34 protein-coding genes and 1 pseudogene are annotated in these 41247 nt (G+C 41.9%); 22 read left to right on the forward strand and 13 right to left on the reverse strand.

The window, feature by feature from the left end; all coding sequences use genetic code 11:
• Positions 1-83: 83 nt before the first annotated feature.
• Both murB and murC read right to left on the reverse strand, forming a co-directional pair.
• The gene (gene murB / locus ACKTT2_RS12765) at positions 84-1082 is read right to left on the reverse strand and encodes a UDP-N-acetylmuramate dehydrogenase (RefSeq protein ID WP_407887308.1); all 999 of its coding nucleotides are present in this window, start codon (positions 1080-1082) and stop codon (positions 84-86) included.
• A gap of 160 nt (positions 1083-1242) precedes the next feature.
• Positions 1243-2703 (reverse strand): UDP-N-acetylmuramate--L-alanine ligase, encoded by a 1461-nt coding sequence (murC, locus tag ACKTT2_RS12770; RefSeq protein WP_407887310.1) that lies wholly within the window; start codon positions 2701-2703, stop codon positions 1243-1245.
• Positions 2704-3042: 339 nt separating this feature from the next.
• Between murC and nadD the strand changes: the two genes are divergently transcribed.
• Positions 3043-3663, forward strand: a complete 621-nt coding sequence (nadD, locus tag ACKTT2_RS12775) for a nicotinate (nicotinamide) nucleotide adenylyltransferase (RefSeq protein WP_407887374.1) — start codon at positions 3043-3045, stop codon at positions 3661-3663.
• 122 nt (positions 3664-3785) lie between these two features.
• Positions 3786-4802, forward strand: a complete 1017-nt coding sequence (locus ACKTT2_RS12780; protein WP_407887312.1) for a type I glyceraldehyde-3-phosphate dehydrogenase — start codon at positions 3786-3788, stop codon at positions 4800-4802.
• A 63-nt stretch (positions 4803-4865) separates the two neighbouring features.
• Here ACKTT2_RS12780 and thiL read toward each other — a convergent pair whose 3' ends face one another.
• Entirely contained in the window at positions 4866-5906 is a 1041-nt protein-coding gene (thiL, locus tag ACKTT2_RS12785; protein WP_407887314.1) for a thiamine-phosphate kinase, read from the reverse strand.
• A gap of 42 nt (positions 5907-5948) precedes the next feature.
• Between thiL and ACKTT2_RS12790 the strand changes: the two genes are divergently transcribed.
• Positions 5949-6521 carry a Uma2 family endonuclease gene (locus ACKTT2_RS12790; RefSeq protein WP_407887316.1) on the forward strand — a complete coding sequence of 191 codons (573 nt, stop codon included), beginning with the start codon at positions 5949-5951 and terminating at the stop codon, positions 6519-6521.
• Between the two features lie 368 nt (positions 6522-6889).
• On the opposite strand, the gene ACKTT2_RS12795 is transcribed toward ACKTT2_RS12790, so the two are convergent.
• The 4 genes from ACKTT2_RS12795 to smpB all read right to left on the reverse strand — a co-directional run bounded on the left by ACKTT2_RS12795 (position 6890) and on the right by smpB (position 10564).
• Complete coding sequence (locus tag ACKTT2_RS12795; protein ID WP_407887318.1) at positions 6890-7996, reverse strand: peptidylprolyl isomerase; 1107 nt, start codon at positions 7994-7996, stop codon at positions 6890-6892.
• A gap of 77 nt (positions 7997-8073) precedes the next feature.
• Positions 8074-8772: a rhomboid family intramembrane serine protease gene (locus ACKTT2_RS12800; protein WP_407887320.1), complete on the reverse strand. Its 699-nt coding sequence runs from the start codon at positions 8770-8772 to the stop codon at positions 8074-8076.
• A gap of 131 nt (positions 8773-8903) precedes the next feature.
• A complete protein-coding gene (locus tag ACKTT2_RS12805; protein WP_407887322.1) occupies positions 8904-9617 on the reverse strand; it encodes a rhomboid family intramembrane serine protease in 714 nt (237 codons plus the stop codon).
• 479 nt (positions 9618-10096) lie between these two features.
• Positions 10097-10564, reverse strand: a complete 468-nt coding sequence (gene smpB, locus ACKTT2_RS12810) for an SsrA-binding protein SmpB (RefSeq protein ID WP_407887324.1) — start codon at positions 10562-10564, stop codon at positions 10097-10099.
• 545 nt (positions 10565-11109) lie between these two features.
• On the opposite strand from smpB, the gene ACKTT2_RS12815 reads away from it, so the two are divergent.
• Positions 11110-11400, forward strand: a complete 291-nt coding sequence (locus ACKTT2_RS12815) for a WGxxGxxG family protein (RefSeq protein WP_407887326.1) — start codon at positions 11110-11112, stop codon at positions 11398-11400.
• Positions 11401-11956: 556 nt separating this feature from the next.
• Here ACKTT2_RS12815 and ACKTT2_RS12820 read toward each other — a convergent pair.
• Complete coding sequence (locus ACKTT2_RS12820; RefSeq protein WP_407887328.1) at positions 11957-13375, reverse strand: IctB family putative bicarbonate transporter; 1419 nt, start codon at positions 13373-13375, stop codon at positions 11957-11959.
• A 211-nt stretch (positions 13376-13586) separates the two neighbouring features.
• On the reverse strand, positions 13587-15161 hold the full coding sequence (locus ACKTT2_RS12825; RefSeq protein ID WP_407887330.1) for a GAF domain-containing sensor histidine kinase: 1575 nt from the start codon (positions 15159-15161) through the stop codon (positions 13587-13589).
• 694 nt (positions 15162-15855) lie between these two features.
• On the opposite strand from ACKTT2_RS12825, the gene ACKTT2_RS12830 reads away from it, so the two are divergent.
• From ACKTT2_RS12830 to ACKTT2_RS12895, 14 genes are all read left to right on the forward strand, one after another.
• Positions 15856-16983: a DegT/DnrJ/EryC1/StrS family aminotransferase gene (locus tag ACKTT2_RS12830; RefSeq protein ID WP_407887332.1), complete on the forward strand. Its 1128-nt coding sequence runs from the start codon at positions 15856-15858 to the stop codon at positions 16981-16983.
• Between the two features lie 63 nt (positions 16984-17046).
• Complete coding sequence (gene crtB / locus ACKTT2_RS12835) at positions 17047-17943, forward strand: cyanoexosortase B (protein WP_407887334.1); 897 nt, start codon at positions 17047-17049, stop codon at positions 17941-17943.
• Between the two features lie 135 nt (positions 17944-18078).
• On the forward strand, positions 18079-18822 hold the full coding sequence (locus ACKTT2_RS12840) for a cyanoexosortase B system-associated protein (protein WP_407887336.1): 744 nt from the start codon (positions 18079-18081) through the stop codon (positions 18820-18822).
• 125 nt (positions 18823-18947) lie between these two features.
• Entirely contained in the window at positions 18948-20324 is a 1377-nt protein-coding gene (locus tag ACKTT2_RS12845; RefSeq protein ID WP_407887338.1) for a polysaccharide biosynthesis/export family protein, read from the forward strand.
• A 199-nt stretch (positions 20325-20523) separates the two neighbouring features.
• Complete coding sequence (locus tag ACKTT2_RS12850; protein WP_407887340.1) at positions 20524-22677, forward strand: GumC family protein; 2154 nt, start codon at positions 20524-20526, stop codon at positions 22675-22677.
• Between the two features lie 353 nt (positions 22678-23030).
• On the forward strand, positions 23031-25205 hold the full coding sequence (locus ACKTT2_RS12855) for a GTPase family protein (protein WP_407887342.1): 2175 nt from the start codon (positions 23031-23033) through the stop codon (positions 25203-25205).
• Between the two features lie 226 nt (positions 25206-25431).
• Complete coding sequence (locus tag ACKTT2_RS12860) at positions 25432-25812, forward strand: DUF6883 domain-containing protein (RefSeq protein ID WP_407887343.1); 381 nt, start codon at positions 25432-25434, stop codon at positions 25810-25812.
• Between the two features lie 25 nt (positions 25813-25837).
• A complete protein-coding gene (locus ACKTT2_RS12865; RefSeq protein WP_407887345.1) occupies positions 25838-26080 on the forward strand; it encodes a DUF4926 domain-containing protein in 243 nt (80 codons plus the stop codon).
• A gap of 121 nt (positions 26081-26201) precedes the next feature.
• Entirely contained in the window at positions 26202-26450 is a 249-nt protein-coding gene (locus ACKTT2_RS12870) for a type II toxin-antitoxin system HicB family antitoxin (protein WP_407887347.1), read from the forward strand.
• Complete coding sequence (locus tag ACKTT2_RS12875; protein WP_407887349.1) at positions 26450-26668, forward strand: type II toxin-antitoxin system HicA family toxin; 219 nt, start codon at positions 26450-26452, stop codon at positions 26666-26668. The genes ACKTT2_RS12870 and ACKTT2_RS12875 overlap by 1 nt, the downstream gene beginning before the upstream one ends.
• A complete protein-coding gene (locus ACKTT2_RS12880; RefSeq protein ID WP_407887351.1) occupies positions 26665-27558 on the forward strand; it encodes a DUF6745 domain-containing protein in 894 nt (297 codons plus the stop codon). Before ACKTT2_RS12875 ends, ACKTT2_RS12880 begins: the two co-directional genes overlap by 4 nt.
• 435 nt (positions 27559-27993) lie before the next feature.
• Positions 27994-28422, forward strand: a complete 429-nt coding sequence (locus ACKTT2_RS12885) for a response regulator (RefSeq protein WP_407887353.1) — start codon at positions 27994-27996, stop codon at positions 28420-28422.
• Positions 28423-28464: 42 nt separating this feature from the next.
• Complete coding sequence (locus ACKTT2_RS12890) at positions 28465-30081, forward strand: ATP-binding protein (RefSeq protein WP_407887356.1); 1617 nt, start codon at positions 28465-28467, stop codon at positions 30079-30081.
• A gap of 120 nt (positions 30082-30201) precedes the next feature.
• Positions 30202-32700: a hybrid sensor histidine kinase/response regulator gene (locus ACKTT2_RS12895; protein WP_407887358.1), complete on the forward strand. Its 2499-nt coding sequence runs from the start codon at positions 30202-30204 to the stop codon at positions 32698-32700.
• A gap of 68 nt (positions 32701-32768) precedes the next feature.
• Here the strand turns inward: ACKTT2_RS12895 and ACKTT2_RS12900 are convergent.
• The 4 genes and pseudogenes from ACKTT2_RS12900 to ACKTT2_RS12915 all read right to left on the reverse strand — a co-directional run.
• Positions 32769-32822: pseudogene (locus tag ACKTT2_RS12900) on the reverse strand (hypothetical protein); the annotation flags it as partial.
• A gap of 208 nt (positions 32823-33030) precedes the next feature.
• On the reverse strand, positions 33031-34359 hold the full coding sequence (locus tag ACKTT2_RS12905) for a hypothetical protein (RefSeq protein ID WP_407887360.1): 1329 nt from the start codon (positions 34357-34359) through the stop codon (positions 33031-33033).
• A 205-nt stretch (positions 34360-34564) separates the two neighbouring features.
• Positions 34565-34810, reverse strand: a complete 246-nt coding sequence (locus tag ACKTT2_RS12910) for a hypothetical protein (protein ID WP_407887362.1) — start codon at positions 34808-34810, stop codon at positions 34565-34567.
• A gap of 449 nt (positions 34811-35259) precedes the next feature.
• Entirely contained in the window at positions 35260-36060 is an 801-nt protein-coding gene (locus tag ACKTT2_RS12915) for an SDR family oxidoreductase (protein ID WP_407887364.1), read from the reverse strand.
• 76 nt (positions 36061-36136) lie between these two features.
• On the opposite strand from ACKTT2_RS12915, the gene ACKTT2_RS12920 reads away from it, so the two are divergent.
• The 4 genes from ACKTT2_RS12920 to ACKTT2_RS12935 all read left to right on the forward strand — a co-directional run bounded on the left by ACKTT2_RS12920 (position 36137) and on the right by ACKTT2_RS12935 (position 41070).
• Complete coding sequence (locus ACKTT2_RS12920) at positions 36137-38326, forward strand: hypothetical protein (RefSeq protein ID WP_407887366.1); 2190 nt, start codon at positions 36137-36139, stop codon at positions 38324-38326.
• A gap of 16 nt (positions 38327-38342) precedes the next feature.
• Positions 38343-39314, forward strand: coding sequence for a TRAFAC clade GTPase domain-containing protein (locus ACKTT2_RS12925; protein ID WP_407887368.1), 972 nt, complete (start codon positions 38343-38345; stop codon positions 39312-39314).
• Positions 39315-39370: 56 nt separating this feature from the next.
• A complete protein-coding gene (locus ACKTT2_RS12930) occupies positions 39371-40129 on the forward strand; it encodes a hypothetical protein (RefSeq protein ID WP_407887370.1) in 759 nt (252 codons plus the stop codon).
• A 74-nt stretch (positions 40130-40203) separates the two neighbouring features.
• Positions 40204-41070 (forward strand): tetratricopeptide repeat protein, encoded by an 867-nt coding sequence (locus ACKTT2_RS12935; RefSeq protein WP_407887372.1) that lies wholly within the window; start codon positions 40204-40206, stop codon positions 41068-41070.
• Positions 41071-41247: the final 177 nt, after the last annotated feature.

Here is a 41247-nt window from a genome sequence, read left to right on the forward strand (position 1 = left end):
GGAGGGTCACTGGTGAGTCCAGTCCTGCAGAAAGGTCTCCTTTCGTAGGGAACTGGCGAACCCGGAGGGTCACTGGTCACTGTTTAACAAGCTACTTGAAATTCACCTATCATTTTCACTTCTGGCTCTAAAACGATCGCCCAACGATCTTGGACTTCCTGCTGGACGTGACGGATAACATTAAAAATATCCCAAGCACTCGCTCCGCCGCAATTAACGATAAAATTAGCATGACGTTGTGCGACTTGTGCTTTACCAATCTGGTAGCCTTTTAGACCACTTTGCTCAATTAACCAACCCGCCGCATGGGGTTTGGGATTGCGGAAAACGCTACCACAACTTGGCAAGTGATATGGCTGAGTGTTTAGTCTATGCTGCTTGTGCTGCTTGGTGACTGCCAAAACGTGTTCTGGGGCTGCTCCTGGTTGTAGCTGGAAGGTTGCTTGAGTGACTATTTTCTTGTTGCCTTGCAGTACTGAAGTCCGATAGCTGTAGTTCAACTGTTCGCGAGTCAGTGTCTCCAAAGTTCCATCGGGGAGAAGAACTTCGACACTGGATAAGATATCTGCGATACAGCTACTGTGCGCCCCCGCGTTCATGACTACAGCACCACCAACGGTTCCGGGTATGCCAACAGCCCACTCCAATCCTTGCCACCCATGAGCAGCGGCTGCCCATACTAAACTAGGAAGGGGTTCTCCTGCAGCAACAGTAACTTGACCTGTTTCTATATCGAAATTGTTATGCCGTAGATGGCGAGTTACAATAACTAAACCGGGTATGCCGCAATCACTGATGAGCAAGTTAGACCCTGCTCCTAGTACTGTGACTGGTAGCTCCTGTGTTTGAGCATACTGAATACTGGCTTGTAAAGCTTCTAAGTTGCGAGGTGCAACACACCATTGGGCGGGACCGCCTACTCTATAAGAAGTATACCCCGCGAGTGAAACTTGGGATTTTATAACGCAATCAGTGCCTGGTAAATAAATTTCCTGACTTTCGGCGGAATTGGCCGTTTGCTGTCTGTTGTCATTAATGTTAGGAAGTTTACAGACATTTGCAACTGCCTGGGATATAGTCATATTTTTTACAATGAGGTAAATAATTGATGTTGATCTGTCGTCAAAATACGACACTAGAGGAAGGCAATGTAACTATTGCGAGACGGACACAGTGCGAGTGAAAGAATTAATCCCTTGCAAGGAATTGATTCCCTCTCACTGTATGCGGCTTGCACTTCTTCTAGGAAGTTGCTTGCGCTGGTTGGCAAAGTGTTGCCATGACATCAGGAATCACTTGATTGAGATTCCCTGCTCCTAAAAACAGCGCCAAGTCTCCACGACGCAGTGATTGCAGCAAGTACTCATATACTGCATTTAATGTTGGTTGATAGGTCACCTGCGAGTTGTGCTTAGCAACTTCATCAGCCAATTTTTCCCCACTGATTTGCCCTAAATTAGGCTCCCCTGCACTGTAAATATCTGTCAGGACAACTAGATCTGCATAACTAAACGACTCGGCAAATTCCTCCAAAAAGGTCAGTGTACGGCTGTAACGATGGGGTTGGAAGATCGCAACTACTCTTTGTCCCGGTCTTGCTTGGAGGCGTGCGGCTGCAAGAGTAGCACGGATTTCACTGGGATGATGGGCGTAGTCATCAATGAAAGTAATGCCGTTGGCTTCTCCTCGGAATTCAAAACGTCGTCTTGCACCTTCAAAGGTAGAAAGCCCTTTGGCAATTTCTCCAAATTCTAAGCCCAATAACCGACCTACGGCAACGGCGGCTAGAGCATTGCTTAGGTTGTGTTTGCTCAGCAAGCGTAAATTTAATACGCCTAAACTTTTTCCTCTTTCCCACACCAAAGCTGTCGTACCATCAGCGCGATAGTCTATGTTGGTTACAGTATAATCGGCGTTTGTATCGGAGTATAAGCTATAAACGATCGTTGGTTTTAGGCGATCGCGTACTGTTTGGCAATCAATGCTCCCCACCAGAGTTTTACAACCTCTAGCAAATGTTTGGAAGATTTCCACGACTTCATCTAATGTTTCATAGTGGTCGGGATGGTCTAATTCGATATTAGTAATAATCCCTATTTCCGGAGTATGCTTGACTAATGAACCATCTGATTCGTCTGCTTCTGCTACTAAATATCGACTCTGCCCTAGTCTGGCATTTCCAGCCCAGGCATCAACTTCACCACCCACTAAAATCGTTGGATCTAAACCTGCTTCAAGTAGCATGTATCCAATCATACTACTAGTTGTAGTTTTTCCGTGCGTTCCGGCTACAGCAATGCTATGATAATCTGCAATTAATGCTGCCAATACATCCGAGCGATGAAAAATTGGGCAGTTTAATTCAAGAGCTGCTTTGTATTCTAAATTATTCGGGTTAATTGCTGTAGAACATATAACTTGAGGTAGTTTTTCTACTGCGCTATTCAGTAATTCTTGGGTATTTAATCCGGATTCATGAGATGGAAAATCCGGTTTAAAGAATTCTAGATTACTTGCCTCTTGCTTGCTAAATATATGAGCACCGATAGATTCCAAACGACGAGTGATATGATTTGGACGAAGATCCGAACCCGACACTGGAAAATTGCGTTGGGCTAAAACATGGGCTAAGGCGGACATTCCTATGCCGCCTACACCTATGAAATGAAATGGTCTACCACTAAAGTCAACTGAATTTTGCACTGTTTTCTCCTCTTACACCACACCACACAATAATATTAAATGACACGGGTATCATAACAGGAATGATATTTTTACCGATACTACCTTTATATATGTTGCATAGCTGTAGAACTTATTATTCCCGAGTTCGTCTGCCGATTCAAATCGATTTTATCCTTAACAGAGATTTTTTCTCCGTCTCAATAGATATTATGTTTATTCTTCAAATTTCTAATGAATCGGGAAACAATCAATTGTAATTCCAAATACATTTTTTGTCTGAATTTCAAAATTTTGTTATAGTGGGGGATTGTTGGTAAATTCTTGGAAAACCAAATACAGCCATCATTGAGTGGGTCAATGCGACGATTGGCAATTTTCGGAGGGACTTTCGATCCCGTTCATTGGGGACATCTGATTCTCGCTGAGGCAGCTTTGCATCAATTCTCCTTAGAAAAGGTAATTTGGGTGCCATCATTCAATCCTCCTTACAAACAAGCGGCGAGTTTTGAGCATCGAGTAGAAATGGTACAGCAAGCGATCGCAGAAAATCCAAAGTTTTCCGTGTCACTTAGCGAACAAGATTCTTCCGGCTCTTCTTTTGCGATTAACACCCTGATAAATTTATCAGCAGACCACCCAGAGACTCACTGGTACTGGATTATTGGCTTGGATGCGTTTCAAACCTTACCTCGCTGGTACCGTGGACAAGAATTAGCACAGCTTTGCGAGTGGTTGATAGCACCCCGACTCCTAAGTGGTGAGACTATAACTCAAAGTGAGATAATCTGCAAGCAAGTGGAGCAAAAGCTGACAAAACAAACTTTTAACATACACTGGCAATTATTGAATATCCCGTTCGTGGGTCTTTCGTCAAGTCTCATCCGCGATATGTATTGTGAAGGTAGATCGATTCGTTATTTAGTGCCTGAAACGGTTAGAGCTTACATCGTTAACCATAATTTGTATGCAAAAGGGTAGGAAAAAAATATTTATTTTTGTGGAGCTAACACTTTATAGTTATAAATACTCCCCCCTTTACTGTATGATCGGGGTCAATAGTAGCTTTTAATAAGGTATATAACGATAGAGGGCAAGTCGCTGTGATTAGAGTAGCAATAAATGGTTTTGGGCGCATCGGTCGTAATTTCGCTCGTTGCTGGATAGGTAGAGAGAATAGCAACATTGACTTGGTTGCTGTCAACGATACTTCAGACCCCAGAACTAACGCTCACCTACTGAAGTATGACACAATGCTAGGGAAGTTAAAGGGTGTTGACATCAGCGCTGATGATAACTCCATCACCGTTAACGGTAGAACCATTAAGTGTGTATCCGACCGGAACCCAGAAAAACTGCCTTGGAAGGACTGGGATATCGATCTCATTATTGAATCCACAGGTGTATTCACTTCTAGAGAAGGAGCAACCAAGCATCTCAATGCAGGAGCCAAAAAGGTTCTGATCACTGCTCCAGGTAAGAATGATGATGGAACTTTTGTGGTAGGCGTGAACCATCACGACTACGACCACGAAAAACACTATATTATCAGCAACGCTAGTTGTACTACAAACTGTTTGGCTCCCATTGCTAAGGTGTTGCACGAAAAATTCGGCATCATCAAAGGTACCATGACTACTACTCACAGCTACACGGGCGACCAGCGTTTGTTGGATGCTTCCCACAGAGATGTCCGGCGGGCGCGTGCAGCAGCTCTTAACATTGTGCCTACCTCTACAGGTGCTGCTAAAGCTGTAGCATTAGTATTGCCTGATTTGAAGGGCAAGCTGAACGGTGTTGCACTTCGCGTTCCTACCCCTAACGTTTCGATGGTGGATTTTGTCATACAAGTTGAAAAATCTACCATTACTGAAGAAGTTAACCAAGCCCTGAAAGAAGCTTCTGAAACTTCACTAAAAGGCATTCTCGCATATAGCGAGGAAGCACTCGTATCTTCTGACTACCAAGGTACTGATGAATCTTCAATTGTTGATGCTAGCTTAACAATGGTCATGGGCGGAGACTTGGTTAAGGTTATGGCTTGGTACGATAACGAATGGGGCTACAGTCAGCGCGTACTCGACCTTGCAGAATTAGTTGGTGAAAAATGGGTTAAGTAGTTATTTGTCCTTGGTCATTTGTCATTAGTCACTTGTCATTTGCTAAGGACTAAGGACTAGGGACTAATGACCAAAATGCTGAAACCCCCGATTGAGTGTGAGAACTCGGTCGGGATTTTTTTTGTCTGGATCGCGTAAAATAACTGTGGACTCATTAGTAATTGTTCCCACAATTGCAGCATTTTTTCCTAGTGTTTGTACAAACTTTTCTGCTACTTCTTTAGGCATACACAATACGAGTTCAAAATCTTCACCGCCATATAAGGCGTATTCTAGGGCTTGTTCTTTGGTTAACCAAGAATGGAATGCTTCAGGTAGGGGAATTCGATCGTTCTCAACGACAGCCCCCACTTTACTGTTTTGGCAAATCTGAATGACTGCATCTGCTAACCCATCACTGCTGTCCATTCCGGAGATGGGGATTGGCGACTCGGGATTGGCAATTGGGGATTGGGTTACTAAGATTTTCCAGAGTATGGGTAGGACATCAAGTCGTGGTTGGGGTCGCTGATGTGCTTTGATTAAGGTTGTGCGATCGCTCTGGCTCAGATTTTTTCCTTGTTCTGGATGGAGGAGTAATTGTAAGCCAGCAGCGGAAGCGCCATGAACTCCTGTTACGACGATAGCATCTCCGACTTTGGCACTGTCTCGACGAATGGTTTGTAGTGGGTTAACTTGACCGAGTGCAGTAATTGCTATGGTTGTGGTGGGCGATCGGACTATATCTCCACCAACAATAGGTGTATTGTATTTTTGCAAACATTGTGACATTCCCTGGTATAATCTTTCAACCCAACTGACCGCAAGCTCACCGGGTAGTCCCAAGCCAACCGTAATACCTAATGGAGTTGCTCCCATTGCTGCTATATCAGATAAATTGGCTGCTGCAGCACGCCAACCAACATCCTCTGGCGATGTCGTAATATCACTGAAATGCACGTTATCAATTAACACATCAGTCGTGACTACTAAAGAATTTCCCGGTTCAGTAGAGAGCACAGCCGCATCATCACCAACAATATCTGGAGGACAATAACGCTGCAATCTTTTTAAAAGACCTTGCTCGCCAATGTCTCGAACTAACGAAGAAAATTCACTATTCACGTTTTAAGTTAGGATAAAAATACTGTTTCGGAGTCTGTTTGTATGGTAACTATACCAGCAATCAATCTCACCTTTGAGGAGTATTTAACCTATGATGATGGTATTGGTTTTCACTACGAACTGGTGGATGGTAGGTTAGAACTGATGAATCCACCGAGTATTAAACATTTCCTCGTTGCTGATTTTCTAGACACAGTATTGAAGACAGAAATTAAGCGTTTAAGCCTACCATGGCTTTGTTTAAGAGAAACTGGAGTAAGAACGGGTAAAAAGAAATCTCGATTAACTGATATTTCTGTAGTTACGCAAGAGCAAGCTAAGGAATTGAAGAATACATCGGCTGTATTTCAGTCGCCTCCAATGCTAATAGTAGAGGTGGTCAGCCCAGAATCTGTTAAACGAGATTATCGTTACAAACGGTCTGAATATGCAGCACTAGAAGTACCGGAATATTGGATTGTAGATCCATTGACTACGAAAATTACAGTTTTGTTTTTAGAAGAAGGTCTTTACGAAGAGAACATTTTCACTGACAACCAGCAAATTGTTTCGCGTCTTTTTCCTGAATTACTAATTACTGTTGAACAAGTGTTTGCTGCGGGTAATCTTGGTTAATTTTGCAATTATAGCAGTTCTCACTTGGGTGCAATACATTAAAAAGTTATGGAACCGCACCCTTCACGCGGACGCACGCGGATGAAACTGTACCTCATTCGGATGAAAACCGCTATAACCTATTAGATAAAGCTACGGTGTACACACAAGTCTGAAATAACTAATAGAATAGGGTTTTAGTAATAGTTTTACCTCTCCCTAACCCTCCACATATAAAAGGGGAGGGAACTTGATTTCTTATTTCCCCCCAATCCATCGGGGGGACAGGGGGGTAAATCTGATTGGTGTGTACACTGTAGTCTAAAATACGAGCAAAATATGGAACTTTACTTTTCGTTACATAGGCTGCTTTTTTCTGACTGATATGTTTAAGCAACGTCAGGTTCTACTAAATTCTCAATCCCTTGGATGACTCTAGCAGATTCAATTTTGTCACCTGCTTTCAGTTCGTCCAAAACTTCTTTTCCTTCAGTAAGGTAGCCAAAAACAGCATAGCGACCATCAAGTAAGTTACGTCCTGCAGGAGTAAGTTCTGGTTCAAATAGAAAGAAGAAGACTTGTGAAGAACCTCCATTCACATCACGTTCGGGACGTGCCAAAGCTAAAGCACCAAAGGCAGAGAAGGGAAGAACAGGTAAATCCACATAACGACCTGCTTCTTCTAAGGTGATGCCGTAAGTAGGCTTTTTATCTCCCTTGACAAGTACTTCTAAAGGAATGGCACGATATTTGCCTGTTTTTGGGTCAACAAAACCTACATCTTTACCTGGAGGATCTCCGGTTTGTAACACGTAAGATTCTTCAGAACGGGTGAATTCTAAGCCGTTATAAAAACCTCGTTGTACTAAATCAACAAAATTTCCAGAGGTTACAGGGGTGCTGTAGCCATCTACAACAACCGTCAAGTCACCTTTAGTCGTTTTGATTTCTACAGTGGCACGACCTTTAAGCTGAGGTAAATTGCTGTATTCAGATGGTACTTCAAAGGGAAATTCCTTCACCATGGATTCTTCTAAAAGACTAACCAAGTTAAGTAGTTTAGCCCTTTGTTCCTTGACTTGTTCTTTGTCTTTTGTCTTAGCCACTTCTTGTAAAGTGTTAACACCAGATTTTAACTCAGAAATCCAAGCCTCAGCTTGAGGTTTTCGTTCATCTGGGACGGTGACTAATAGTTGGGCGGGTTTATCAAGAATGCGCGAAGCTTTGCTAAGGTCTTTAGAAACAGCACCCCAGCGTCGATTTGCTCGCAGTTGGTTTGATATGTCTTCTAAACTCGCTTGCAGTTCCCGCACGGGTTTGTTATCTATAGGAAGTGCGTACCGTAAAAGCGCTCCACCATCAGTAATGGCGTTACCAGCAGGCAGCGCCGCACTACTAGATGGTGTCCACCCAGCTGTACTTACTCCTAAAAATAGAGTGACTAGCAGCAGTGCAATGAGACTGTTATTCAGCCAGGATTTCAATATTTTGAACATGGAATGGCTTCAATGCAACATTAGATTGTTAACAAGATTTAACCCACTAACCATCTTCCCACAGGACTGCAAACAGTTTAGTCGTAATCTCGTTTAAATAAACCGAGTAAGGGACCGAGAATCAAACCAAACACAAAACCCCCTATATGCGCCCAATACGCAACTCCACCTGTCTCCATACTCATAGCAGCAGGTTGCAAGCTAGCAAGACCAGATATCACATTTTGGACAATAAAGAGTCCTATCAAAATCATTGCAGGAACTCTGATTGTCGTTATGAAAAATCCTAAGAAAATTAACGAAACAACTCCCGTGCGCGGAAAGCGAATAATGTAAGCTCCTAAGATGCCTGAAATGGCTCCACTTGCCCCTAAAGAAGGAATTGTCGAGTTTACACCAACTATCCACTGACACAAAGCTGCTAAAGCACCACAACTTAAATAGAAAATTAGGTATTTAAAATGACCCAATCGGTCTTCAATATTGTTACCAAAAACCCATAAAAATACCATATTAGATATGAGATGCCACCAACCTCCGTGTAAAAATTGTGACGTAAACAAAGTTGTCCATTCAGGTACGGGTTGATTGATTGACGCACCAGCAAAACTAGCAGTTAACTGTCGTGGAATTACGGCATATAACTGTAGAAACTGCTCCAGTTGCGTCTCTGACAAACTCACTTCATGCAGAAAAAGTAATACATTCATACCAATCAGCCCATAGGTAATATATGGGGTGATTCGCGTTGGGTTTTCGTCGTAAAGGGGAAACACAGGTGTTTTTCCTAATTAACCACTACCTGCAATATAACTTGTTCGGGGATTGGGGACTGGGGACTGGGGAGTGGGGACTGGGGACTGGGGACTGGGGACTGGGGAGTGCGAACCAATCGCCCATCCCCTAATTACCTGTACCAAAACTCTTCTTTAGGTTTGTCGTTAAACAACCCCAACAATGGACCGAGGACTGCACCGAAGAGAAAGCCTCCAGTGTGCGCCCAGAAGGCAATACCACCAGTGTCAACATTGGTAGGTGCTTCTAAACCCGCTGCCCCGGAAATGGCTTGTTGAAGAAACCAAAACCCTAAGAAGAAGAATGCCGGAACGCGAAATGTTGGAAAGAAAAATCCTAGGGGAATGATACCGAGAATTTCTGCTTGGGGAAACCGAAGAATGTAAGCACCCATAACGCCTGCGATCGCACCACTTGCTCCCAAAGAAGGAATTGAGGAATTTTGTGCAAAATACCACTGACTCAAAGATGCTAAAACACCACAGGTCAAATAGAACAATAAATATTTAAAGTGACCTAGCTTATCTTCAACGTTGTTACCAAAAATCCATAAGAACAACATATTACCACCCAGGTGCAACAGACCTGCGTGTAAGAACTGAGAAGTAATCAAAGTTGACCACTCTGGTACTGGTTGATTAACTGAAATCCCTGCAAAGCTAGCCGTAAGTTCTCGGGGTACCACAGCAGCAAGATGTAAAAACCCGTCTAACTCTGTGGGTGGGAGACTAGCTTCAAAAAGAAAAGCTATGATATTTGCCGCAATCAGCCCATAAGTGACGTAGGGCGTAATTGTCGTAGGATTATCGTCTCTGATTGGAACCATAGGAAATTTTCTCTATTATTGAACGGAAATCATTTCCCGCATTTCCCACCCAAAAATACTTAGAAATATTTACATTTTGGGTAGGGTAAGGGAAACCCAGCATAAAACGCGCAGCAACATTGTGTTAGAATAATCTTGGTACGGCAAAACGAAATTTCGTGGAGGCACGACCACTTCACCGCGATTATCTAATAGAAATTGTTGGTTTTTCTAGGGCTGTCGTAGATAAAAGTTTTTACGCTTTGCTGAGAACGCCAGTGTACCTAGGAACGTTGCACAGTCCTCGTGTCTGTGTAGCGCAAGATTCCCCAACCATAATCGTAAGATTTGGTTGGCGGTGCGTTCAAGACATAGCTCAGAATATCTAATTTTTCTGAAACGTTCTTCTACCTAACTAGGGATTGGGGATCGAGTAAGAGGTGAAAGTTTTTCTCGCCTGTTCCCTAATCCCCAAGCCCTAATTCTCAATCGCCAATCCCCTAGTAAACCTTCATTGCTCGTTGCATCTCGCGCTGATCTTGACGTTTCTTAATATCTTCACGCTTATCGTGAATTTTTTTACCTTTTGCCAAGGCAATGCTAATTTTTACCCAGCCGCGCTTGAGATACATCTTAAGAGGTATTAGTGTTAAACCTTGCTGTTCGACTTTGCCAATCAACTTGCGAAGTTCGTCACGACGCAACAGGAGTTTGCGCGTGCGCCGGGGTTCGTGGTTGAAATACTGACTGCTAGCTGTGTAAGGAGAAATATGAACGTTAATTAGCCATGCTTCTCCATCACGAAGCAAAGCATACCCGTCTTGAAGATTGACCTTACCCGCACGGATTGATTTTACCTCGGTTCCTGTAAGCTGAATCCCAGCTTCATATGTTTCCAGAATCTCGTATAAATACCGAGCTTGTCGATTGTCGCTAACGACTTTGTAACCTTCGCTTTTTTCACTCATTGAGGATGATATTTACGTACAATGTGTATAATATTTAATATGAATAAGTAGAAAAAGAAGAAAAATTTACATAAATTTTTGTTACGCGCTCCTCTAAATGTTACCTTTATCTTTCTAATTTAGCTTTTTTACACTGTTTTTGCCAGTTTGTCTTGTTAATTAATCTTTATACTAAGACGATCTTTGGAAACTCTTGGAGGTAATACTCAGTATTCAAAAAGAAAGTTATAGGAATCATAAATGATTTATGATTCCTATAGATAGGCAAAATGTTAAGTAAAATGACGACGCTTTTAGACTCTATCTCTAGAATTAGCGCTTATTAGTAGGGTAGGTAACGCCAACCAAAAGTATTATGTGATGGACATTGCCTATCCTAAAATCCTTATAATTTTTTACAAATCATTTATGATTCCTATGTTTAAAAGTTTGTATATCTTCAGGTTAGTCTCAACACAATTTATTTTACTGCCATGGAATGATTTTGTTTGGAAGGAAACTGGATAAATTTGTAATCGAACGCGGAAGGAATTTGGAACACAATTATGAAAAATAAATTGACTACAGCAATTGGTGCTGGTGTTATTGGTTTAAGTCTGGCTGTTATGCCTCTCACTTTGCCTGCTTCTGCTCAAACTAATAGAACCGATACTGGCACTACCACTGGTAACACCACAACTGACACGACAACTTACCGTGGTGATAATGATTTTAATTGGGGTTGGTTAGGTTTACTTGGACTTTTAGGTTTAGGTGGTTTAGCGGGCAAACGCCGCGAAGAAGCTCGCTATCGCGACCCTAATGCAACAGTTGGTAGCTCCACTTACAGAGAATAATCTTATACCATTTTGGATTTTAGATTTTGGATTTTGAATTGAGGAAGTGGTACTTTGACTTAATCTCAACTCACTATCTGTCTATTCTTTTTTCAATTTGGTAAGATGTTGCTGCTAGCAACTGTAGGAGCAAAGAATTGAACAAAAAAATGCTCTCCCGCAGTCCCTACCTAAAAGTATTAAAAAGATGTCCCCAATTGGGTGGGGTTAGGGAGAGCCAGTGTAAAACAAAGAAGCAACATTGTAGTAGAATAATATTGGTACGGCAAAACGAATCTCGTGGAGGCACGACCAATAGTACTCAAGCAATTATGTTATTCACGATTGCTGTTTTTCTGGGGTTTCCGTAGACAAAAGTTTCTACGACTAGCTGAGGACGCCAGTATACCTGGGAACGCTTAGAAATCTTTGGTTTCTGACGCGCAAGAATCCTCAACCATAATCGTAAGATTTGGTTGGCGGTGCGTTCAATTACGACGATCGACTAGAAGGCAAGCCTTAGAATCAGAACACTCTAAGGCTTATTTAATTGCGATCGCTGGTCGCTGGTCGCTGGTCACTGGTCGCTGGTCACTGGTCGCTGGTCACTGCTCACTGGTTTCCGAAGGGGTTTGTAGTAGCTAGCAATCAAAGCGACCATTAACCACCACACTGTATTGACTTCAGGACGGAACCAAACGGTATCAACTGTGTTATGAGCAAGCGTTCCTATTATGGCAGCGATCGCACCAATAATCCAGAAGCCGTCCACACTGTTTGACTCTCGCAAACGCTGTAGTTGTAGAATACCTGTATTAAAAGTGATAACGAGCAGCCACAAGAAACTGGCTAAACCAATCAATCCAGTTTCCACAGCTATCTCTAAGAAAATAGAATAAGCACTTAAGGCGGTGTAACGGGGAAGCTGATAAAGAGGATAAATTTTATTGAAAGAGTTGTGACCGGGACCAATTCCAGTTAGAGGGTAATCCTTTATCATCTCAAAAACAGCAGTCCAAACATTTCTCCGAAAATTATTACTACTATCACTTCTATCTGCAAAAATACTGAAAAATCGTTCTCGTACAGGTTCGACAAACAGAATTGCCAGTAATAATACGCCTGTTAAACTACCCAATATTAACCACAAAGACCATTTGCGCCAGAAAGGTGGCATATGTACGCTGAACCAAAAGTAAAGTAATCCCAGTAAAGCCAGAACAGAAGCAACCAATCCAATCCAGCCGCCACGGCTAAAAGTCAGAATCAAACAAGCACCATTCACAATCAGCATTGTGAATGCTAATGCCTTCGTCAACCAACTTCGCCATGTAAAAATAGCAACTGCACTTAAAGCGACAGCAGGCAAGAGATACCCAGCTAATAAATTGGGATTGCCAAGATAACTGTAGACTCTTGTTGTTTTTGACAAAGGAGACATTGGATCGACCCAGGTAGCCAGCGCTGGTGCTCCAAAAAACCACTGTCTCATTCCGTATACGCTTACAATAAGTGATACGTGTAAATACAGGCAAATTAACCACGAACGAAAGCGAGGAAACTTCAGCACTCGCGTACAAAGAACAAACAGTAGCAAATAAAGCGTAAAATTCCTTAAATCGGTCAATGCTGCTTGCTTAACGGGTGATAATGCTGTAGCGATAACAGCAACCCCTCCATAAAGCAATATCGGCAGGTGAATGGGAGTTATACCAGGAGTATTGGGTGAGGTTGTTTCGTCAGATACGGTTAGCAGGAGCCAAAATCCTCCACAAGCAACCAATATTATCCCCAGTAGGTCATTTGCCACAAAAGGGGCAAGCCCATATATCAAGCTGAGCAAGGCTGTTGCTATTGTTTCTCCCCATTGCAAGAGAATACTACTTTGCCGCCAGGAGTGTAGTAACCCTACAACAGAACGGTGCAGGTAACTGGTACTAAGGTATTCCTTCAACGGTAAGTAAGATAAAGTGAATTGTTGCCAAATTAAATTCATATACAATACTGTGAATAGATAGCACGCCCGCGCATAACTTTGACGATTCGGCTTTAACCGTTACGCTTCGCATATCGCGATCGTTCCTGATTCTAAAAGTTCATGACGCAGATAGCAAATTGTCAACTAATTATATATATGTCAGCCAAATACTCAATAATCTGGACAATTTGCAATGCTAATCTAGCACAGTCACTTTGCACTCCCCAAATTAAAACTCGCTTGAAGATTCTACTGAGCTTGAACTCATCAACGGTAAACTTAGCACATAGCGGTATCCTGATTCTGATGAGCCTTGAACAGAAATTTGTCCGCCATGTAGGTGCGCTAAACGACAACTAAGTTCTAAACCCAAGCTCTCACGGGATATGTGTCCCGATGATTTAGTAGAATTTAGGTCAGAGACAATCGCAAAAACATCTAAAACAGGAGGATTTAACTCCGTTGGTTCTTCCGTTATTACAGATAAATCGTTGGTATCTTCAGTTAACTCAGAATAACCATTGCCATTGCTATAAGTAGAAGGACTCGCTGTAAACTCCAGCATAGGCGCTAAACTCTTAAGACGGAAGTAAGGCTCTACGTCTGTGATACCGTCACCAAGCCAAGGATGTGAGACCCAAACTGTGATATTAACTAAATTGTCCTTATAGGCAACATGAATGCGAACAACACTTCCTGTAGCAGAAATTTGAATTACATTAAAAACCAGATGATATAAAATTTGCCGTACTTTATCTTTATCTAGAGGTAAGATGCGACTACGCCCTGGTTCTATGGATAAGCGAATATCTTGTTCGCGTCTGTTAGCTGCTTCTTCTAAGGTGTTAATAGCCTGTTGACAGAGCATTTCAATATCGACAGGAGCTAAATTAAGTGTTAATGGGTTTTCATCTATTGTTCCTAGTTCAGAAATTTCATTCACTAAGGACAGTAAATATCGACCGCTGTGTTGAATGATTTCCAAATACTCTCTCTGTTTGGTTGTCAAAGGACCGTAAATCTCGCGTCCTAAAACACCCGCCATACCTAGTACAGATGTCAAGGGAGTACGCAACTCTTGAGTCAATTGTGCTAACAGTGATAATTTCAGCTGATTGGTAGGAACTGGAATTGATTCTTTTTGAAAAACAGTTGGATTGAGCCGAATTTCATTAGTATTAGAGCTATTGAACGACCAACTAGAAACATTCATGGAAATACTGCTATTTGAGCTAGCTTGTAGCAGTCTATTGCGTTCAAATTCACTCATGCTCCAACGAGCTATGATTTGTAAAAATTCAACGTCTCTGGTAGTAAATTTACGTGGGACTAAATCCATGACTGCCAAAGCACCTAAGCAAGACCCCGAAGCATCAAACAAGGGTGCTCCTAAATAGGCACGAATACCGTAATCTTGCAACAACTTACTATAAGTGGAACGCTCTGCACTTGTTAGAAGATGAGTATCATCGATCGCAACAATTTGCAAGCTTTCCACAACCTTCGTGCAAAAAGATTCCCGACGTGGAAGTTGACGGGTTTGCGCCAGTTGGTTCATTAGCCCAAGTCTAGATAAGCCTACAGCTGATTTAAACCAGTGGCGATCGCGATCCACAAATCCCAAAACACAAATTTGTGCTTCCAGAAAGTGAGCAGCTGTTTGAGTGGCTTCTTCAAAAACTGGAATAGTCTCTGGTTGACGCAAACCTAAATCCGTTAAAGCTTTGAGGCGTTGTTGTTCTCTCGTCTCTTGAGAAGCCCAACCATCTTTGAGAGTAAATAGTTTGTTTTCAGGCTCTACCATTGCCACCGTTACCTTGATAATAGGGAGGGTACTGTAATTTACTTAACCAAGAAGTCTGGTTATTTGCTATTCCTAAGATTCCCTAATTTTGTGGCGGATAAACAGATCGGAGAGTAATTTTTTTTTCCGTACAGGTTTTTAGCGATACAAAGGCTATCCGACTTGATGTTTTGTTAATGATACACGAAATATTTCAGTATACGGACAGGTAATAGTGGGCAACGGGTATCGCGAAAAGCAATTCAATTCCCCATGCCCAATTCCCAATTCCCAATTTTAGACAGATAGCGTTAGTTTCAGATTTGACTTGGGTATGATAAGGTTGTGCTCAATCAGTGACCAGTGACCAGTGAATGGTTACTGATTTCTTGTTGCTATACACAAAAGCTGAGTTGTGAAAGGCAGTCTTTTAAATTACTAGATACAAAGTTTATTAATAAAGAAGATCCGTCAAAAACTTATAAAAAAAATACATTCCCTTTACAAAGTCGAGTGTTTTAAACTTTAGCATTCAGTCAAGAATATAACAGATGTTTAAGAGAATGTTCGAGAAGTCCAATGACAAAACAGCCCTCAAGAATAGAATTCGTGGTTCTACGATCGCAACCTGTCAACGCAGTTTAAGTTTATCAACCAGGTAAGTGACCTTAAAAGCCATATTTCAAAATTTTAATTTGTGAGAATTGACCCAACAATGAATAACGTGACTGTTAAAGTTCCATTTGTAGACCTCAGTATACAACACCAAGCAATTCAATCTCAATTAGAACAGGCAATCCAATCTGTCATCGCAAGAGGGGATTTTGTATTGGGACAGGCGCTGAAAGACTTTGAAGTAGCATTTGCTACAGCATCAGGTTCGGAATATGGTGTTGGAGTGGCTTCGGGAACGGATGCGATCGCTCTTGGCTTGCAAGCCTGTAACATTGGTTTTGGAGATGAAGTGATTGTACCAGCCAACACCTTTGTCGCTACATTAATTGGGGTGTTGCGTGCAGGAGCAAAACCAGTTTTTGCAGATTGCGATCCACAAACAGCATTAATTGATTTAGACTCAGCAGCGCGAGTCGTCACGCCTAACACTAAAGCCATTATACCCGTACATCTCTACGGTCAGATGGTATCGCCACGGCAGTTATTAGACTTTGCTGAGACATATAAATTACTTATTTTTGAAGATGCAGCACAAGCACATTTAGCAACAAGAGAAGGATACCGAGCAGGTTCTGTGGGGATAGCAGCAGCTTTTAGCTTCTATCCAAGCAAAAACTTAGGGGCATTTGGAGACGGAGGTATGCTCTTGACAAAAGATCCAGATGTTGCGAAGAAAATGGTTTGCTTGCGGAATTACGGTGCAGCGCAAAAATACGTTCACGTTGAACCAGGTACAAATAGCCGTTTAGACACGATGCAAGCAGCTGTACTGCTGCAAAAGCTACCATGTTTAACAGAATGGAATCGTCAGCGGTGGAATGCAGCACAGCAATACGACGCCGACATAGCTCCTTTAGTCTCAAGTGGCATTATTCCCATACAAAATGAAAGTGGGGAAGGACACATTTATCATCTTTACGTTATCAAAGTTGATAGTTCTTGTTCTATGAAACGGCAACAAATTCAGGACAAATTAGCCATAGCAGGAATCCAAACGGGAATTCATTACCCAATTCCCTGCCATCTTCAACCAGCCTTTCGGTATTTAGGTTATGAAGTTGGAGATTTTCCCAAAGCTGAAATGCTGTCAGCGCAAATATTGTCCTTACCCATGTATCCTGGTTTAAGTAGCACTCAAGTTAAAGAAGTTGTATCAGAACTTTGTTAGTGGTTAGTTGACAATTAGCAATTAGCCATTAGCAATTAGCAAATATAAATTGCTAGAAGAAAAATGCAAATTCAACGTCAGTTAAAAAACACAAATTCCTCACAATTGATAATCCTAGCAATACTGGTTATCCTAGTATTGCTTTACGCTCCTGTGTTGCTGCATTGGTGGGAAGGTTGGATAAAAAAAAATATTAGTACAGAGCACGAATATTTTAGCCATGGTATCATTGGTATCCCATTTGCTGCTTACTTAGCTTGGAAAAACCGAGCGAGATGGCAGCGACTTCCCAATGTCTCCCATCCTGTAGGAGCTTTTTTACTTGTAGTGGGAGCCACTTTTTATCTGAGCGGTGTTAGCGAATGGGTGAATTTATCATTCCCGATGATATTAGCAGGAATATGCTTGTGGTTAAAAGGAGTTCCTGGTTTTAAACTACAGGGCTTTGCTCTATTGCTAGTGTTTTTAGCAACACCAACAGCAATCCCCTACCTTGTGGCTCCTTATACCTTACCTCTTCAAAGTTTCATCGCGGGTACTGCTGGTTTTATATTGAGTCAGTTTGGCTTACCAGTAACTGTTGATGGTATTAATATATACACAGGAGGAAGAATTGTAGAGGTTGCGCCTTACTGCGCGGGATTAAAAATGTTGTTCACCACTCTCTATGTCGGCTTAATGCTGCTTTACTGGACTGGCGCTTTATCTTCACGGCGTACAACAATTTGGTTTTTGTCTACAGCCGTCGTTATCAGTATCAGTGCTAATATTATTCGCAATACATTACTGACTTTCTTTCACGGTACCGGACAAGAAGGTGCTTTTCATTGGTTACATGACAGTTGGGGTGGAGACCTTTACTCTGCTTTGATGTTACTAGCATTAGTACCCACGTTAAATTGGCTCGACCAATATTTTCATGAAGTTCCAACAGAGGAGGGACTGGGGACTGGGGAATAGGGACTCGGGACTGCGAGAGCCCCGACTTCTCAATCATTCGCCAACAGTATCCTAAGTCGGGGCTCTGAGTATTATCCCCAATCCCCAACCCCCAACCCCCAATCCCCAATCCCCAATCCCTAATCCCCAACCAAAATGACTTCCGTTTCCAAGTTTATTAAGGAAAAACAGTTTCCCCAGGTAGTAGTGCTAATACTGCTGCTAGTACTGTTGGCTGTAGGAGCTATTCCAAGTTATCTCAAAGGTCGTTGGGAATGGCGCGAACCACCAAAAATAGTGAATCTCAAACAATTGAAGCAGATACGCCAAAAGGGAATATCTATTCCTGGCTGGAAAACTGTAGAACAACGAGAGCAAGAAATTGGCTCGCACAAGTGGTCGTACCAACTCATTCAAAAAGAAGGTCAGCAGACTAATGCGATCGTGCTATTGCTACCACAAAATGGACCTAGAGATCAACCTCAAGTAGAATGGACGGAAATTGATAGTCTGTGGCAATGGCAAATTGCTCAAAATCGCGCTGCTGAGTTTACTGTTAAGCAACCTCAAACATCGGGTTCTTCAAATACCGAAATTAAAGTACAAGCTAACTTTTTTCGTGCAACGGCAAACAAACAAAGTTTTGCAGTTTTACAGTGGTATGCTTGGCCTACTGGTGGAAGTGCATCCCAGATAAGTTGGTTCTTAGCCGATTTATCAGCTCAGTGGAACAAGCATCGCGCTCAGTGGGTAGCAGTTTGTATTCTCCTTCCTATGGAACCTTTGGGACAAGTCGAAAAAACTTGGAATGAGGTTAAGTCAATCGGTCAATCAGTCCAAAGTACTTTGGTATCGGGACCTTTTAATGCTGCAAAAGTTAAAAATCAAAAGTCCAAGTAAGTGAGTCAGTACAATTAAAAAGTTTTCACGATAATTTTTTATTGAGAAAGGGGATTGCGTCTTGATGGAAGTAAAATAAATATTCATCAGCGCTCACATTAATTTTTACCGTTCCTGGTTATCCTATGCGTACATTTAGCGCCCTATCTTTTATAGGTCTTCATGTTGGCGTTTATTTAATAGCAGTGACTGCTCAACCTGTTTCTGCTCAAAATGTCCCAACTCAAGAATTACCACCAGGATCATCTACTACGCCTCCAACAAATATCTTAGAACAACCAAGACAAATTGAACCTCCTACACCTCCCTCCGGTCCAGAGGTCGATCCATCTCTCGGCGAAGGTATATCACCTCAATTTACCCGCTACCTTTTGGGACCAGGAGATGGTCTCAATATCTTAGTTCAGCGCCCTTCTGGTAAATATCGATTGGGACCGGGAGATGGCATTACTGTTTCAGTTCAACGCTTTCCAGATCTAAGCTTTCAAGCTCTTATCAATCCTGAAGGAAATATTGTAGTTCCTTTGTTGGGGACTGTTTCTCTTAAAGGCTTGACTTTGGAACAAGCCCAAGAAAAAATCCGTGTCGGTTTAAATCGTTTCGTTGTCGATCCTATCGTCACATTAGCTCTGACAGTACAACGTCCGGAGTTAAGTTTTGCGGCTCAAGTAAACCCAGAAGGCAATATTATCGTGCCGCAAGTGGGAACAATATCTTTACAAGGTTTAACTTTGGACGAAGCTCAAGAAAAAATTCGTCTGAGTTTAAGCCGCATTTATGTCGATCCAGTTGTGTCGGTATCTTTAGCAGCACAGCGACCAGTTCAAATCACAATTAGTGGAGAAGTGACTCGACCGGGAATTTATTCCATCGCTTCTGGATTACCTCGTGTTGGAGATGCTTTAATCGTAGCTGGTGGTTCCTCTATGACGGCAGATCTGCGACAAGTACAAATACGTAGACGCTTTGTGGATGGTTCTGTCGCTACACAAAATGTTGACCTATACACTCCTTTGCAGAATGGGGGGTCTGTTCCAAATTTACGCTTGCAAGATGGGGATGCGATCGTGATTCCTCGTCGGGAAATTGCTTCAGATGATGGTTACGATCGCAATCTGGTATCTCGCTCAACTTTAGCTGTACCGCAAATTAGAGTTAGGGTGTTAAATTATGCCTCTGGAGGGGTTGTCACAATACCGCTACCTAATGGTAGCAATTTTCTAGATGCCTTGGCAGGGGTTAATCTTGATACGGCTAACCTCAAGGGAATCAAGCTGTTTCGTTTCGATCCAGAACGAGGTAGAGCGATTGCTCAAACCCTCAATGCCAGAAAAGCACTGTCAGGCGACTCATCTCAGAATGTGCCACTTCAAGATAACGATGTCATTGTAATTGGTCGGAACTTGATAGGTAAAATTACGAATGCCATCAGTCTCATTACCCGTCCTTTTATCAGTATAAATGCTTTCCTCGATTTCTTTGATGACTTTGGTCGTGACTAACCAGTGACCAGTGACCAGTGACCAGTGACCACCTGACAAGTGACCAGTGACCACCTGACAAGTGACCAGTGACCAGTGACTATAATTAGGTTACATAGTTACTACCTAATTCCCAGTCCCTAATCCCTAATCCCCAATCCCTAATCCCTAATCCCCAATCCCTAATCCCCAATCCCCAATCCCCAATCCCCAATCTCCTATGACTCCACCGATTGTTAAACGCTACCTGATTGCCTTTGATAAGTATAAGTGGATTGGTCTTGCTAGTTTTGGTTTAGTTGTAGCGGGTTCAACGGTGGTAGCTTTGCAACCAGAACCAGCACCTACCTATGTAGCAAATGGTGCTTTAACTTACGCACGTCCACCAGTTTCGTTTTCGGCAACGGGTACTGAAATTAACCTGCAAGGGCAAGAACTTAGTCAGGAAATTTTACTATCAGATCAGATTGTTCAATCTGTAGCGACAAAATTAAATATCAGCCCCAAGAGAATTGGAGCAGGTGTTAGCATAAAAATGCCAGAAAAGCCAAAGGAAGCAGCAGATCCACAACCAACAACAATTGAATTAAGATACAGGGATAGCGATCGCCAACGCGCAAGGGACGTTTTAGCAGAATTGATGGAGGCAATGATTCGTTTAAGTGCTGATATCAATACAAGACGATTAAATTCGGTTATTACAAAAGTCAACGAGCGCGTACCAGCTGCTAAAAGAGATTTACAAATCGCCGAGCGCAAATTGGAACTTTACGATCGCCGGGAAAGACCAGCAATATTGGCTGCGGAAAATGGCAGTTTGCTCAATGCGATTACGAGCAGTCAAATTCAACAAAGGCAAATTCAACTCACCATGTCAGGAATTGACGCTCAAATTCAGAGCATCCAAGAAAAGTTGGGTTTAAATGTCAATCAAGCATACGTCTCTTCTGCTTTGAGCGCCGACCCAATTATCGCCAACTTGCGAGCGCAAATCTATCAAACGGAATCTCAAATAGAAGTTTTCAGAAAAGATCTTCGACCCGATCACCCAACAATGGTTCAGTTGCGGCGTCAGAAAGAAGCTTACGAGAGCCTATTACGCCAACGTGGTGGAGAAGTGGTAGGAGGTTCTGATGGTGCGACACCTTTACAAGGAACGGTAGCCATTCGATCGCGAAGCAACCTAGATCCCGCAAGGCAAAACCTGGCAAATCAAATGGTGGCTTTGCAAACCCAAAGCGAAACACTGCGACAGCAACTAACAGACCTTGGACAGGATGAGATTAGATTGCGACGAGAGTATGCTTTAATACCAAACAAGCAATTGGAGCGATCGCGTTTAGAACAGGAAGTCACGCTGAAAAAAGCCGTGTACGACCAAATGCAGGTAAAGTTAACCGACGCCAAAACAGCAGAAGCAGAAACGGTTAGTAGTCTTGGTGTTGCTAGACAAGCTGTAGCGCTTCGTGTTGTGACACCACCCAAGAATGCAGCTATTACTTTAGGTATAGGTAGTTTACTAGGACTAGTCGTTGGTGGTGGAGTCATATTTTTGTTAGGAGCACTCGAAGGTACTTTCAAAACCAAGGAGGATATCCGCGATACCCTCAAACAACGCGAAGTTCCTCTTTTGGGCGAGTTGCCTTTAATACCAGTAGACGATTTACCTCCTGGCGCATTGCCAGTCATCATACATCCAGAGTCCCCCTACCTGGAATTTTATGAGAAGTTCCGCAGTAATTTACGCCGACTTGGTGGGAGGAACTTAAAAGTCGTCTTAATCGCAAGCACTAGCAGTGGTGAAGGTAAGACTGCAAGCGCTTATAACCTTGGAGTTGCTTCCGCCCTAGCTGGAAAACGCACTTTGATTATGGAAACCGATTTGCGATCGCCCTCTCATGCATCATCGTTGAAAGTCAATCCCGATCCCAACGCCATTATCGATCCATTACGATATTACGCTAGTTTAAGCGAATGTATCCGCTTAGTACCTGATGTAGAAAATTTATATATTCTGCCCAGTCCGGGACCCGTGCGTCAAGCCGCCGCAGTTCTAGAATCTAGTGAATTCAGAAGGTTGATGGAAGATGTTCGCGAACGATTCGATTTTGTCATACTAGACACTCATTCTATGAGCTTATCGAACGATGCTCTGTTAATTCAACCTTACAGTGATGGCATAGTGCTTGTCGCACGACCCAACTATACACAGGAAAATATGCTCACTGAAGCTATTGACCAATTAACAGAATCGGAGTTGCCACTATTAGGAACAATTGTTAATGGTGCTGATGTCGTTGTTACCGTACCTCAGCCACCCATACAACCACCCAATACTCCCCCTGAAGAACTTTCAGTCGGAGCTAGAAGATAATATTAGAAAGATTCCCGATTTCTTAAAGAAGTCGGGAGTATTATAGAATATGTAGATTATTAATAATCTACAATTAATCTTTCTTTAAAGAAAAATTTAGGGCTGCATTTATTCAACAATACAAGTTAGATTTACCCCCCTTAATCCCCCCTTATAAAGGGGGGTAACAAGAAATTACTCCCTTCCCGCTAGAAGATTATCTATGGGAGTAGGGTGGGCAATGAATGCCCACCACTTGGTATTGGTGGGCATTGCCCACCCTACATGCTGGAGTGGAATTTTAGAGCGGAAAGGGAGCATATAAAAATAGCTGAAAGTCCGACCAATAACCGATGACAAACGACCAATGACAAATGAACACAATTAAGACTGGGAGCATAACCAGCATTTTTGACAAACGCCATTCCCTAGCTGCAAAAATCACAAATATAGAGACAAATTTTAAATCTTTGGAATCGGCGATACAAAGTCTTGAAGAAAATCGAAGACAGTTGTTAACCTTACCAAATATTTCAAAAACCGTTAAAGATTTACCAGAAATTAATTTAGTAGAAATACGACAAAATCTTGGAAATGAATTAGTAAAATTGCATAAAATTAAAGAACATTTGTGTCGAAAAACGATAAAAATAGGAGTTGTTGGACGACCGAAACAAGGAAAGAGTCGATTATTACAAAGTTTAACTGGATTAACAGGTGCTGAAATTCCAGATGGACACAGACAGTGTTGCACGGGAGTTTATTGTCATATTCATAATAATTTTTTTGAGGACACTTATGCAGAGGTGTGGTTTCATTCCGAAGACTCATTTCTAGCAGAAGTTATTTATCCCTATTATGAAAAGTTGTCACTAGGGTTAAAACCCAAGACAATAGACGAATTTGCAGCAAAAACCTTACCTTTGTTACCAAGTGTTTTTTCCTCAGAAACAAACCAAGAAACTATGTATTTGCGCTTGGTAAGGTATCATATCAATATAGAAAAATATCGTCATCTCATAGGACAACCTTCTCCTCGCCGTATTTCTAAAAGTGAAATTCCAGAATATATTGCACAAGAAACAACTTACGGACAGCAGAGCTTTTTTAACTACTTAGCTGTTAGAGAAGCAAAAATTGTTTGTAAATTTCCTAACACCGATGTTGGACAAATCGTCTTTGTGGATATACCCGGTATAGGCAATACAGGTATTTGCGATGAGCTTTCTCTTATTAAAAAACTAGTACAAGATGTCGATGCTATTTTATTTGTAAGAATGCCAAAGTCAATGGGGGATAGATGGCAAGAGGTAGACATTAATTTATATGAAAAAGTACGTACCGTAATAGCTGAATTGCCATCTCATGTTTCATCTTTTATGGTACTCAATCGTACAGAAGCTCATTCCCCCTATCGAGATAATTCAAAAATTTGCCAAGATTTAGCGTTGGACATGACAGTTAAAAGTATAAATTTTGCTGACTACAGCATAGCTAACTGTGCAAATAGTCAAGAAAGCTACAAACTTTTAGAACGTTTTCTTAATTATCTGGAGGAAAAAAATCTTGATTTAGGTTACAAAGATATCTTGTCGATCCAGGAAAAATTAGCTATAGTGCAAGGCAAAGTTGATGTCGAGTTAGATAAAGTGGGAAAAGCTCTAGATTTAGCAACTCAAGACAATCAGGGATTTGCATTATTTGAGATAACGTTTCAAGAGGTTGTGCGGGATTCAACAAATGGTCTTGAGAAGCTGCTTCAAGAACTGCGAAAAAACCGAGAATCTGTTGATTTAGAATTCAAAAAGCAAATTGAGACTGTTTTACAAGCGTGTCGAAGCGACACAGGAATTCCTTCAATTCAAGAAATAGAACATCGGTATAGTCTGGAAAAAAACTACTGTGCGGTTTATGAAAAGTATTTACATGAGATACGCGCTCGTTTGTTACAACACCTTTTATTATTAGATGAAGGGTTAAAGCGATCGCTTAACAAAGTCAAATCGCAAGTAGCAAAAGTACTTATTGACAAAGGGCATTTGGGAAGCTTGGCACAAGAACCAGGAGTAGAATTTCTTCATACCATTGCGACGCAAATACCGGATGAACTGGTTCCGGGGACACCAAGCCAGCTAAAATACGGATTCAAAACACTCGCTGAATATCAGCTTTCTTACCGAGGATTTATACAGCATCGCCTTCGTAAATCTCTTGATGGGCTGACTCCAAATGAACCTGCAACACTCAAGTTAACAGGATCGACTTCAGCCGAACAAGTACTTTTAAATCTCAAGATCGCTTACGCTGAAACTCTAAGTAAGTGTGAAAATACTTTGAAACAGTTGTTAAGCGAACCAAATCAAGCAGCTTATGCCATTGTAGAAGAGTTTGTTGACACGACTTTTCGCAAGACAAATATAGAAAGTGAGTGGCAAATCTTTTTACAAGAAGAGAAACAAAACAAGCAAGAAACTCCACAGGAAAGCGATCGGCTTTTGACATCCCGCGATGTACTTAATTTAGTACAACCTGCACCAGTTACTAATTAAAATTGGTTTGTAGTTGCGCTATGGCTGAGGCCAAGCTACGCGAACAGCGTATGCATCGCAACTACAAACGGAATTACCAAGAGTTTACAAACAAAATGTTTATAAGCCTAAAACCCTTACCAATGAAAAATGACACGCTTATCAATGACGGGGACTGACAAGTTAACTTTAATTGTGATGACTTACTTGGTATTATATACAGGCTTAGATTAACCTTTCATGCGTCATGAGCACTCCAGAAGGTGAAACAGATAATGAAGAAAAAGTTACTGAGTGGGAAGTCACACAGGTTACTGGCGACACCCGAAAGTTTACGGACTATGTTTTAGTACCTAATCATAAAACTGGTAAGGACAAAATATTTATTGGTACTTTAGGTTTTCGTCCTAATAGTAATGAAGATGCACAAGAACTTTTATCAACTTATATCAGTCAAGCTCAAGCAAAATTCAACCAAAAGGATTATATTGTTGGGGAGAAGGATCGATATGGACAGCGGTTTACCATAGTCGTTGAGGTTCGAGGTAAACGACTTTTAACCGGATGGATTCTGGGCACAGATGGTACACTAAAGTTAGCAACTCCATTTTCTGGATTTGCACGCTAATCATAATGTTGGGAAGGAATTCATAATGTTATTGGAGCAATATTCAGTTATTCAGCTTGTTACAAATCGCTATCAGGATAGAGGGGTCAAGACTGGAGCAATCGGGATTATCCTAGAAGTATATGGTGATGAAGCTTACGAAGTTGAGTTTTCCCGCGAAGATGGTACAACAATTGCTTGGTTTGCAGTCCAGCAAAATGAGGTAAAACCTTACGATGAATCAAGTCTTAATGCAGTATCAAAGCAAGTCTCAAACCCCACTTTTTAACTGAGGAATAATTGCCACTCACTGCTTTGGAGCAGTACTCCGTGAATTCGCTTAACAACGTTTTCAAACTCCGCTAAAGCGGCTATCATGACATCAATTCACGCTAAAATTTCCCCACCCAATGCTTAGCGAATACATCAAAGCTGCAATGCACCGAGCCAAGTACGAAATCCTTAAGGAAGATAGCACTTATATTGGGAAAATCCCAGAGTGCCAAGGTGTATGGGCTTCTTCCGATACCTTAGAAGCTTGTCGGGATGAACTACTTGAAGTGCTAGAGGAATGGATAATTTTGGGGTTACAAATGGGTCATTCACTGCCAGTCATAGACGGGATTGACCTTTCTTTCAAGAAGGACGAGGCCGCCTAATGCCCCCGTTTGGTCCCATCAAGCGCCGCGACTTGATTGCGTATTTGCGAGAACTAGATTTTGATGGCCCGTTCTCTGGCAAGAAACACCAGTTCATGTCCAAAGGAGCGTTGCGGGTACGTATTCCAAACCCACATCAAGGTGATATTAGTAAAGGATTGCTGGGTACAGTCCTGGAACAAGCCCGAATCAGTCGGGAGAAGTGGGAGCAACTATGAGCATATCTAACATTTTTTTAAATAATTCAGATGATTTGATAGAGGCTTGTATTTCTTTGTATCGGGAAAAATGGTGTCAAATTTCTTTTTCAACTTTGCCGCTTGCCGAGCCGAAAGTATCTGAAGCGGTGAAAACTGCTTACAAAGTCATTGGAGAACAAATGCCAGAAGTCATTTATTGCCATAGTCCGGGCGAAGCTTTAAAAACTTTAGGTGAATTACTTATAGAAGGAAATGTTGTTGATGAAATCCTCATACAACTACAAGTCCAAATTTTTGAAGATTTAAAAAATCAATGCGATCGCACGATTATAGGAGAATGGTGGACTCAAAGTATAAATTCTCCCGGAGTACATTTATATAATAAGCTCCGAAAAGAGTTATTTGAGCATTCATGGTTTCTACCGCTTCGACTTATTAGGTTTACTTTAGAAGACAAAGTGCTATTTCAATATTACAATCAACTCAAAAATCATATTAAATCAGATTCTTATTACATCTTCTCAAAATTTATTAAAACAGAAATTTGGCTGGCTATAGGAAGTTATTTAGATTTTTGTTTTTCTGTTCTCTCTTGTCCTTATAATCAAGAAAAATGGTTAGCTTATCAATTACTAGTTAAAAATTGTGGTTGGCTCTTACCTCTTAGAAAGTGTTGTTTAGTTGTTAGTCATCCTTATATTTCCTTTAATGACGAACATCGAATTCATGCAGAGCAAAAGCCAGCAATACAATTTCCTGATGGTTACAGTATTTACTTTTATCGAAATATTTTAATCCCGAAAAAATATGGAAGAAAGCCGCCTGAAAAGTGGCATACTCGCTGGCTTCTTAAAAGAAAAAATGATGAGCTTAGGCGCATCATATTTGAAGAAAGATATATTTACTGAGATGATTAAGGTTTGTAGTGATTCCTAGTCGGCTAAGATACAGATTTATCTACGTCCATCAGCTACAGGCTGCGGTTAGTTCTTTCTTCCTGCACTATATGGAAGTGGGAAATGCTATACTATCCATAAAGATAATAACTATGACTTAAACAGAGCGAATTGTTAGTTTGGTTGTCCACCGATGATTGGCAAGTTATATGATTTTGGATTGAGTTTATCAAAGCGATCGCCAAACAACTGCAAGCTCCCCGACATCTTCGAGAAGTCGTGGGTCTGAGCGCAATCAAAGTATTGATGTATACATACAAATTTAACATTAAATTTGCTTACTTTTTGAATAAGATGCAGGAAAAGACAATTAAGTCTTGGGTCATTTTACTACCTAGACTAAATAATATTAAAGTCAGAGATAGACTATAAAGAACCATTTGATTGATGAATAATTGCGAACAATACCCTGTTTTACTAGCAGAGGACAATGAGAACGACTTAATTTTTTTACAACGCACTATCCGTAAAGCTGGTGTATCTGTCTCTCTTCATGTGGTCAGTAACGGGGAAGAAGCCGTGAGCTATTTGTTAGGAGAAGGTCAGTATGCAGACCGAGAACGTTACCCCGAACCAGTTCTACTCATTACAAACGTGAAAATGCCAAGAATGAACGGGTTAGAGTTATTGGCATGGGTTAAGCAGCAATTGAATTATAAAGATCTCCCTGTTTTGGTAATGAGTAGTTCTGAAGAACCTGAAGAAATGGATCGGGTTACTGCTTTAGGAGGCTGTGCATACTTTGTCAAAACTAGTAATTTGGACGATCTGACAGAATTTGTGAAGCAGATGATGTCGTATATCAGTGACCAGTGACCAGTGACCAAATAATAAATTATTATATTTGATACATTGATTATGCAAGCGTTAAAGGAGAAGATTCAGATTGAAGGTTCAAAGCTAATAGGTTATGCGATCGCAGTTACTTTTAGTCTGTTGGCACTGCTGATTTCTCTTGTCTTATCGTTACTCCCAACACAAAGTCCCCTTATTTTATTTGTTATGGCGGTAACGGTGAGTTCTTGCTATGGAAATCGTAGTGCTGGTTTGCTAGCTACAGGACTCTGTAGTTTGGCTTGTAACTACTTCTTTTTAGCTCCGATTTATTCTCCTGCTGTTGCGACTACAGATGGAGTTCTGGAATTGGGCTTTTTGGTAGGAGTGTCTTTGCTCATCAACGTTTTCAGTGCTGTTCGTCACGTCACAGAAAGTCCCCAACATAAACACACCGAACTTCAACGCCTGGAAACTCTGCAACAACTCGAGCGTGCTATCCTGAACGCGGAGTCAACTCAAGAAATTGCTCGCGAAGCGCTTTTACGAATGCATTATATGCTGCCTTACGTAGAAGCCACCGTTACATCATTTGATTTTGAAACAGGCAACGCCCAGATACTAGCAGGTACAATTGATGGCGTGTCAAAGGGGGAAACTGTACCGCTCGAGCAGTTGATACCGACTATGGTGCCACGGGAATCAGGAGGAATTCGTTGTGTAGAAGATATTGCCGCTCTTAAGGAACGCCCGCTTTTAATCGGGCGACAACTTCAAGAAGGCAAGTTATGTTTTCTGGCGGTTCCTCTGGTGGTAGAAAAAGATTTAATTGGCGAACTGAGTCTATATGGCGATCGCCATGCAGCGTTTAGTTTAGAACACCAGCAAATTGCTATTGAAGTCGCAAACTTACTAGCAGTGGCGATTCAGCAGGCTCGACAACGAGAACAACTGCAAAACTATGCTGTCGAACTCGAACATAGAGTCGCAGAGCGAACAGCTGCACTTGAGGAATCCAATGCTGATATGGAAGCTTTTACTTACTCGGTTGCTCATGACCTCCGAGAACCCGTGCGTGTCTTACAAGGCTTTGCTAAAATTTTGTTGGAAGACTATGCTGACCACCTAGACTCGGTTGCTCGAGACTTTATAGAGCGCATTCTTACCAATGCCGAGCGGATGGAAACGCTTCTAAAGGACTTATTAACATACAGCCGTTTGAATCGGCTTGAGTTATCCGTCAGCCCTGTTAGCTTATCAAATGTTATGGCAGAAGTGTTGACTTTACTGGAAGTACAAATTCAGGAGCAGCAGGCGATTGTCACAGTAGAAGAACCTTTGCTGACAGTCATGGGGAATTCTACTATTCTTGTTCAAGCGATCGCAAACTTATTGAGCAACGCCATCAAGTTTGTATCTCCTGAAGTTCAACCTTCGGTGCGGGTATGGACGCAGAAGCGGGATCTGTGGGTGCGGTTATGGGTGGAAGATAACGGCATCGGTGTTGAAGCGAGACACCAACAGCGCATTTTCAAAGTTTTTGAACGCTTACACGCTGAGGAGGTGTATCCTGGTACTGGTATTGGGTTAGCCATCGTTCGTAGAGGAGTGGAGCGTATAGGAGGCAAAGTTGGCGTTGAGTCGGCAATCGGTCAGGGAAGTCGCTTATGGATAGAGTTACCAGCAGATCCTGAGTCATAAAACTTTTTTCTAAAGATAGAAAATTATTCTATACCTAACGGGTAATGGTATGATTTACGCCAAAATCGTATAAATACTAATGTAATTACTTATAGCGATCGGTTGTTTTGAAAAACTTAAATGTTACGCCTTCTTCTTATTGATGATAACGAACACGACCGTACCTTAATTATTTATAAATTAAGGTGTGAGTTTCCCGACCTTCAAGTGGAACAAGTGACAAAAGCTGAGGACTTTTACCCAGCACTAGAAGCAGGTAACTTTGAGTTAGTTATCACTGATTATCGCTTGCGTTGGAATGATGGACTGACTGTTTTACAAGATATCAAGTCCCGCTACCCCAACTGTCCGGTCATTATGTTTACTGATAGCGGTAGTCAGGAGATTGCTGTCGAAGCAATGAAGGCGGGGCTAGAAGATTATATTATCAAATCAGCAAAACACTACGTTCGTTTGCCTGTTGCAATTCGCTCAATCTTACAACGATTGGAGCAACAAGAGAGAGTAGAAAAAGCTCTGCAAGAAGCGAATCAGCGTTGTGCTGATATTATTGAAAGTATTACGGATGCTTTCTGTGCTTTAGACAAAGAGTTTCGCTTTACTTACGTTAACCAAAAATCCGAGCAAATTTTGCAGAAGACTCAGGCAGAGCTTCTCGGCAAGAACATTTGGGAAGAGTATCCTGATGCAATTGGCTCTGTGTTTTATCAAAAGTACCATGAAGCAGCGACAACAAAACTTCCCGTTCGGTTTGAAGCATTTTATCCCAATATGGATATGTGGCTGGAAGTGAGAGTTTATCCACAAGCAGATGGACTAACTATTTATAGCCATGATATTAGCGATCGCAAGCGTTCCGATTTAGAACGAGAGCAATTTCTGACTCGCGAGCAAGCCGCTCGTGCGGAAGCTGAAGCCCAAGAAAGACGTTCCACTTTCTTATCTGAAGCAAGCTGCCTTTTAACTTCTTCACTAGACTACCGGACTACCTTGACTAGCGTAGCAAGTATAGCAGTACCAACTCTTGCAGATTGGTGCTTTGTTGATATTATCGAGAAGAATTTGACCGTTTTTACTGAACCTATAATCGTTGCATCCGATCCAGAAAAAGCAGCACTAATCCGAGAACTCAGACAACGGTATCCACCTCCAGCCGATGCGGATTTTGGAGCACCAAAGGTTTTACGAACGGGAGAACCGGAAATTGTTAGTGAAATTCCAGACTCACTTTTACTATCTGTGGCACAAGATGAGCGACACTTGAACTTGTTACGCCAGCTCGAAGCAAAATCTTATATGCTCGTCCCACTGATTGCTGGTCAACGTAAGCTCGGTACCATCACTTTTGCCTCAGCACAGCCAGAACGTCGGTATCAAAAGGCAGACCTAGCAATGGCGATCGAACTCGCTCAACGGGCTGCTATTGCCATTGATAATGCAAGACTTTATCAAGAAGCTTGGGAAGCCAACCGAATAAAAGATGAGTTTCTAGCGATCGTTTCTCACGAACTACGCACGCCTCTCAACTCCATACTTGGCTGGGCAAAGATGCTTCGTCAAAGAAATTTAAGTGAAGTGACTGCTACCAAGGCTATCGAAACCATTGAGCGCAATGCCAAACTTCAAAAGCAACTTATTGAAGATATTCTTGATGTTTCACGGATTGTTCAAGGCAAAATCCGTCTGAACCTTTGCCCCCTCAATCTAATATCTGTAATTAATGCCGTTGTCGAAAGTATACGTCCCATAGCTCAAGCCAAAGCCATTCAGTTTCAGTCTGTACTTGACTCCAATGTTGGTCAGGTGACAGGTGACTTCGACCGCATGCAACAGGTCGTATGGAATCTACTTTCCAACGCCGTTAAGTTCACTCCGTTTGGAGGACAAGTTGAAATTCGGCTCGAACAGGTAAATTCAATGGCTCAAATTACAATTAGCGATACAGGAGCAGGGATTAGCGCTGATTTTCTTCCCTATGTGTTTGAACGCTTCCGTCAAGCTGATGCTACAACGACTAGAGCGAATGGCGGACTGGGCTTAGGACTAGCTATTGTCCGTCATCTAGTTGAGATGCACAATGGTACAGTTTTTGCTGCTAGCGATGGGGAAGGGTTAGGTGCAACTTTTACAGTACAAATACCAATAAGAGAAGAACAAATTTTACAGCAAACTGACTTAGACTCACCCTCTGATGACAAGTTTCCATCTCTCAAAGGCTTGCGAATTCTCGTTGTAGACGATAATACTGACACTCTCGAACTGATTACCTTCATTTTAGAACAGTGTCAGTCACAAATCACAACCGCAACATCAGTCAGTGTTGCGGTTGCATCTTTTTCGCAATTCAAGCCTAATATTTTGATTAGTGATATTGGTATGCCAGGTGAAGACGGTTATTCGCTCATTCAGAAAATCCGAACTCTTCCACCAGAGCAGGGCGGGCAAATTCCAGCTGCTGCTCTTACGGCATTTGCTGGAGAATCCGAGCGCGATCGCGTGCTTGCGGCTGGCTTCCAACTACATATCTCCAAGCCTGTCGATCCGAATGAGTTAGTTGCAGCTGTTGAGAAGTTAGCAGAACTCAACGGATTATGCTCACCTGTCTCCCGCCCGGTTTGACGCTTTATCAGATTCTTATGGTGTTGGCGAACTTGTTTCGGTGTCATCCCGGTGAGGCGCTTGAACTGTTGCGTCAAATAACTCTGGCTCGAGAAGCCGACTTGTAAGGCGATGTCCAACAAATGGAGATGTAGCTACAACTCCCTGAGTATACCGAGTTCCGATACTCAACTTCTTTCAAATCCTGATACTGATTTGTCAGATTCTTATCCTGTTAGCGAAGTTGCCAGCTGAATGACACAATTGAGTTGGAACAAGTGATTTTGTTGCAAAACCAGAATGACCTCGATCGCTTTGTGTCTGCTAGTTCTAGGTTGTGAGGGTTTTCATTCATTTTGACTCCATCCTCGTCGCTTCGTGGCGGTAATAAAGTCGATAAAAGTCAGGATCGAGTTGATGCGCCTGATAGGCTAGTAAAGTGCGAAAGGCACCTGTTGTGGCAGGAAAACGGCCATAACGATTGTAAATGTACTTGCAGCAGGCAATTGTGGCTGCGATCGCTCGTTCGGAATATTGGGGAATTGCCGCTTGGATCGCTCGACCATCTTGCCAACCAGTTACTTCTCCTCCATCGCGAAACGTCCCCTGTTTGGCATTGTACTTATGGTCGATAAAAGCGAGTACTGCTTCTTCCATGTTTCGATAATAGGGCGGAGCGTAACTTTTGAGCAGTACCTCACCGTCTTTTTCCAGTCCTACAGGATTGGGAACGAGAGTATCTTTGCCCATCCACTGGACAATTTTCTTAGTTAAGCGGTTCATCCCGCTCATTTTAGTAAATGGAACTTGTTCCATACGGAAGCCTAGTCGCTCAAACCAGATGTAGGGATGGGCGGCAAAATGAGGATAGCCACCTAAACCGAGAGCTTGGCTCATTAAGCCTAAATTTTGGTGAATAGAACCCTGCTCCCAGGCTACAAATTCCGCTAGTAAAGTTTCTGCCGCACCGATGTACATAAAAGACTCCTGAGTTAGGTCATCTTCAAGATGCCCGCCTTTAGATTTAGCAAACTTTTCTATACCTGCAGGTCGATAACCGTTACGCTCGTCCACCATAAAAAAGCCCACATCTTCACTAAACATGGCTAGCAAGACGTTAATATACAAAGCAGATAATTCATTAACCGCCAAAAAATAAGTAGTACCTGGTACGTTGGCAGCCCAGGCATTAAAAGGCATCAAATAGGGTAGTCGCCGGGGAAGATCGATTCGGATCTGGGCAATTTTTACGCGACTGCGTTCGTATAGCTCAACAAACTGCCGGTTTTGGGACATGTCGATTAAACTAGGGATTTCGGTACGGAGATAGTCCTGGGGACGCTTAAGCAGCCACGTACCTTCATCGTTTGTAATAAATACAGCGACCCCATGAATCGCATCCGCACTGGCAACGGTACGCCCGATAAAGTTAACCATAATATTGCCACCGCTGCCTGTCGAACTTAGGGCTGCTGGTGCATAGGGTAATTCGGCTAGAGCGTAACCCGTTACCCCCGAAGCAGCAAAGCCCAAAAGTGCCTCTTGTTCGAGAGTTAGTGGCTGCGGCAGATATTGACTTTGATAATCTAAAGGACCACCTAGCTTCATTCCTTTACCAAAGCGGCGCGATCGCCGTCGAAGCATTGCTTCGATTAAAGAATAGTCTTCTTTGTTTGCCATAATTGGGTAGTGTTGGAATAATAGGGCAGTATTTGCTGAAGGTATTATCAACTTAACGGCTCATACTCAACATCTTACCGAGGCGATCGCGATTATTGGCTTGCAACAAAGTCCGGTAAACCAGTTATTCTTGTGAATCCAAAACATTCATTGCAGGAATGTCCAGCTTGCGGACACACCGATAAAATTGCTACTAGTAACTAATTTATACATCTGCTGCGTTTGAGTTACTGAGATCTTCTCGTAACTCTTGAATTGTTTCAGCAGCTGTTTGAACTTTGAATCTACCTGTGCGGAATTCAGCAATAGAAGCTGCTGCATCTGAGGCAATTTCATCTCGCCGACTTTCAATAATTCGGTTAGTAAGAATTTGTACCAACATTTCTTGCTGCTCTAAAGGAAGCTCCATTGCCGCATCTAAAACTCTATCTAGATTACTCAATTGCTTCATCTAAAAACCTCCGGAAGCGTGGAAACCGCGTTTATTTGTAGCGCGGAGGAAACGTTGTGTCAATAACAAAAATGGATTTCTGAAGTATTTAGGTAGGTAGTAGAGGTTTCTTCTAAAGCTTCCACTATTTCAAAACGTTTACATATTATTATAAGTTGTTTTTGAGCTTACAGCCTTTCCTAGTCTGCTGAGGTAAGATTTATCCGCGTCCGTCAGCTACAGGCTGCGGTTAGTTCTTTCTTCATATGCCTCACGAAAGTAAGAATTGCTATAAAATGCCGAAAGCCCGATCTGTAAAGACCGGGCTTATGATAATAAGTAGTTGGGCTAGATGCCCTCGGCAAGTATAGGGCTTAGATATTAAGTAATTACTCTGATAATATCTACAACTGCCCATTCGGTAGTTCCGGAAATTTCTCTATCAATAGTCGTAATTTCCGCAGAGAAAATTAAAGTTGGGCGAAAAGCGCGTCCCAGTCAATAACAGAGGGTCTTTTTCCTTTGTTAATGATTTCAAATGCTTTCCTTTCTGCACTTTGGCTTTGAATGCACTCCACACAAGCGGCGGCTACATCAATGCGGCTAGTTTGCCCTGTCAGGGTGTCTCCCGTCCCTAAAACAACACCAGATTTGCTTTCTGTTGTCGCTTTTAACAGGGTGTTGAGGTCATAGGAAGTGTAGGGACCATCAATTAAACGCCCAGGACGAATTATGGTGTAGGGTAATCCAGAACTGATAATAGCTTCCTCTCCTTGAAGTTTGGCATCCAATACACCAAAAGCATTGAGGATGCTGTAAGGAAATTGAGATTTGTGGAGAACTCCACAGGAAGATACAAAAACAAAACGTTTCAAATTGCGGGGCGCTGCTCTTACTAAATGACTCACCCCTTGTGCATCTACCTTTAGAGGGCTATTTTTTGCTCTTGCTTCGCGAGCGCTACTATTAAGCAATAGCTGAACCCACTCGATCGAGTTAGGTTTCGGCTCGAAATCCCATCTTTCGGAAGGGAAAGCAGTCGTTCCAGTACAGCAGATGATGTAGGCAACATCCTGTACTGCTGTGGGGAGTGTACTTGGATCGCGTGTATCGCCAACGGCAACTTCTACTTTGCGCTCAAACATTTTCTCCGCTTTTGCAGAATTGCGTGTTAAGACGCGAACTTTCAAGCCTTTCTCTAATAGTTTGCCCACTGTTAACTGACCTACCCCACCAGTAGCGCCAGCAACCAGTACTAAATCTTCTGTCACGTTAAAAGAACTTTTAACTACATATAATTAATAAAGTCTAACGCAAATTAGATAAATGATATACATAAGCTTTTAGATGAACGCAACAAATCGGGCTGAAAAAATTGTCAGCATTATTGAAAAACGCCGTCCCCTGGCTCAAAAAATTGAACGGGTGGAAGCTAATTTAAAATCTCTTTCCTCTGCACTTCGTTCTCTAGAAAACCATCGCAATGAGTTGCTAGCGCGAGTGGATGACGCAAATGCGATGGGGCGTTTGAAGGAAATTGACATGAGTTGGCTGCAACTCAGCATTACTGCTGAATTAGAAGTGTTAAATAAGCTAAAAGTTCGTTTTTGCCGAGACACTCTCAATATAGGAGTTGTGGGACGAGCAAGGCAAGGGAAAAGTCGTTTACTACAAAGCTTAACAGGGCTTACGGCTGCGGAAATTCCCGACGGAGATAGGCAGCATTGTACGGGTGTACGCAGTATCATTCATCATAATCCTAATGTAGAAACTTATGGTGAAGTTTGGTTTCACGACCATCGCTCGTTTTTAGATGAAGTTATTGCTCCTTATTACGAAAAGCTATATTTAGGTGCAAAACCAATAACAATTACTGAATTTGTTGCCAATCCTTTACCACCACTCCCTCACAATCTTCCCGGATATGCGGAACCGGGTGCAATGTACGAACATTTAACTCGATACCATACTCATTTGGAAAAGTACCGCCATCTTTTACAAGAACCTTCCCCTCGTCTCATTTCTCGTAACGAAATTCGCGAGTATGTTGCTCAGGATACTCCTGATGGTCAAAGGATATTTTTCAACTATTTGGCAGTTCGAGAGGTGAAAATTGTTTGTAAATTTCCTAATACTGATGTCGGGCAAATTGCCTTGGTAGATATGCCGGGATTGGGCGATACAGGTGTTGGGGATGAAGAACGATTGATGAAAACTTTGGGACAAGATGTCGATGGTATACTGTTTGTAAGGATGCCAAAGTCATCTGGTGATTACTGGGCAGATGTGGACGTGCGGTTGTACGATACAGCACGTGCTTCTCTCGTGGATTTACCAATTGAGTTATGGTCTTTCATGGTTCTCAATCGGACAAATACTGAGTCGAAAAACGGCGATAATTACAATAACTGTCAAGACTTAGCAGATACATTAAAGGAAAAACATCTAAGGGTGGTTCGTTGTGTGACTGCTAATTGTGCCAATATAGAGGCAGCAGGTGAGGTTTTGGATGAGATACTGAATTACTTAGCCCAAAAGATTACCTCATTGGATGAGCAATATGCCTCTTCTTGTCAAGATAGGTTAATACAACTTCAAAATGGTGCGATCGCAGAATTAGAAAAAGCACGAAAAGCTTTGGGTGAAGCCGTACAACAAGACAATTGGTTCCCCGTTTTCTTGCAACTATTTGACGAGTTGTGGAATGATGTAACCAGTGGTTTGGAAAAACTGCTGAGACATCTCAAACAACAAAGAAACGCTCAAGATATTTATTTTAAACAGCAAGTAGAAGCGGCTGTTGCAGCTTGTCGTGCAGATACTGCTATTCCAAGTTTAGACGAGATTGAGAAAAGACGCGATCGCGTTGGCGGGTATCCTAACGCCTACTATGAATACTTAAATGAACTTCGCGCCCACTTGTCACAACATTTCCTCGCTCTAGATATCGGATTGAAGCAATTGCTTTTCAAAGTTAAATCTCAAGTTGCAGAAGTTTTGGTGACTCAGGGACGCTTGAATGGACTGACAGAAACTAGAGGTTATGAATTTTTGAATGAAATAACTCAAGAGTTACCCGAATCTTTACTAAAATTAAAGTTAGGATTTCAAATCCTTGCGGAATTTGATATTTCTTATCGGGGACTCATTCAGCACCGCATTCGCAAACATTTAGATGGTTTAACACCAGACGAAACTTCACTGCAATTGTCTAAATCTCCCTCTGCAAAAGAAATCTTAACCAATTTGAAAACTCTTCATGCAGAAGCTTTATATGGTTGTGAAACAGCTTTGGAAGGTTTACTATGTGAACCTAGTCTTGCAGCATTTGCCATAGTAGAAGAGTTCGTGGACCGCGTACTCCGTGCTGAGGGTGCAAAGACAGAATGGCGTATCTTTTTAGAAGAAATCAGAGCCATTGTTTGGCATGATGAATTTGAACAGCTTGGCGATCGCACTCGATTGCGTCGGGAGTGGCTTCAATCAGTAGAAAAGGCAATAATAGCCACTCATATAGATTCTCTACAATTTTTGTAATAACATATCGGGAAACATGGACGAACTTAAAATTACAATGCTTGGACCGAGTGGCGTTGGTAAAACAACACTTTTAACCGCTCTTTACGAACAATTTGAAAACACAATTGGTAAAACAGATTTACAACTAACACCCGACGAAGAAAGTTCAGCAATATTGCAAGAACGTTTGATGGAACTCAAAAGCCTGTTAAATGATTTTGAACCAAGAGGAGGTGTGAGAGGAACAGAAGGAGAACCAGAACATCTTCGCTCTTTTATGTTTGGGTTGGGAAAAAAAGGGAAAAAACCTTCATTAAAACTCCATTTTCAAGATTATCCAGGTGGTTACCATGCTGCTAAAGCCACTCCTGAAAAAAAGCAATTTGTAAAAAAAATGCTTGCAGAATGTGTTGCGGTGTTAATTGCTATAGATGCACCTGCTTTGATGGAACAGAAAGGTAAATGGCACGAGCAAATTAATAGAGTGCAACAAATGACGGATTTATTTAAAATAGCTTATCAAGAGCTAGAATCACCAAGATTAGTAATATTTGCGCCTGTGAAATGTGAGAAGTATTTAAAAGATGAAAAAACGGCCCAAGAAATGTTAATACGTATTAAAGAAGGATATGCAAAATTAATAGACTTATTGAATTCAGCAGCTTTACTAACAAAAGTAGCAGTTGTTGTGACTCCCGTTCAAACTGTGGGAAGTGTCGTTTTTTCTAGAGTAGAGATAGATAGTAACATACCTCATTTTCTCTTTCGGAAAACCAGTCATGATGCCGCCTATAGTCCGACGGATAGCGAGCAACCCTTGCGGTATCTCTTGAGATTTTTATTAAAACTTCATTTAGATACGCGGAATTGGGGTTTATTTAATTTTCTTCGCGATTTATTGGGAAGAGATTATTATCTGAAAGAAGCTATTCGTCAATTCGCTAGTGAGTGTAAAACTAACAATGGGTTTGCTATTTTACAAGGCGAAGACTTACTAAAAGTCTAATGAAAAAACCAAAATTTCCCAATCCCTAATCCCTAATCCCTAATCCCTAATCCCTTATGAAAATTTACGTACAAAGTCGCGGTTTTTCGCAAGACTATGATTATTGCTGGTTGCCAGAAGTGCCGCCGATTCTAAGACAATACCGAATTAACGATGTCATTCAAAGTGAATCACCGTCTGTTGTTTTAGGACGCTATGATAATAGATTGCTGTTACTGGTGACTGGTCTTGAGGCTAGTGAAAGAGCAGATTTTCAAGGCAGAAAAATTCGTAACTCTGTGGCATGGGTTGGTGAAGATAATGAAGCCAACGAGCAAAAGTTACGTGCGATCGCAGCTTATGCTTTACGCGGGTTATTAGATACTGACCTTGACAAAGCCGTAAAATTTGGCGGCGAGTTTGGTTTTGAAGTTGCTTTTGATATCATTAGCCACTTCCAGGTAGATGAAGTTAAGCAGTTTAATGCCAAATTAGAAAGTAAAATTGGCAGAAATTCTGAGTATTTACGAAACGACATAGCTTATGAGCTAGAAGAACGATGTTTGCCAAAAGGTAACGGCTTTAATAACATTCCCCTTGTGGTCGTCACTGGTATCAAATCGGTAAACGCCCTAAAACAGGCAAATGTCTGGCGTGGGTTATCGAATTTAGTACCAGGGGAGGGATGGCTCGAACCTTATAAAAAAAGTTACTCGTCAGAGCCAGCGCTTGCAAGCAGCAGCCAGACGCATCAAAAGAACAATTCGCTAGTTTTTGTCCTCTTGTTAATGTCTCTTATTCCAGTTGCTATGATTCTATTTCTGTTTATCCGCTAGTTGATTCGTCAAACAGCAAATAATATAGAAGGTGTGGTTGTCTGTAACGTATGTAACTGTTTGGAGAGTTGACTATGAGTCAAGCGGTCAGGATAGGCGCAGATACTTCTTTGCACGTCTGTGAAGACTACAAATACTGGTATCAGCAGGGCAAGCAGCTCGACCAACAAGAGCGTTATGAAGAAGCAATTGTGTATTACGATAAAGCTCTAGCAGCTAGCCCCGATAACTATTGGGTATGGTATGACAGAGGCGGTGCTTTACGGGAATTGGGTCAGTATGAAGCAGCTCTTGTCAGTTACGACCGAGCGCTATCTATTTGTCCTGATGATTACTGGGGATGGTATAACCGGGGTTATATTGCACTAGAAGATTTGGATTTATTTGAGGAAGCGATCGCAAATTTTGATAAAGCACTTGAAATCCGTCCTCGCGACTACTGGGCGTGGTTTCGGCGAGCCGAAGCATTAAGACATTTAGATCGCTATGAAGATGCAATTTCCGATTACGATAAAGCTTTGTCAAGACGTTCCAATGATTACTGGTCGTGGTTGCGGCGAGGTGATGCTTTGAGACATTTGAGGCGCTTTGAAGAAGCACTGAAAAGTTATGATGAAGCACAATATTTCCGCCCGGATGAATTTTGGGTGTATTACAAGCAAGGGGATACTCTCAGATATCTAGGTCGATATGAAGAAGCGCTTGAGAAATACCAAAAAGCTATAGAGATAGACCCAGATGATGAGTACTCCTTATACAACACGGCTTGTTGTGCAGCCCAAGTAGGAAACGAAGCTTTAGCAATTGAAAGCCTTGAAGCAGCTTTAAAAATTAATCCCAATTTTCAATTGTTTGTCAAAACCGACCCTGACTTGGAATCAATTCAGGATATGACACAGGTAGAAAATTTACTCAGCAAAATAGCTGAGTGGAATCCTTGACATTTCTTGTACTGCGGGCTTCTGCCCGAATGAACACTTTTTGCTACAAAATAAAAGCGCCCTCATTTAAGAGGACGCTTTCATTTTTACAAGAGACGATACAAATATCGTCTCTGTACATTAAAGATTAGCCGTTGATAGCAGGAGCGCTGATTGCAACAGGAGCAACTTCACCAG

The sequence above is a fragment of the Scytonema hankhaensis NUACC26 genome (genome assembly GCF_045865695.1).
Lineage (GTDB): Bacteria > Cyanobacteriota > Cyanobacteriia > Cyanobacteriales > Nostocaceae > Scytonema.

Excerpts from the sequence above, each read along its gene's own strand:
- ACKTT2_RS12790 (WP_407887316.1), top strand. The coding sequence starts at position 5,949 with ATGGTAACTATACCAGCAATCAATCTCACCTTTGAGGAGTATTTAACC.
- ACKTT2_RS12925 (WP_407887368.1), top strand. The coding sequence starts at position 38,343 with ATGGACGAACTTAAAATTACAATGCTTGGACCGAGTGGCGTTGGTAAA.
- ACKTT2_RS12885 (WP_407887353.1), top strand. The coding sequence starts at position 27,994 with ATGAATAATTGCGAACAATACCCTGTTTTACTAGCAGAGGACAATGAG.
- ACKTT2_RS12870 (WP_407887347.1), top strand. The coding sequence starts at position 26,202 with ATGCTTAGCGAATACATCAAAGCTGCAATGCACCGAGCCAAGTACGAA.
- ACKTT2_RS12890 (WP_407887356.1), top strand. The coding sequence starts at position 28,465 with ATGCAAGCGTTAAAGGAGAAGATTCAGATTGAAGGTTCAAAGCTAATA.
- ACKTT2_RS12815 (WP_407887326.1), top strand. The coding sequence starts at position 11,110 with ATGAAAAATAAATTGACTACAGCAATTGGTGCTGGTGTTATTGGTTTA.
- ACKTT2_RS12845 (WP_407887338.1), top strand. The coding sequence starts at position 18,948 with ATGCGTACATTTAGCGCCCTATCTTTTATAGGTCTTCATGTTGGCGTT.
- nadD (WP_407887374.1), top strand. The coding sequence starts at position 3,043 with ATGCGACGATTGGCAATTTTCGGAGGGACTTTCGATCCCGTTCATTGG.
- ACKTT2_RS12905 (WP_407887360.1), bottom strand. The coding sequence starts at position 34,359 with ATGGCAAACAAAGAAGACTATTCTTTAATCGAAGCAATGCTTCGACGG.
- smpB (WP_407887324.1), bottom strand. The coding sequence starts at position 10,564 with ATGAGTGAAAAAAGCGAAGGTTACAAAGTCGTTAGCGACAATCGACAA.
- ACKTT2_RS12830 (WP_407887332.1), top strand. The coding sequence starts at position 15,856 with ATGAATAACGTGACTGTTAAAGTTCCATTTGTAGACCTCAGTATACAA.
- crtB (WP_407887334.1), top strand. The coding sequence starts at position 17,047 with ATGCAAATTCAACGTCAGTTAAAAAACACAAATTCCTCACAATTGATA.
- ACKTT2_RS12930 (WP_407887370.1), top strand. The coding sequence starts at position 39,371 with ATGAAAATTTACGTACAAAGTCGCGGTTTTTCGCAAGACTATGATTAT.
- ACKTT2_RS12875 (WP_407887349.1), top strand. The coding sequence starts at position 26,450 with ATGCCCCCGTTTGGTCCCATCAAGCGCCGCGACTTGATTGCGTATTTG.
- ACKTT2_RS12910 (WP_407887362.1), bottom strand. The coding sequence starts at position 34,810 with ATGAAGCAATTGAGTAATCTAGATAGAGTTTTAGATGCGGCAATGGAG.
- ACKTT2_RS12935 (WP_407887372.1), top strand. The coding sequence starts at position 40,204 with ATGAGTCAAGCGGTCAGGATAGGCGCAGATACTTCTTTGCACGTCTGT.
- ACKTT2_RS12855 (WP_407887342.1), top strand. The coding sequence starts at position 23,031 with ATGAACACAATTAAGACTGGGAGCATAACCAGCATTTTTGACAAACGC.
- ACKTT2_RS12895 (WP_407887358.1), top strand. The coding sequence starts at position 30,202 with ATGTTACGCCTTCTTCTTATTGATGATAACGAACACGACCGTACCTTA.
- ACKTT2_RS12840 (WP_407887336.1), top strand. The coding sequence starts at position 18,079 with ATGACTTCCGTTTCCAAGTTTATTAAGGAAAAACAGTTTCCCCAGGTA.
- ACKTT2_RS12850 (WP_407887340.1), top strand. The coding sequence starts at position 20,524 with ATGACTCCACCGATTGTTAAACGCTACCTGATTGCCTTTGATAAGTAT.
- ACKTT2_RS12880 (WP_407887351.1), top strand. The coding sequence starts at position 26,665 with ATGAGCATATCTAACATTTTTTTAAATAATTCAGATGATTTGATAGAG.
- murB (WP_407887308.1), bottom strand. The coding sequence starts at position 1,082 with ATGACTATATCCCAGGCAGTTGCAAATGTCTGTAAACTTCCTAACATT.
- ACKTT2_RS12805 (WP_407887322.1), bottom strand. The coding sequence starts at position 9,617 with ATGGTTCCAATCAGAGACGATAATCCTACGACAATTACGCCCTACGTC.
- ACKTT2_RS12920 (WP_407887366.1), top strand. The coding sequence starts at position 36,137 with ATGAACGCAACAAATCGGGCTGAAAAAATTGTCAGCATTATTGAAAAA.
- ACKTT2_RS12820 (WP_407887328.1), bottom strand. The coding sequence starts at position 13,375 with ATGAATTTAATTTGGCAACAATTCACTTTATCTTACTTACCGTTGAAG.
- ACKTT2_RS12825 (WP_407887330.1), bottom strand. The coding sequence starts at position 15,161 with ATGGTAGAGCCTGAAAACAAACTATTTACTCTCAAAGATGGTTGGGCT.
- ACKTT2_RS12860 (WP_407887343.1), top strand. The coding sequence starts at position 25,432 with ATGAGCACTCCAGAAGGTGAAACAGATAATGAAGAAAAAGTTACTGAG.
- ACKTT2_RS12865 (WP_407887345.1), top strand. The coding sequence starts at position 25,838 with ATGTTATTGGAGCAATATTCAGTTATTCAGCTTGTTACAAATCGCTAT.
- ACKTT2_RS12795 (WP_407887318.1), bottom strand. The coding sequence starts at position 7,996 with ATGTTCAAAATATTGAAATCCTGGCTGAATAACAGTCTCATTGCACTG.